Origin of the sequence: Micromonospora sp. A3M-1-15 (genome assembly GCF_024213425.1) — a bacterium.
Taxonomy (GTDB): domain Bacteria; phylum Actinomycetota; class Actinomycetes; order Mycobacteriales; family Micromonosporaceae; genus Micromonospora; species Micromonospora chersina.
The window spans coordinates 168,177-221,931 of the sequence record NZ_JANAVK010000007.1 but is presented as its reverse complement, the minus strand read 5'-3'; the positions used below and the strand labels follow the sequence as shown (position 1 = coordinate 221,931).

Genomic DNA, 53,755 nt, shown 5'->3' with positions numbered 1-53,755 from the left:
GGTCAGCAGCACCGCGGCCAGCCCGCCCGCCGCGAACCAGGCCAGCTGCTCCCACGGTACGTGCGGCGCGACGGTCACCTCGGGCACCCACTCGGTGCGGGTGTGGCCGGCCCGGGTCGCCGGGTCACCGCAGAGTTGCTCACCCGCGTCGCAGACCTCCTGCGCGTAGCCGCCGCCGGCCGGTGCGGGATACACGCCCCGGACGAGCAGGTAGCCGACGGCCAGCGCGAGGCCGATCGCGGGCACCGCCGGGGCGAGCGCCTGCCAGAGCAGCGAGCGGCCGATGGTGGCGCGCGGCACCCCGGTCGCCACCAGCGCCGCGTACGCCCGCCGCCGGGTGACGATCCCCTCGACGACCGCCACCAGCAGCCCACCCCCCGCGATGGCCACGGACACGGCGACCGCCAGGTCGACCAGGTCCATGGCCCCCAGGTAGAAGGAGCCCGGGGCGGCCATTCCGGCGCCGGTGCGGCGCTCCAGCTCGATGCTGGCCAGGAAGTCGGCGCGGATGCCGGCGGCGCCCGCGCCGAAGACCAGCGCCGCCAGCAGGGCGGCGAAGGTGCGGCTGCCCGCCCACGGGTCGGCGGTCAGCCGGCGTGCGGCCAGCAGCGCGGCCGGGCGGCGGCCGTACCGGTGCAGCAGGCGGCCGGCGGTGTGGGACAGCCAGCCGGTGCCGGCGATCACCCCGACCATGGCCGCCAGGGCGCCGAGGACCAGCAGCGTCGGCAGCAGCCAGGGCGGCGGCGCGGCGTGCCGCCGCTCGTACCAGAGGCCCACCGGGCGGAACGCGGCGAACAGGCCGAGCCCGACCAGGATCAGCAGGCCGGGCCACGGCCAGGGCGCCCGGGTGCGGACCCGGCGGACCACGCCGAACGGGGTGGTGGTGACCCGGCGCAGCAGCACCGCGCCGACCACGGCGGCGAGCAGCGGCAGGCCGAGCACCACGGCCAGCACGGCCGGCGGGGCCGGGTGGACGTCCGTGGGCAGCGACAGCCGCCCGTCGGCGCCGGGCCGGTGCAGCAGCCGGTGGCCGGCCAGGAAGACGGCGAGGCCGCCGACGGTGCCGAGCAGGCTGGCCAGGCCGGTCTCCGCGGCCGCGATCCGGGTCACCTCGTGCGGGGTCGCCCCGGCCAGCCGGAGCGCCGCCAGCCGGCGGTCCCGGGCCGGCGCGCCGAGCCGGGCGCACTGCCCGGCCAGCCCGAGCACCGGCACGACGAGCAGCAGCAGGGCGAACGCCAGGCCGCCGCGCAGGCCCGGCTCGCGCAGCAGCCCGTTGGTGTACTGGAGGGACCAGCGGACGGAGTTGCCGTCGGTGGCCGGCGGGGTGGGTATGGCCAGCACGGTCAGCGCGGCGAGCCCGGCCAGCGTGGCCAGGGCGGCGCTCAGCGCGGTCAGCGCGACCCGGGCGGTGTCGGCCCGGGTGCCGGCCCGGGCGAGCCGGAACAGGGTGCCCGGCGTCACCGGTGGCCGCCCGGCAGCGGCGCGTCGAGGCCGAGCCCCGACCGGTCGAGCGCCCCGTCTCGCAGGGTCACCTCGCGGTCGGCGTACGCGGCGATCCGCGGCTCGTGGGTGACCAGCACGACGGTGGTGCGCTGCTCCCGGGCCAGCCGGACGAGCTGGGTGAGCACCTGCTCGCCGGTGAGCGTGTCCAGCGCGCCGGTCGGCTCGTCGGCGAAGAGCACCCGCGGCTCGGTGACCAGGGCCCGGGCCAGGGCGCAGCGCTGCTGCTGCCCGCCGGACATCTCGCCCGGCGGCACGTCGGCGACCTCGGCCACGCCCAGCCGCTCCAGCCAGGTGAGCGCCGCCGTCCGCGCCTCCCGCCGCCCCGTGCCGGCGAGAAGCAGCGGAAGGGCGACGTTCTCCGCCGCGGTCAGCTCGGCGACGAGCTGGCCGAACTGGAACAGCACTCCGAACTCGGTGCGCCGCAGCCGGGACCGGGCCGCCTCCGGCCACTCGTCGATCCGCTCCCCGCGCCAGGTGACCTGCCCGGCGTCGGGGCGCAGGATGCCGGCGAGGCAGTGCAGCAGGGTGGACTTGCCGCAGCCGCTCGGGCCGGTGACGGCGACGATCTCGCCCTCGGCCACGTCGAGCGTCACGCCGCGCAGGGCCGGCGTCCTCCCGTACGCGCGGACCACGCCGCGGGCCTGGAGAAAGCTCACGAGTGCACCTCCCGGTGCCAGTCGGCGACCCGCTCCAGGGTGGTGTGCAGCCACCGCAGGTCGGCGTCGAGATGGGCGATGGCGAAGTCGGCCGCGATCACGTCGTCGAGGCCGGCCGCGGGGGCCGTCTTCACCGCGGTCAGCTCGCGCAGCCGCTCGGTGTGCGCCCGGCGCTGGGCGATCAGGTAGCCGCGGGCCCGCTCCACGTCGGCGACCATGAGCGCGACCACCACCTTGGCGAAGAGGGTGCTCGCCACGTACGGCAGGGGCGGCTCGACGGTCGCCAGCCACCGGTCGAGCGCGGCCCGCCCCGCCCCGGTGAGCGCGTACGACGTGCGGTCCGGGCCGCCCTCGCGGTCCTGGCCGGCCGGGGCCACGAGGCCGTCGCGCTGGAGCCGGGCCAGGGTGGCGTAGACCTGCCCGAAGGCGAGCGGCCGGGCCCGGGGCAGCCGCTCGTCGTGGGCGCGTTTCAGCTCGTAGCCGTGCCGGGGGCCGCGCGCGAGCAGCCCGAGCAGAACGTGCTGAGTGGACACGGCACCACTATTCGTTGAGCGAATAGTGGTGTCAAGAGTGGCCCGTGCGGGCGGGTCGCCGCACGGGCCGGTCGGGTCAGGGGGTCCAGGCGGGGTCGCGGCCGGTCCGGCCGAGCAGGGCGTCCAGCGTGGTGGGCTCGGCGCTGGTCGGGACGGGCTCGCCGAAGGCGCCCATCTTCTGCCCGGTGTCGCCCATCCGGTCCATGAAGCCGTGCCCCTCGGCCAGCACCGACGGGTCGACCTCCAGCCGCTGCCCGGTCGCCCGGGCCAGGTCCCAGCCGTGCACGGTGAGGTCGATGAGGGCCATCTGGCCGACGGTCTCCTGGGGCAGCCCCATGCCGGGCGAGACCCCCTCCAGCGCCGCCGGGTCCGACCACGCCTGCGCCAGGCGTACGGCCTCGGTCGCGAACCGGTCCCGCCAGCCCTCGGTCAGGTGGTCGGTCTTGGCCGACCAGTCGACCTCCCGCCGGCGGGCCAGGTCCTGGAAGTTGACCACCACGTCGAAGAGGTGGTTGAGCAGGTCGCGCACCGTGTAGTCGGGGCACGGGGTGGGCAGGCCGAGCTGGTCGTCGGAGATGCCCTGGACCACCGCCGCCGTACGGGGCGCGGCGGCGGCCAGCAGCTCACTAGTCTTCGTGGTCATAGGGACCAGCGTATGAGGGCGGTCTTGAAGAAATGCGACACGAACCGCGGCGGGACAGCAGGGGGATCCTCGACCCCGGCCGGCTGCTGCGGCGGGTCCACTTCCGGCGCCTGCTGCCCGCCCCGGCCCTGCGCCACTGGGTCGAGCACTACTGGCTGATCGACTGGGCGCTGACCGACCCGTTCGACCAGCGCATCGTTCCGCACCCGGCGGTCAACGTGGTGTTCCAGGCCCACGACGGCGAGGCCGAGCACGGCGAGATCGCCGGGGTGGACACCGGCCTGTTCACGGTGTCCCTCCACGGCACCGGCCGGGTCACCGGGGTGCAGTTCCGCCCCGGTGGCTTCCGCCCGTTCTGGGGCCGCCCGGTGGCCGAACTGACCGGCCGGCGCCTCCCGCTGCCCGCCGGGCCACCGCGGGCCGGCGTCGCCCCCACCGGACCGTTCGCGGCCGGGCCGGTCTGCCCGGGCACCGACGAGCAGCGGTGCCGCCGGCTGGACGAGCTGCTCACCGCCTGGGAGCCGGTGCCGGACCCGCTCACCGCCGAGGCCGTCGACCTGGTCGAGGAGATCCGGGCCGACCGGACCGTCCTGCGCGTCGACGACCTCGCCCGGCGGCACGGGGTCTCCACCCGGCGGCTCCAGCGGCTCTTCCTGGACCACGTCGGCGTCGGTCCGAAGTGGGTGATCCGCCGCTACCGGCTCCAGGAGGCGATCGAGCAGGCCGCCGCCGGGCCGCTGGACTGGGCCCGGGTCGCCGCCGACCTGGGGTACGCCGACCAGGCCCACCTGGTCCGCGAGTTCACGGCGGTGGCCGGAGTGTCGCCGGCCGCGTACGCCCGCTCGCTGGCGACCCCCCACGGCGGGTGACCCGGGGGCTCACCGACGGCGGACGGCGACCACCGCGACGTCGTCGTGGATCTCCGGCGGTGCCAGCTCGACCAGCAGCCGCTGGCAGAACCGGTCGAGGTCGTCGTCGACCCGGGTGGCGACGGTGCCAAGCGCCGCCATGCCCTCGTCGATGGTGGCGTCCCGCCGCTCGATCAGCCCGTCGGTGTAGAGGACCAGCGTGGCGCCGGCCGGCAGCACGAACTCCAGGTCCGGCGGGCGGGGCGCGCGCACACCGAGCAGCGGGGCGGACTGCTGCACGAACTCGATCCGCCCGTCGTTGCTGATCAGGGCCGGCAGGTGCCCGGCGCTGGCCAGCCGGATCAGCCCGCTGCCCGGGTCGAGGAGCAGCAGGCAGATGGTGGCCAGCTCGGTCGGCAGCAGGGTGCGCATCAGCTCGTTGACCCGGTCCAGGATCACCCCCGGCGGATGCCCCTCGACCGCGTACGCCCGCACCGCGTGCCGCAGCTCGGCCATCACGGTGGCGGCGTGCAGGGAGTGCCCGGCCACGTCACCGATCGCCACCAGCAGATGACCGTCGAGCATCACCAGTTCGTAGAAGTCCCCGCCCACCTCGGTCTGGGCGCTCGCCGGCTCGTAGCGGACGGCCAGGTCGAGGCCGGCGATCTCGGGCAGCCGGCGGGGCAGCAGGCTGCGCTGGAGGGTCACCGCGATGCGGTGCTCCTGGTCGAAGGAGCGCTGGGCCTCGACCGCCGAGGCGACGGCCTGGGCGAGCTGCACCAGCACCGGTGTCCGCACGGTCTGGGTGGTGGTCGGCACCACCACGTAGAGCGGGGCCCGGTCCTCCCGGAGCCGGGCGGCGGCCACCGTGACCGTGTCGTCGGCGGGCCAGGCGGTCAGGTCCCACGCGCCGGGTTCGTCGATCCGGACCCGGGTGCCGATCGGCAGCCCGGTGTCGTCCACCGTCCACGGCACGATCACCGGCGCCGCCTCCGGCCCGGCGGCCACCCCGGCCAGGCAGTCCCCGTCGAACGTCTCCGCGACCACGGCCGCCGGGCTCTTGAAGATCCGCGCCGCGCCGGCCGCCGCCGCCTCCAGCAGCCGGACGAAGTTGGGCGCCGCGTGCATCTGCACGGTGGCGTCGGCGAGCGCGGCCAGCCGCTCGGCGAGCTGTTCGGCCCGCTGCCGGGCCTGGTAGTAGCGGAGCACCGCGTGCGCGGTGGCGACCAGTTCCTCCGGCTCGATCGGCTCGGCCAGGTACGCGTCCGCGCCCCGGGTCAGCCCCTGTGCCCGGTCCACCACGTCCACGGCGTGCGCGGAGACGTGGATGACCGGGGTCGACGGGCGGGCTTCCTTGATCAGCTCGCAGACCTCGAAGCCGCTCATGTCCGGCAGCCGGACGTCGAGCACCACCAGGTCGACCGGGTCCTTGCGCACCCGGTCCAGCGCCTCGGCGCCGTTCTCCGCCTCGATGGTCGAGAAGCCGGCCCGGGTCAGCCAGCTCACCAGCAGGTACCGCTTCGGACTGCTGTCGTCGACCACCAGCACGGTCGCCGCCCCGCCCTCCACCGTCAGGCTCCGCCCACGGGAAGGACCACGGTGAAGGTGCTGCCCCGACCGGGTTCGCTGGTCAGCTCCAGCGTCCCGCCGAGCAGCGTGACCAGCCGGCGCGCGTACGGCAGGCCGAGGCCGGTGCCGCCGACCCGGGTCGTGCCGGGCACCTGGTAGAACTCCTCGAAGATCCGCTCGTGCAGCTCCGGCGGGATGCCCGCGCCTGTGTCAGTGACCGACAGCGACCACACGTCGCCCCGGCGCTCGGCCCGCAGCCGCACCTCGCCGCGCTCGGTGAACTTGAGGCCGTTGTGCAGCAGGTTGCGCAGCACCTGGGCGAGCAGCACCTCGTCCGAGCGGACCGTCGCCGGGGCCGGCGGCTCCTCCACCACCAGCTCGACCGCCGGCCGGGTGGCCAGCGCCCGCAGCGTGCCGCGGAGCTGACCGAAGAGCCCGCGCAGGTCCACCTCGGCCCAGTTCGGCTCGATCCGGCCCGACTCGGCCTTGGCCAGGTCGAGCAGCTCGTTGACCAAGCCGAGCAGATCGGCCGCGGACGACCGGATCAGCCCCACCTGCCGGGCCTGCTCGGCGGTGAGCGGGTCGGACGCCGAGTCGGCGAGCAGGCGGGACAGCCCGATGATCGCGGTGACCGGGGCGCGCAGCTCGTGGCTCACGTTGGCCAGGAACCGGCTCTTCGACTCGCTGGCCGCACGGAGCTGGGCGGACTTCTCGTCCAGCTCGGCGTAGAGCGCCACCACGCCGCGGTTGGTCTCCTCCAGCTCCTCGGTGAGCTGGTTGTAGAGCGCCATCACGCCGCGGTTGGTCTCCTGGAGCTCGGAGTTCAGCACCTCCAGCTCGTCGCGCTGGCTGCGCACCTCGTCGAGTGCGGAGATGAGCTGCGCGTTCTGGGTGGCCAGCTCGTCCAGGGCGGTGCCCGGAGCGCTGCTGGCCAGCTCGGTCCGGAGCTGGGCGAGGCGCTCCGGCGTGAGCGGCTGCGCCTGGGCCGGTACTCGTCGGGACATCCTCACGACCGTATCGTTCCCGTCGGTCACCACGCCCAGCATGTCGACCAGACGCGCCACCGCGCTGGACTGCGGCTGGTAGCGACCGTCGGGCAGCGGACGGGCCGGGGCCAGGTCGACCCGGAGCACCGCCTGGCCGGTGAGCACGTCCCGGTCCAGCACGAAGGTGACGTCGGCGCCGCCGACGATCCCCAGCAGGTCCCGGGCCACCTCGCTGAGGGCGGTGGCCAGGCGTACCTGGTCCTGGTGCTCCAGCCCGACCGCCGCGGCCACCTCCCGGCCGCGCTGCCGGACCAGGAAGATGTCCTGCTCCACCCGGAGCGCCATCTGCAGCAGCGGGTCCGGTCCGGCGGGGCGGGTCATGACTCGGCCCGGGCGACCAGGACGCAGGCGTCGTCGCGGCGGGTCCCGGCGTCGCGGAGCAGGGTGGCGGCGGCCAGCAGCGGCGCACGGCCGGTCAGGCCGGGGTAGTCGGAAAGGTTCCACCGGTCCACCACACCGTCGCTGTGCATCACCAGGGTCGCCCCGGACGGGAACGGGTAGTCGTACTCCCGCACCGAGGGGCGCTGGTGTCCGGCGATGCCGGGCAGCGAGACCAGACCCCGCCGCCGCTCGCCCGCGCCCACGATCATGGCTGCGATGTTGCCCAGCCCGGCGTAGCGGAGCAAGCCCGACACGGGGTCCGGTTCGGCCACCGCCAGCGCGGCGCCGCGGGTGTGCGAGATGGCCCGGTGCAGGTGCTGCACGACGGTGCCCGGCGGCCCGGCCGGCGCGGCCCGGAACGCGGCCAGCGCGGCCCCGGTGGCGGCGGCGGCCAGCGGGCCGTGTCCGAGGCCGTCGCAGACCAGCACCTGTCGCCGGCCGTCGGCCAGCCGCACCGCGTACCCGTCGCCGCTGACCTGCTCGCCGGTCATCGGCCGGACCAGCGCGCCGGCCCAGTCCGGCCCGGGGGGCGGACCGTTCCACACCTGGACGGCCAGCACCGTGCCCCGGCCGGGCAGGGAGTAGCTGTCGAACCGGCTCGCCTGCCGGGCGATCGCGCCGAGGCCGATGCCGAGGGTGCCGGTGGTGGAGTGCCCGTCCGCCGAGGAGAGGGCGAGGTCCGCCATGCCGGGGCCGGCGTCGATCGCCACCACCTCCACCCCGGCCCGCCCGGCCCGGCGGATCGGGCGGATCAACAGGGCGCCCTCCTGGGCGTGCTTGACCAGGTTGCTGGTGATCTCGGCGGTCACGATGGCCAGGTCGGCGACGCGCGGCTCGCCGAGTTCCAGCTGCCGGCCGAGCCGCTCGGCGGCCCGCCGCACGCCGCTCGCCGTGGCGCCGTTGTCCACCCGGAACCAGAGACCGTGGTCGGCGACCACGTCGGCGTTCATCGGGACCACTTGGTGACGGTGATCCGGGTGCCCTCACCCACTGCGGTCCAGATGTCGAACTCGTCGACCAGCCGGCGGGCGCCGCTGAGCCCCAGGCCCAGCCCGCCGCCGGTGGTGAAGCCGTCGGTGAGGGCCTGGTCGAGGTCGGGGATGCCCGGCCCCTTGTCGGCGAAGACGATGCGGACCCCGCGCCGGCGGCCGTCCTCGACGGTGGTCACCTCGGCGGTGCCCCCGCCGCCGTAGATCAGCGTGTTGCGGGCCAGCTCGCTGGCGGCGGTGACCAGCTTGGTCTGGTCGACCAGCGAGAGCTTGACCGCGACGGCGGTGGTACGCACCAGCTGCCGAACCCGGACCACGTCCTCGTCGCTGCGGATCGCCTGGGTCGCCGGCACCCCCAGGTCGACGCCGGCGGTCATGGCGTTGCCGTCGTCTCGGCGTCCTCGTCGACGTTCGCCTCGTCCCACTCGTCGGCCCGGCTCGCCGCGATCAGCTCCATGCCGCGCTCGACGTTCAGCGCGGTGCGGATGCCGTTGAGCGACAGCCCCAGCTCGACCAGCGTGATGGCGACGGCGGGACGCATCCCGACCACCACCGTCTCGGCGTCCAGCACCTTGGAGATGGACGCGATGGTGGAGAGCATCCGGCCGACGAAGGAGTCGACGATGTCCAGCGCCGTGATGTCGATGATCACACCGTGGCAGCCGGTGGCGACGATCCGCTCCGCGAGGTCCTCCTGGAGCTGGACCGCCGTCTGGTCGGACATGTCGACCTGGATGGAGACCAGCAGGATGTCGCCGATCTTGAGGATCGGCACCCGCTCCATCAGGACTCCCGGCGTGCGCGGCGGGAGGTCGTCTCGACGCCGGTCAGGCGCAGCACGTGGCGCAGGGCGTCGGCCAGGCTCGCCTTGGTGGCGATGTCGCCGAACTCGATGCCGAGGGCGACGATCGTCTGGGCGATCTGCGGCCGGATGCCGGAGATGATGCAGTCGGCACCCATCAGCCGGGCGGCCACCACGGTCTTGAGAATGTGCTGGGCGACCTGGGTGTCCACGGCCGGCACGCCGGTGATGTCGATGATGGCGTACGGCGAGCCGGTGTCGACCAGGGTCTGGAGCAGCCGCTCCATCACCACCTGGGCGCGGGCCGAGTCGAGGGTGCCGACCAGCGGGACGGCGACCACGCCCTCCCAGAGCTTGACCACCGGCGTGGAGAGCTCCAGCAGCTGCTCCGCCTGGTCGGCGATGAGGCCCTCGCGGGTGCGCACGAAGCTCTCGAAGGTGAACAGCCCCATCTGGTCGATCAGGGCGGAGAAGGCGACGAAGTCGCGGAGGGTGCCCGTGTCCTGGCCCTCCTCCATCAGCTCCAGCAGCGCGTCCTTGAACGCGAACACGCTGATCGCGGTCTCGGTCGCGCTGAAGCCCTGCCGCGCCCGGCTGGTGGAGAGCTCGGCCAGCACGGCCCGCAGCTCGCCGCCGTGCTGGCCGGCCAGGTCGGTGAGACCCTGCCCGGCGGCATCGACCATGCTGCGGTGCAGCTCCCCCGCCTGGCGGGACAGTTCCGCCTGGCTGAGTCGGCCGCGCAGCGAGCTGGCCACGATCTCCGTCCAGCGCGTGGTCAGCCGGTCGGCGTGCTCGGTCAGCAGGCGGGCGAGCCGACTACTCTGTTCGGCGCTCAACGCCATGGTGACCTCCCTGAACTCTGGACGGGCGGACTCTATCACCGGAGCTTGCGGCGCTAGTTGCCGCAGAGCAAAGGAATGATCGACGGCACCCTTCTCCGCTCCCGTTCTGCACGTTGCCAGCTTCGTGGGATACCGTTCCACCGAACACAGGAGGTCGACGAATGTCCCTGACGGTGCACACGGAACAGCGCGGCGACGTGGTCGTCGTGTCGGTCGCGGGCGAGCTGGACATGGCGACGGCACCGCAGCTCCAGGACCAGATCACGGACCTGCTGGACAAGGGGCGCAACCGCCTCGTGTTCGACCTGGCCGAGGTGTCGTTCTGCGACTCCACCGGGCTGTCGGTGTTCGTACGCGCCAAGAACAGCTGCGACGAGGCCGGCGGCGTGGTCCGGTTGGCCGCCCCCCAGCGTGGCGTGCTCCGCATTCTCGAGGTCAGTGGCCTGGTCGAGGTGCTGCACACCTACCCGACGGTGGAGCAGGCCGTGGCGGGCGACCCCACACCGGCCTCCTCCTGACCGTTTCCCCTCAGCGCTCGTCCTCGATGTGCCGGGGACGGGCGATCACCATGCCCGCGGTCGTCTGCACGGTGAGCGCCACCAGCAGGAAGCCGAGGGGCGCGGTCCAGCCCCCGGTCGCCTCGTAGAGGATGCCGACCAGCAGCGGGCCGAGCGCGGCGATCACGTAGCCGGTGCTCTGCGCGAAGGCGGACAGCGCCACGGTTCCCTCGGCGGTCCGGGCGCGGAGCCCGATGGTGGTCAGGATCAGCGGGAACGCGCCCTGGCCGAGGGCCAGCAGCAGCACCCAGAGCGGCGCGAGGCCGTGCGGCGCGAGCGCCAGGCCCACGTACGCGGCCGTGGAGAACGCGGTCAGCGACAGCACCAGCGGGCGCAGCGTGGGCAGCCGGCCGGCCAGGGTGGGCATCATGAGCGCCACCGGCACGCCGAGCGCGGTCACCCCGGCGAGCAGCAGGCCGGCCGCCTCCGGCGCGTAGCCGGCGTCGCGGAAGAGCTGGGCGAGCCAGCCCATGATCGCGTACCCGCTGAGCGACTGCGCCCCGAAGTAGACCGCCATGGCCCAGCCGAGCCGGGTCCGCGCCGGGCGTACCCGCGCCGCCGCGGCGGGGGCCGCCGCCGGGGCCGGCGTGCGTCGCGCGGCCCGGGCGCGCAGCGCCAGCGGCACCCACGGGAGCACGGCCAGCGCGGCCAGCCCGGCCCAGACGCCGAGCCCGGCCCGCCAGGAGCCGAAGGCGTGGGCCACCGGCACCGCCGAGGCGGCGGCCACCGTCGTGCCCACCGTCAGCGCCATCGTGTACGCCCCGGTGACCAGCCCGGTGCGGTGCGGGAAGTGCTGCTTGACAAGCATCGGCAGCAGGATGTTCGCAACCGCGATGCCGGCCAGCGCGAGCGCGCTGGTGAGCACGAAGACCGCCGCCGAGTCGGTGACCACGCGGAGCACCTGCCCGACGGTCAGCGCCAGCATGGCGACCACCAGCACCCGGGCGGCGGCCCAGCGGCGGACCAGCCACGGGGTGAGCGCGCCGAGTCCGGCGAAGGCGATGGTGGGGAGCGTGGTGACCAGGCCGGCCATCGTGCCGGAGAGGCCCAGCCCGTCGCGGATCTCGTCGAGCAGGGCACCCAGGCTGGTCACCGCGGCGCGCAGGTTGACCGCGACCAGCAGCATGCCGACCAGGACCAGCAGGCCGCCGCGGGCCGGGGCGGCCGGGGGCGCGGGGGCGGCGGCCGGGGCCGGCCCGGGGGTCACGTCGGTGGTCGGCACGTCGGTGACGGGAGCCGCGGTGGACGTGGGTGGCGGGGTCATGACCTCGAACCTACAATCATGGGATGAATTTCGGCAGGAGGTGTAACCGGTGACACCCGCCGTCGATTCCGTCGCCGTGCCGCCGCGCGGCCACCGGGTGCGCCAGACCATCGAGCAGCTCCGGGCCCGGATCCTCGGCGGCGAGTGGCCGGTGGGCGCGAAGATCCCCACCGAGCCGCAGCTCGTCGCCGCGCTGGGCGTGGGGCGGAACACGGTCCGCGAGGCGGTGCGCGCGCTGGTGCACGCCGGGGTGCTGGAGTGCCGGCAGGGCTCCGGCACCTACGTAGTGTCGACCGACGAGCTGGCCCCCGTGGTGGCCCGCCGGCTCACCGACGACCGGATGGCCGAGGTGGTCGAGGTCCGGCGCGCCTTCGAGGTGGAGGCGGCCCGGCTCGCCGCGCTGCGGCGTACCCCCGAGGACCTGGCGGCGCTCGACGGCGCGCTCGCCACCCGGGAGGCCGCCTGGCGCTCCGGCCGGGTCGATGAGTTCGTCGAGGCGGACGCCGCGCTGCACACCGCCGTGGTGGCCGCCGCGCACAACGCCATGCTGGCCGAGCTCTACGCCTCGGTCGGCGCCGCGCTGCGCAGCACCGTCGCCCAGGCCATGGGCGAGGCCCTGGAGCCCGAGCGGTACGTGGACCACGGCCGGCTGGTCGAGGCGATCCGGGACGGCGACCCGGCGCGGGCGGCGATCGAGGCCGGCGCTTTTCTCGAACCACCCTCCGGGGCATAGGTTGTCCCGGACGGAGATTCGGACAGCACGGGAGAGCGGATGCTCAAGGGCTTCAAAGACTTCATCATGCGCGGCAACGTCGTCGACCTGGCGGTCGGTGTCGTCATCGGCGCCGCCTTCACCGGCGTGGTCACCCAGCTCACCAAGTCGTTCCTGGAACCGCTGGTCCGGGTGTTCATCGCGCTGATCACCGGCAGCAAGAACGGCCTCACCGGCTCGACGCCGACCTTCCGGGAGATCCCGTTCGACTGGGTGGCCTTCGTCAACGCCGCGATCACCTTCCTGCTCACCGCGGCGGCGCTCTACTTCCTGGTCGTCTACCCGATGAACCGCCTCGCCGAGCGGCGCCGGCGCGGCGAGGAGCCGCCGCCGAAGGCCCCCAGCGAGGAGATCAAGCTGCTCACCGAGATCCGGGACGCGCTGCTCGCCGGCAACCACGCCACGCCCGGCCAGCGCGGCGCGCTGGACGACGTGCTCGGCCGTCGGCAGGAGCCCCCGGCCGCGCGCTGACGCCATAGCCGATCGGCCCCCGTGGGAATCCCGCGGGGGCCGACGTGTGTCGAACACATGTTCGATAGAGTCCGGACATGGAGCAGCGCAGGCACTGGTGGAACGGGAAATGGGGGCGACTGGCCCGGCGGGACGTCTTCCTCCGGGTCGACGGCGACCGCTGGCACGTCGAGCAGCGCGCCGGCGGCGCCGAGGGGGTCTCCCAGTTCTACGAGTACGCCAGCGTCGAGGAGGCCGAGGAGACGGTCCGGGCGCTGCTGGAGGGGCCGGACACCTGGCGCGAGCTGTCCCCCCGCCCGCCGAGCGGCTGGGCCCCGCCCGTTTAGCGCCCGCGCGCCTCGGGAACCGCGCCTGTATGAGCCAGCAGCAGGACAGCGTCTCCCGGGTCACCACCGGCATGCGGGTGGTCGACTCCACCGGCGTCGAGGTGGGCACCGTGGATCTCGTCCAGCGCGGCGACCCGGCCGCCGTGACCGTGCAGGCCCCCGCACCGGTGGACCCGGGCAGCAGCCTGGACGAGCTGATCGGGTCGGCGGCCGCCGAGGAGCCGGACGTCCCCGCCGACCTGGCCGCCCGGCTGCTGCGCGAGGGCTACCTCAAGGTCTCCACCGAGCTGGCCCGCACCGGCGCGGTCTACGTACTGGCCGACCGGATCGCCGCGGTGACCGACGACGGCGTACGCCTCACCGTCCCCGCCGCCGACCTCCCGCCGGAGGAGTGACCTCCCCCCACGGTGGGCGACAGGTGGACGGTGATCAGCCCGCCCGGGCCGGGGCGGCCGGTTCCGGCTCCCGCTCGGCCACCGGCGGTGGCGTGGTGGCGCGACGGCGGCGGAACAGCAGCAGCATGAGCCAGCCGGCGACCAGCCCCCAGAACGCGCCGCCGACGCCGAGCAGGCTCACCCCGGAGGCGGTGACCACGAGGGTGACGACCGCGGCCTCCCGGGCGTCCGGCTCGGCGACCGCCGCCGCGACCGCGCCGGCCAGCGCGCCGAGCAGCGCGAGCCCGGCCACCGCCTCGACGAGGACCGGCGGGGAGAGCAGCACCATGGCGGTCGCCGCGCCGGCCCCCAGGCCGAGCAGCGCCAGGCCGATCCCGGCGGTGACCGAGGCGATCCAGCGCCGCTCCGGGTCGGGGTGGGCGTCCGGTCCGGCGGCCAGCGCGGCGGTGATCGCGGCCAGGTTCACGGCGTGCCCACCGGCCGGCGCGCCGAGCGCGGTGGCGAGCCCGGTCACCCGCAGCGCGGAGCCCAGCGGGGCGCGGTAGCCGTAGCCGGCCAGCACGGCCGTGCCCGGTACGTTCTGCGCGGCCATGGTGACCAGGAACAGCGGCAGCGCCAGCCCGACGATCGCGGGCAGCGTCCAGGCCGGGGCGGTCAGCGCCACGGTCGGGGCGGCGTCGATCCGGGCCGGCCCGTGCGCGGTCAGGGCGATCGCCACCACCGCCACGGCGAGCGCGCCGGGCACCGCCCAGCGGCGGGCGAACCGGTGCAGCAGCAGCCAGGCGAGCAGCACCGGCCCGGCCAGTCGGGGCACCTCGACCAGGGCCCGTACGGGCGCGGTGCACAGCGGCAGCAGCACCCCGGCGAGCATGGCGCTGGCGATCGGCGCGGGGATCGCGGCGACCGCCCGGCCGAGCGCGGGAACGAGCCCGGCCGCGACGATCAGCAGGCCGGTGAGCAGGAACGCGCCGACCGCCGCGGGCCAGCCGCCGGGCACCGGCCCGGTGGCGACCAGCAGCGCGGCGCCCGGGGTGGACCAGGCGATGGCGAGCGGCAGCCGGTGCCGCAGGCCGAGCCAGACCGCGCAGCAGCCGCTGGCGACGCAGAGGGCGAGCAGCCCGGAGGCGGCCTGCGCCTGGTCCGCGCCGACCGCGCGGAGCCCGGCCAGCACCACCGTGAACGAGCTGGCGAAGCCCACCAGGGCGGTCACCACGCCGGCCAGCACGGGTTGCATTCGACCGACCATGCTCTCCCCCTCACCGCCGTTCCGTTTACGGAACGGGCCGATGTAGCACGATAGCCCCATGGCAGCTGCCCCACCAGCCGGTGACCGGACCGCGGAAGCCGTCGGCCGGCGCATCCGCGCCCTCCGCGAGGAGCGGGAGATGTCCCTGTCCACGCTCGCCCGCCTGGCCGGCGTCGGGAAGGCCACCCTCTCCGGGTTGGAGAACGGCACCCGCAACCCCACCCTGGAGACCCTGTACGCGATCACCGCCCAGCTCGGCGTGCCGCTCACCGCCGTGCTCTCCGGGCCGGCCGAGACGCCGACCGTACGCGGCGCCGCGGTGGGTGCCACGCTGCTGGAGCTCTTCAGCGACACCGACGCCACCTACGAGCTGTACCGGATGCGGGTCAGCCCCGGCCCGGCGCAGCTCTCCCCGGCGCACCAGGCCGGCGTCACCGAACACGTCACCGTCTTCTCCGGCGTGCTCCGCGCCGGCCCGGTGGACGCCCCGCTGACCGCCGGCCCGGGCGAATACCTGCGCTGGGCCTCCGACGTGCCGCACAGCTACGCCGCGGTCGGCGACGAGGTGGTCCGGGCGAGCCTGCTCCTGCGCTATCCCCGAGTGACCACAGTGGATGCTTGATACATACCCCGTGTGCAAGCCGGCGACATTTCTTTCAGCAGACCCAGCAGTGCGTAGAGACGCGGGGCGGGTGTTCTTGGCAAGCTTGTCCCCATGACGCTCATCCTCCGCTCGGCCATCCTCAACGACGTCGGCCTCGTCCGGACCAACAACGAGGACTCCGCCCTCGCCGGCGACCGCCTGGTGGCGGTGGCCGACGGCATGGGTGGCCTCCCCGCCGGCGAGGTGGCCAGCGAGATCGTCATCCGCATCCTGGACGAGCTGACCCCGCCGACCGTGCCGGACGAGGCCGCCGACGCGCTGCGCGCCGTGGTGAGCACCGCGAACCAGCGGATCCGCGCCGCCATCACGGTCGACCCGGCGCGCGACGGCATGGGCACCACGCTCACCGCTGGCCTGCTCGCCGGCGACACCCTGGTCCTCGCCCAGGTCGGCGACTCCCGCTGCTACCTCCTGCGGGACAACGAGCTGAGCCAGCTCACGCGGGACGACACCTTCGTGCAGGCGCTTGTCGACCAGGGCGCGCTCTCCCCCGACCAGGCCCGCCACCACCCGCAGCGCTCGCTGGTCACCCGGGCGGTGCAGGGCTCGGACGCGCCGCCGGCCGTCGGTGTGCTCACCGTGTTCGCCGGCGACCGCCTGCTGCTGTGCAGCGACGGCCTCTCCGACTACGTGGAGGACACCGCTATCGCCTCGGCGCTGGCCACCTACGGCGACCGGCAGCAGTGCGGCGAACAGCTGGTGAAGCTCGCCCACCAGGCCGGCGCGCCGGACAACGTCACAGTGGTGGTCTCCGACGTCACCGAGGCCTGAGCGCGCCCGATTCCGGTTGCGCCACCCGGTGGCTCGGGTTGGGATGAACGGATGCAAATTCGCCGGTTGGCCGCCGAGGAACGCCTGACCACCAGCTTCCCGCTCCAGGCGTACGCCTTCGAGACATCGCCGATGGCGGCGTCGCGGACCGAGGAGTTCCGCGAGTACCTGCCGTACAACGCGGGCAACCGGACGCTGGTGGTCGAGGAGGACGGGATCACCACGGCCGCCGTGTCGGCGGTCCCCATGCGGCAGAACCTGCGCGGCGCCGTGCTGCCCATGGCCGGCGTCGCCGGGGTGGCCACCCACCCGCTGGCCCGCCGGCGCGGGCACGTGCGGACGCTGCTGCACCGGCTCCTCGACGAGATGCGGGACGAGGGGCACCAGCTGACCGCGCTCTACCCGTTCCGCGCCTCGTTCTACGAGCGCTTCGGCTACGTCGGGCTGCCCCGCCGGCGTACCGCGGTCTTCGCCCCGGCGGACCTGGCCCCGCTGCTCCGCGCCGAACTGCCCGGCGAGGTGATCTGGGAGCGGGTCGGCGCCGGCTACGACCGCTGGCGGGCGTACACGGAGCGCTGCCTGCGCGAGCGGCACGGGTTCGCGGTCTTCCCGGACTTCCGGGCGGTCGGGCTGCGCGACCGGGACGACCGCTGGCTGCTCACCGCCGTCCGGGACGGCGAGACGGTCGGCGCGGTCACCTACCGGATCGACGACCACGGCGGCGCGCTGATCGCCGACGACCTGCTGGCCGGCGACCCGTACGCCCGGGCGTCGCTGCTCCAGTTCTTCGCCCGCCACGTCGACCAGGTGGAGCGGATCAGCGTCGAACTGCCCGCCGACGAACTGCCCGAGCTGTGGCTCACCGACCTCGCCGTGCACGTCGAGGCACGGGTGTCCCGGCCCGGCTCGCCCGCCCCCATGGCCCGGCTGCTCAGCCTGGACGCGCTCGCCGACCAGCCGGTCGGCACCGGCCGGGTCCTCGTCGAGCTGGTCGGCGACCGCTGGCTGGCCGGCACCCACCTGCTCGACGGCGCCACCGGCACCCTGGAGGTGCTGCCCGGGGACGCCGCCGCCGCGGGCAGCGTGCCGGCCGCGCGGCTCACCGCCGCCGGTCTCTCCGCCCTGGCGTACGGGGTGCTCGACCCCGCCGAGGTGACCGTGCGCGGGCTCGGTGAGGTGCCGGTGGACGCGGCCGCCGAGCTGCGCCGGATCTTCCCCCGGGAACTGCCCTACCTGTTCGCCGACTTCTGAACCGTTTTCCGTTTTCGGCCCGGGGGTAGGGTCCTGCGCGTGCCGGAGTGGTTGCAAGCGGGATTCTGGGGTCTGCTGGCCGGGTCGGCCCTGCTGATCGGGGCGCTCGTCGGGTTCTTCGCACGGGTGCCGCGCCGCGTGATCGCCTCGGTCATGGCGTTCGGCGCGGGGGTGCTGCTCTCCGCGGTCTCGTTCGAGCTGATCGCCGAGGCCCACGAGCAGGGCGGGCTGAGGCCGGTGGTGATCGGTGCGACGGTCGGCGCGCTCGCGTACACCGGGGCGAACATCCTGCTCGCCCGTCGCGGGGCGCGGCACCGCAAGCGCTCCGGCGACGAGCAGCCCTCCGAGCAGGAACAGCCCGGCTCGGGCAGCGCCATCGCCGTCGGCGCGCTGCTGGACGGCGTACCGGAGTCGGTGGTGATCGGCGCGAGCCTGCTGGCCGGCGGCCCGGTCAGCCTGGTCACGGTGATCGCGGTCTTCCTCAGCAACGTGCCGGAGGGGCTGTCCAGCGCGGCCGGCATGCGCCAGGCGGGCCGCACCCGGCGCTACGTCTTCCTGCTCTGGACGGCCATCGCCCTGGTCTCCGGCGCGGCGGCGCTGGCCGGCTACACGCTGCTCGGCGGCGCCCCGCCCGAGGTGCTGGCCACCATCACGGCGCTCGCGGCCGGCGCGATCCTCGCGATGATCACCGACACCATGGTCCCGGAGGCGTTCGAGGACGCCCACCTGCTGGTCGGCCTGATCACCGTGCTCGGCTTCCTGGTCGCGTTCGCGCTGTCCCACGCCTGACCGGGCTCGGCGGCCGGCGGGCGGCTTAGCCCCGGGTTAAGGATTGCGCGCCGAGTCGTGCCGGGACGGCCCGCGCTCCTAGCATCGTCCGGTGCGCGTGAAGTCCGCTGTCGTCCTCCTCGTCCTCGGTGTCGCCACCGCGACCCTGCCCGCCTGTGGAGGTGACCAGCCGGCCGGCTCGCGCGCGCCGGTCGCCGCCACCGGCACCGCCGCAGCCCCGACGCCGCCGCCCCCGACCGGCGACCCGAGCGCCCGCGCCGGTCTCGGCAGCGCCAGGCCCAGCGCCGCCCCGTCGACCGTGGCGTTCCGGGCCGGCAACCCGGACGGGCACGCCGCCGTGCCGGCCGAGGCGCGGGCGGTCGACACCTCGCGCCCGACCCGTACGGTCGGCACCGGCACCCCGGCGAGCTGCACCTCCGAGGCCGTGGTGAAGGCCGTGGCCGCCGGCGGGATCATCACGTTCGACTGCGGCCCGGCCCCGGTGACCATCCGGATGAAGGCGACCGCGAAGGTGGTCAACTCACACGGCCCGCGGATCGTGCTGGACGGCGGCGGCAAGGTCACCCTGAGCGGCGACGGCCAGCGCCGGATCCTCTACCAGAACACCTGCGACCAGGCCCAGGGCTGGACCACCTCGCACTGCCAGAACCAGGACCACCCGCAGCTCACCGTGCAGAACCTGACCTTCGCCGCCGGCAACTCCACCGGCGACCGCACCGAGGGCGGTGGGGGCGGGGCGGTCTTCGTACGCGGCGGCCGGCTCAAGGTGGTCAACACGCGCTTCGTGGACAACCGCTGCGACCGGACCGGCCAGGACCTGGGCGGCGCGGCGCTGCGGGTGCTCAGCCAGTACGAGAACAAGCCGGTCTACGTGGTGAACAGCAGCTTCACCGGCGGCGTCTGCGCGAACGGGGCGGCGACCAGCAGCATCGGCGTCTCCTGGACCGTGCTGAACAGCGTCTTCCGCGACAACCGGGCGGTCGGCAGTGGCGCGAACCCGGCCCGGTCCGGCACCCCCGGCGGCGGCAGCGGCGGCGCGATCTACTGCGACGGCAACGAGTTCACCGTCCGCGTCGCCGGCACGATCATCGAGAACAACACGGCCAACGAGGGCGGCGGCGCCATCTTCTTCGTCAGCAACAACCGCACCGGCACGCTTCGCGTAGAGGCCTCGACCCTCCGCCGCAACCCGAGCAGGGGCTTCGAGACAAAGGGCTACCCCGGCATCTTCTTCCTGGGCGCCCACCCACCCACGGTCGTCTCCTCCCGCCTCTCCTGAGGTCCCGCCCCGGTGATCATGAAGTTATCGCCACCCGTGTCGGCGTGTCGGGACGATAACTTCATGATCACCGGACGTCAGTAGGGGTTGGGGTGGCCGGGGAGGCGGGCCTTCAGGAGGGCGGTGGGGCGGCCGGGGAGCATCCGGTCCGGTGACATCGGTGGGGAGGTGGTTCCGGTGCGGCTGGACATGCCTTCGAACAGTTCCTTCAGGGCCGTCACGCTGTCGACCTGCGGCGTCCAACCCAGTTCCCTCTCGGCGCGCTCGCTCGACATGAGTGGGGCGTTCAGTGCCAGGTCGACCCAGCCGGTGTCGACCGGTTGCAGCCGGGCCCGCCAGGTCAGCGCCGCCGCCGCGCGCAGCACCGGGGTGGCCACCGGCACCGTCCAACCGTGGAAGTGCCGGGCCACCAGCTCCGGGGTCAGCACCGGGTCCGCGGCGACGTTGAAGGTGCCGCGCGCCTCACCCAGCACGGCCCGGGCGTACGCGTCGGCCACGTCGTCGGCGTGCACCGCCTGCATGCGCAGCCGCCGGTTCGTCGGCACCAGCGGGATCCGGCCGTACCGCAGCAGCCGCACCGGCGCCAGCGGGCCCAGGAAGTAGCGCCGGATCTCCGTGCCGGCATCCCGCTGGAAGGTCAACCCCGGGCGCAGCCGCACCACCCGCAGCTCCGGGCGCTCCCGCTGCAACCCGTCCAGCAGCGCCTCCACCTCGGCCTTGTCCCGGCTGTACGACGACGTCTCCACCCCGGTCGCCGGCCAGTTCTCGCTCACCGGACGGTCCTTCGGGCCGGGCGCGTAGGTGCCGACCGACGAGGCGTACACCAGGGCGGGCACGCCGGCCCGGACGACGGCCTCGATCACCGCGCGGCTGCCGCCGACGTTGGTCCGGTGCAGCGTGCGCTGGTCGTGGCTCGGCTGGATCTGCCAGGCCAGGTGCACCACGGCCCGCGCCCCCGCGAAGGCCGCCGCCAGCTTCTCGACCGCGTCCGCCGACCCCACGTCGCAGGAGTGCCACTCCACCCCGTCGTACGGCTCACCGGCGTCCGGCCCGGGCAGCCGGCGGGCCACCCCGACCAGCTCCGCCCCCGACTCCCGCCGAAGCCGGCGCAACAGCGCCGTTCCCACGTTGCCGGTCGCCCCCACGATCACGATGCGCATACCGGTGCCGTACCCACTGAAGCGGACAGCAACCGCTCACGGACGGGGGTTCGTCCGCACCCAGCCCTTCTCCCCTTCCCGGCGGCCCTGGGTGGCGGCCAGGCAGCGCGGGCAGACGTAGCCCTCCAGGTCGGCCTCGGTGAGCACGTCGGTGTCCGAATAGTCGAACGGCACGTGCGGGAAGCGGCGCAGCCGGGTACGGCTCAGCTGGAGCCCGCAGACCGTCTGGTTCTGGCCCGGCAACCAGGCGTGCACCTCGCCACCGGGCCGGCGTACGCCGTCGTCCCCAGCCACCTCGCTGGACGCCGCCACGGCGGCGGTGGTGCTGACCCTCATACGTGTCCCGGTTCCCCGCCGGGGTGCCGTCATGCGCGGTGGTCTTGGTCTTGGCCTACGCCAGGTCGAACCGGTGGTGAGTCTGAAGATCGACAGGTGGCGGAAGCCGGAAGCCCCGCCCTGGTGGGTTCCGGTAGCCTGGGCGGACGGGCCGCTAGCTCAATGGCAGAGCTGTGGACTTTTAATCCATAGGTTCAGGGTTCGAGTCCCTGGCGGCCCACTCCTCCGCAGGTCAGCGGCCCCGACCGGGGTCGCTGGTGATCGTAGGCGCGGCGAACTGACTCACGCATACTCATGTGGTTCAGTCGCGGTCCCAGTCGGTCGAAGCGCTGATCGCTGCCGGGACTTCGTCGACCAGTTCTCGCGGTCCCTCTATCAGCCAGGTTCTTACGCAGCAGCCGCAGCCGCCCTGCGAGACCGAGGTCAGTTCCTCCTGGTGCCTCGCGATCCAGGCTTCAGCCTCGGCGACCTCATGTCGGGCGTCAACGCGAGCCACCATGCTGAATCGAGACATGGTGACACCGTAGCGGCGGCCGGCGCCCTCGATGCCCCCGGAGAGGCAGCGCCTAGACCTGCCCCGTCGATGCCCACGGGGCATGGGTGATCCTCCGCTACGCTGAGCGCCCGCTGGCAGGTCGAGGGGTGACGACGTGGGCATCGACTACAGCTTCGAGGTGTACGTGCGCCAGCACCACGCCGTTGACCTCCTCACCGCGGTCGCGGCACTGTGTGACTCTGATCAAGGGGCGACGACTGTGGTCCTGCCCGGCGGTACGTCGGTGATGCTGCCAGGTACCTACGGCTACCAGACCGGCCGTACGGTGACGCTGACCGACGTGGTCGCCGGCCGGGATCGCTCAAGCTTCGACCTGTCGCTCTGCTTTCCTCAGGACGGTCCGCTGCGTGGATACCGGAACGATCAAATCCACAACAGCGTCTTCGATCCCGCGCGCACCTGGCCGGATGGATCGACACGAATCGCGATGGGCTACATCTACCTCGATGTGTACGACGGTTCGGCCCTCCTGCCGGAGCACTGGATGTTCGGCTTCACACCGGCTACCAGCGTGCAGAGCCGACTGTTCCTGTCGTCTCCCTCCATCCGGGAGACCTTCACAACGCTCGCCATGTCCATCGCGGCACCGTTGTGCCTGCTGGACGTCGAGGAGTCGCACAAGATCGTCGTGACGGCGCAGGGCCGACGGATCTCCACCCGGGTCCCGGGTCCCTGCGTGCTCTGGGACAGACGCGCCCCGAAGGACCAGGCGTACCGCCAGTTGCTCGACTACCTGGCTGGGCAGCCGGAGGAGTCCACAGCGAAGTGGATCGCCGGCCCTGAGCACGAGGTCTACCAGACCTTCATCGACAGCCTCACTCACAGCTCCGGAATGACCGGAGTCCACTGCTGAGCCGGGGTCGGCAGGCGTTGGCTCAACCGGAGGTCGACGCATGGCGATTGGATCCGACGTGACCCCACCATGGCAGGTCGGCCTGTGGGTGGAGGTGACCGACGAGGCCCGTGGCGAACTGATCCTGAAACTCGGCACCAGCCGCTTCGACTGCATCCTTGTACCGGACCTCGGGAACCTCGGCGAGCGCAGCCGGCACCCAGGTCCGGCACACACCCTCGACCGGTGGATCGCCGAACTCGAGCGGCTGCCCGTCGGCCGTGGCCCGGCGATGCTTCCCTTCAACTTCTCCGACCAGTGCACCGGATGGCTGCGGGTCAGTCCGACGCACGAGGGCCTGGTCGACGTGCAAGCGGGGTGGAGTTTGCTCGGCCAGTACGACTTCGACGCCTCCGATTCCCTGACCGCAGGACGTTTCCTTCCCGACTTCAGGCCGGTGCGGAACGCGAGAATCGAGCGCCCGCTGGTCGACGTCATCGCGGCGGTCACCGCCTGTCGGGACGAGCTCGTGAGGGCGGCGAGATGACGTCGAGCGGCCGGCGGAGCCACCTGCCTGCCCGTCGCGCCGGCTACCGGCACATCGAGTCGATCAGCTCCTCGAAGCCGGGGAACTCTTCCCGCGCCGCGGTGATGACCTCACTCGCCGACCTGCGCTGCGACGGCGCCCAACGTTGGGCGATCTCGGTGAGGCGGGTTTCCGTGCGGGGCTCGTGTTCGTGGTCGGGGTATGCCGTCGCCTCCCAGGGACCGAAGCCGTCGGCGAGGAGCCACAGGTAGGCCCACAGGTTCTGCGCCACGACACCTGTCTCACCCTCGGAACCGAGGAACACCACCGGCTGCTGCTCGATCGGCTCACCATGACGCACCAGCCAGAACGCCGCGAGGCCACCCGTGCCGTCCTGCCCGAAGACGCGGAACTCGGATCCGTCGAGCTCGGCGTTTCCCGTCCAGGCCCGCCACCACTCGGCGGTCTCACCAGCGTCGAGAAAATCGGGGTACGGCTCGAAGTCGACGCCGGCCCCGTCCCGGTAGTCGAAGCCGACCTCATGAGCTTCGGACAGCGAGGGCGGCAGGGCACGGCGATCGTCTTCCACGGGCAGCACCCTAGCGAGAGGGACCGACGCGGCGGCCGTGTCAGCTGCCGTGTCAGCGGCGTGTCAGGGGGGTGGCAGGGCGGCCGCCGATCGTGGTCCGCATGACGAGTTCAGCGATCGCGGCCTCGGGGCTGCGGAAGGCGTACAAGGACAAGGTCGTTCTCGACGGCATCGACCTCGATGTCGCCGCGGGCACGGTCTTCTCCCTGCTCGGCCCGAACGGGGCGGGCAAGACGACGACGGTCAACGTGCTGACCACCTTGATGAAGGCCGACGGCGGCACGGTCCGCGTCGCCGGCCATGACGTGGCGACCGAGACGAAGGCCGTACGGGCGGCCATCGGGGTCACCGGCCAGTTCGCCGCGGTGGATGACCTGCTGACCGGCCGCGAGAACCTGCAACTGATGGCGGCGCTCAAGGGTCTGCGCCCGGGCGAGAGCAAGCTGGTGGTCGACGACCTGCTGGAGCGGTTCGACCTGGCGGAGTCGGCGCAGAAGATGGCGGCGACCTATTCCGGGGGTATGCGCCGGAAGCTGGATCTGGCGATGACCCTGGTCGGCAAGCCGAGGATCATCTTCCTGGACGAGCCGACGACGGGCCTGGACCCGCGCAGCCGCCGGACGATGTGGGACATCATCCGCCAGCTGGTGGCCGAGGGCGTGACCATCTTCCTGACCACGCAGTACCTGGAGGAGGCCGACCGGCTCGCGGACCGGATCGCGGTGCTCGACCAGGGCAAGCTGGTCGCCCAGGGCACTCCGGCCGAGCTCAAGCGGCAGATCCCCGGCAGTCACGTCCGGCTCCGGTTCGCCGGCGACCTCGAACTCGACTCCGCGATGCGGGTCCTCACCGACGCCACGCGCGACGACGAGGAGGACCTGATCCTGCGGGTTCCCAGCGACGGTGGGGCGAGGTCGCTGCGCGCCCTGCTGGCACAACTCGACACCCATTCCATCGAGGTCGAGGAGTTCTCGGTGCACACGCCGGACCTCGACGACGTCTTCCTTGCCCTGACCGGCCGTACCAGCACGAAGGTGAACGCATAATGAGCCACTCGACGACCATGCTCGGTCGCAACTTCAAGCACACCCTCCGCAACCCGGTCGCGGTGTTCAACGCGGTCCTGTTCCCGATCGTCCTCATGCTGATGTTCGTCTACGTCTTCGGTGGCGCCTTCGACATCGACGGCAAGTACATCGACTACGCGACACCAGGCCTGATCGTATTGACGATCTGTTACGGGTTGAGCGCCACGGCGCTGGCCGTGAACTCCGACATGACCAGGGGGATCATCAACCGGTTCAAGGTGATGGACATTTCCCGCAGCGCCGTACTGAGCGCCCATGTCGCGGCCACCATGCTCCGTAGCCTGATCGCCATCGCGGCCCTCATCGGAGTGGCCTTCGCGCTGGGATTCCGGCCGGCGGCGAGTCCACTCGAATGGCTCGCCACCATCGGTCTCATCATTCTCGTGTCCTTCGCGACCGCCTGGTTCACCGTCGCGCTGGGGCTGGCCGCCAAGACCCCCGAGTCGGCGGGTCTGGTCTCCGTACCGCTGGTCATGCTGCCGTTCCTCAGCAGCGCGATCGTGCCGGCCGAGACGATGGGACCCGGCGTGCGGCAGTTCGCCGAGTACCAGCCCTTCACCCCGATCATCGAGACCGTGCGCGGCCTGCTGACCGGCGACCCTTCCACCGGCAGCGCGCTCGCCGCCGTCATCTGGTGCGCCGGCATCGCCCTCGTCGGATACGTGTGGGCGCTCTCCACCTTCAAGAAGCGAGCCTGACGGCCTCAACAAGCGAGCCTGACCGACCGGAACCCCGCCACAAGCACACGAGGAGAAGTCGACATGACCACTTTCACCACTCCAGCCCCCATCGCCGCCACCGTGGAGGTCGCCGGCGCCCAGGTGCGGATCACCGCGACCGACCGGACCGACACCGTCGTGCTCGTCGAACCGATCGACGCGGCGAGCCGCAAGGACGTCAAGGTGGCCGAGAAGACCAAGGTCGAATTCGCCGGCGGTCGGCTGTCGGTCAAAACGACCGTCTCCGGGGACAAGGACGGATCGGTCGCCATCACGATCGAGCTGCCCACGGGCTCCAGCCTGGCCACCTACCTCGCCCACTCGGAGGTTCACGCCGACGGCTCGTTCGGCGGGTGCGAGCTGCACCTGGCGTCGGGCCGGGTCCAGGTCGACCGCGTCAACGCGCTGCGGGCGAACATCGCGTCCGGTGAGGTGGCGATCGGCCACGTCGACGGGCGCGCCGACGTCGACGGTGGGGCGTTCGGGATGCGGATCGGCGAGGTCGAGGGCGCGGTCGCCCTGTCCAACTCGGGCGGGCGGACCTGGATCGGCCGCGCCTTCAGCGACCTGGAGCTGAGCAGCGCCAGCTGCGACTTCGACATCGAGCGCGCCGACGGCAGCGTCACCGCCACGACGGCCAGCGGCGCCATCCGGATCGGCCGGATGGCCCACGGTCAGGCCAAGCTCATGAACGGCTCGGGGAACATCGAGGTCGGCATCAGCGAGAGTGCCGCCGCCCACGTCGACGTCGTCAGCGAACGCGCGTCGGTGCGGGACACCGTCTCGACGGGCGGAAACCCCGACCCGTCGGACGGCACGGTCTCCGTGCACGCCCGCACCCGGCACGGCGACATCGTCGTCCACCGCGTCGCGGGCTGACCCTCACGAAGCGAGCGCGACCTCGACCAGCTCGGCCGCGCTCGACCGCGCACCCTCCCGCGTCACCTCGGCGAACCGTGCTTCGCCGAGGTGACGCCGTGCGTCCCGCTCGATCCGGGCCGCGTCCGGGTGGGCGCGATCCGGCAGCCCGCGTACGCCGACGCTGGCCGCGAGCAGCCGCGCCGCCTGCTCGTGCTGGTCGCGGCGGAGGGCGAGGTCGGCGACACCGACGAGTATCTGGGCGAGGAGGAACTGGTGTCCCGCCTCGGACGCCGCCTGCCAGGCCGCCAGGCGGTGGGTGCGGGCCTCACGGAGATCGACGGCCAGGTAGCCGAGCGCGTCGTGGATGGCCGCGCTGATGTGCGGCTGCTCCGCTTCGTCGCCCAGCACGGCGGTCGCGATGCCGAGCTGGCGGCGCGCCTCCGCGGTGTCACCGTCCGAACGTGCGAGTTCCGCCTTGGCGAGCGCCAGCTCCACCAGCGCGTGCGGCCAGGTGACCCCTTCGGCGCACCGTTCGGCCTCGGCGATGGCGGCGGCGCTGGAGTCCCGATCGCCCTGGAGCCGGTACAGCAGCGCCTGCTGGGTCCGTAGCCGGATGACGTCCTCGACGGCGCCGACCTCGGTGACGACCGCGACCGCCTGTTCGTAGTGCTCGCACGCACGGGCGAACTCACCGCGCGTCGCGAGTTGGCCCGCCAGCTCGGCCAGGGCCAGGGAGATCCCGAATCGTTCGCCGAGCGCCCGGAACTCGGCGAGCGCCAGCTCCAGGTTGGCCTCCGCCTCCCGGCCGCCCTGTCCGAGCATGATCCGCATCTTGCCGGTCTGCCAGCGGGCCAGGGCGCGTACCCAGGGGTCCTCGTTGTCCAGCACCGACTCGAACGCGGACACCGCCGTCTCCGGCGCCTGGAGGATGCGTTCCAGCGGGGCGACCAGGTCCAGCAGCGGGTTGTGGTGCCGGCTCTGCTGGCTGAACCGGAACGCCTTGTGGATCCACTCGGCGCCCTGGTGCTCGTCGCCCCGTCCGGAGGTCACGAAGAGCACCACCAGCCCGTACGTCATGGCCCGGACGTCGTCGGTCACCTCACCGGGGACGCGGGTGGCCGCGATCATCAGCTCGATGCCTTCGGCCCGGCGCCCGCCGAGCCACCAGTACCAACCGGTGGCCGCCGCGAGCCGCATCGCCGCCTGCGCCTCACCGGCGGCGATCGCGCCCCGCATCGCGGCACTGATGTTGTCGTGCTCCGCCTCGAGCGTGGCGAGCCAGTCCAGTTGCTCGGCGCGGCGAAGATGCGGCTCCGCGGTCTCGGCCAGCTCGGTGAAGTAGGCGAGATGCGCCCGCCGAGCCAGGTCCGACTCTCCCGCTTCGGCGAGCCGGTCCGCGGCGTACTCCCGGATCGTGCTGATCATCCGGTAGCGGGGCGCGCCGTCGCCCTCGCTGACCAGCAGCGACTTCTCGGTCAGGGAGGTGAGCAGTTCGAGTACGTCGTCGTCGGCGCAGACCCGCTCGGCCGCCTCCAGGCTCGCCCCGCCGGAGAACACCGAGAGCCTGCGCAGGACGCTCCGTTCGGCGTCGGTGAGCAGCTCCCAGCTCCAGTCGACCACCGCGCGCAGCGTCCTGTGTCGGGGCAGCGCGGTGCGGCTCCCGCTGGTCAGCAGGCGGAACCGGTCGTCGAGCCGGTTGGCGAGCTGGTTGACGGACATGGTGCGCAGCCTGGCGGCGGCCAGTTCGATCGCGAGCGGCATGCCGTCCAGCGCACGGCACACGCGCGCCATCGTCGACAGGGTCTGTTCGTCGGCTCCGAGGTCCTTGCGCACCGCGCCGGCCCGGTCGCGCAGCAGGCGGACGGCCGGCGAGGACGCGACCTCGTCCGGGCTGGCGTCGGTCGGCACGGCCAGCGGCTCGACCGACCACAGCGCCTCACCGGTGATGCCCAGCGGTTCCCTGCTGGTCGCCAGGATCCGCAGCCGCCGGCACTCGCCGAGCACCCGGTCGGCGAACCTCGCCGCCGACTCGATCACGTGCTCGCAGTTGTCGAGGATGAGCAGCGCCTCCCGCTCGCGGATCGCGGCGATGAGCGCATCCGCCGGCTCGGCGCTCGGTCCCGAGCCGAGCAGCGCGTCCCGGAGCCCGAGCCCCGCCAGCGTCGCCTGCGCGACGTCACCGTCGGCGCCGATGGCGGCGAGTTCCACCAACCAGACCCCGTCGGGCAGGTCACCGACCATCGTGCGCGCGGCCTCCGTGGCCAGCCGGGTCTTGCCCGAGCCGCCGGGGCCGATCAGGGTGGTCAGCCGATGCTCCGCGACGAGCCCGCGGACGGCGGCGACATCCGCGTCCCGGCCGACGAAGCTGGTGAGCTCGGCGCGTACGTTGGTCTTCCGGTTCTCCTCCCGCCGGCCCAGCTCGCCGCGCAGCAGCGCGGTGTGCAGGGCTGACAGCTCGGGCGAGGGGTCGACGCCCAGCGCATCGGCCAGGGCTTCCCTCGTGCGTTCGTAGGCGAGCAGGGCCTCGGCGTCACGGCCGGCCGCCACGAGGGCGCGCATCAGCGCGGCGACCAGCGGTTCCCGCAGCGGATGCGCGGCCACCGCGTCGGTCAGCTCGGCGACCACCTCCGCGCCGTGGCCGAGACCGACCTCCGCGTCGAAGCGATCCTCCATCGCGGCCAGGCGCAGCCCTTCGAGCCGCGTCACCGCAGCGTCGAACGCCGTGCTGTTCTCCAACCCGACATCCTGCAGGGCGGCGCCGCGCCACAGGGTGAGGGCCTCGCGCAGCAGCCGGAGCCGCGGCAGGCCCTCCTCCTGGCGGGCCCGGCCGACGAGGCGTTCGAACCGCAGGGCGTCGACGGCGTCGGCGTCCACCACCAGTCGGTAGCCGCCCGGCTGCCCCTCGACCACGCCTCCCGGCAGCGCCTTCCGCAGCCGGGAAGCCAGGCGTTGCAGGGCGTTGGCGGCGTCGGCGGGCGGGTTCTCGCCCCAGATCCAGTCGACGAGCGTCGCCTTCGGGACGACCCGGCCCGGTTCGACCGCCAGGGCGATCAGCAGCGCGCGCAACCGGGCGCCCGGCACGTCGGCCAGGATGCCGTCGTTCCTGCGAACCTCGAATGGTCCGAGCATCCTGACCTGCACGCGCTGATCCTCCCACGGCGGCTCGGCGGCGCCGGATCGCACCACTAGCCGCCCCGCTGCCACCAGCGCCGTTTCGCGACCGGCACGGGTGCCGGCTCCTCGTCCTCGTCGTCGTCCTGCTCGGCGCGGGCCAGCACGGCGGTCGCCAGCGCGCGGTCGTCCGCGCGGCAGCCGGGTGTGACGAGCATCAGGTTCGCCAGTGACTCCTCGATGGTGACCACCCGGTTCGATGCCACCGCCGCGTCGAGCCGGGCACGGACGAGCTGGCGTACCTCCGGCCGCAGGTCCGGTTCCCGGTAGGCGGCGGTGACGAGCGCGAACAGCGCGGCGTCGGCGACCCAGTCCTCGACGCCGAAGGCGAGGTCCACCAGCACCTCGCGCCGGGTCGACGTCGGCCAGGGCTGGTCCGTGGCGTGGTGCAGGATGCCGAGGCACACCCACGGCTGCATGAGCCGGTACCAGTAGGTCGGCGTCGACCTGGCCAGGTGCTGCCAGCGCGCGGTGTCCGGCGGGCCGGGCAGGTGCGCGAGCAGCCCGAGCAGGTCGTCCAGCGGCAGCCCGCCGAGCGGGGCGGCCTTCACGTACCCCGAGAGCGGCGACTGCCACGGCTCCCCCGCGACCTCCCGCAGCAGGCCGACCGCGGCGGCCGACGGCGCCGGCCCGGCGGGCACCGGCTCGGTGCCGTCGTACCGCCAGACCGCGTACCGGCCGGGCCGGACAGGCGTCCGGATGTCGGGGGCCGGGAACTCGGCGATGCCGATGTCGACCGGGCCGGTGATCCGGCGGCAGGCCGTGACGGCGCTGGCCGGCTCGGCCGCCGACAGTCCGAGGCCGCTGACCTCGAGCTGCTCGCCGCGCGCCCGGCGGCCACCGAAGTCGTTGGCGATGTTGCTGATCGCCTCGCTCGGCATCGGCACCCAGTTGAGCCAGGGCCGCTTCGATCCGGCCAGGGCGAACACCACGTCGGTCATCCCGCACGGGTGCGGATCGTCGTGCACGGCGACCAGGTCCGCCACGTCACCGGAGGCCCGGAACCGCACCGCGTGCCGGGCCGCCTCGCGGTGCGGGAAGGAGGGGTCGTCGGCCAGCTGTCGCAGGTCGGCATCCGCGTCGCCCGAAAACATGGCGCGGAGCCTAGCAATCCGGGCAGCCGGGCAGGGGGCGGAGATCAGCGGCGCAGGCCGACACCGCCGTAGCCGTGCGACACGGCCGAGTGCGGCTCGCCGTCCGGCCGCCAGTCGGCCAGCCAGACCAGGCCCGGCTCGACCAGGTCGTACCCGTCGAAGAAGCGCAGGGCGGCGGCGTGCGTGCGCGGCACGAGCGGCGCGCTGCTGCGCTGGTAGACCGCGGTGCCCTGTTGGGCGGGGAGCGGCGGCGCGCCGTCCATGGTGAGGTGGGAGAGCGCGAGCAGGCTGCCGGGGGCCGTGGCGTCGCGCAGCCGGGCCACCGCCGCCCACGGGTCGTCGGCGTCGGGCACGAAGTGCAGCACCGCGACCAGCAGCAGCGCCACCGGCTCGGCGAGGTCGAGGGTGCCCCGCACGCCGGGGTCGGCCAGCAGCTCGTCGGGGCGCCGCAGGTCCCCCCGGACCACGACGGTGCGGCCGTCGGCGGGCAGCAGCCGCCGGGCGTACGCGACAGCCACCTCGTCGTTGTCCACATAGACCACCCGCGAGTCGGGGGCGACCTCGCGGACGATCTCGTGCACGTTGCCCTGGGTGGGCAGCCCGGCCCCGATGTCGAGGAACTGGCGTACGCCCCGTTCGGCCGCGTGGCGCACGGCCCGGCGGAGGAAGGCGCGGTTGGTCTGGGCCGCCACGCCGGTGTCCGGGAAGAGGGTCAGGATCTGCTCGGCGGCGGCCCGGTCGGCGGCGAAGTTGTGGCAGCCGCCCAGGTAGTAGTCGTACATCCGGGCGACGTTCGGCCGGGCCTCGGCGTCGGTCGCGGTGGTGGTCGGCTCTCCCGTCACGCCCTGATGTGTAGCACCCTGGGCGACACACCGCTGACCCGTCGTGTCCGTGATCCGGCTGCCGAACCCGTTCACCTGGTACGACGGTGGGACCAGCCGAGCCGAGGAGGTACCCATGACCGGTGGACGGGAGACCGTGGAGGTCGACCCGGTGGTGTTCCGCGCCGTCTACGACTCGCCCGCGTCGCTGCCGGGCCGGCACCGCTGGACCACGCCGGAGTCGGACGTGCGCCGGCTGGAGAAGCTGCTGAACATGCCGGCCCGCAGCATCGGCGCCCCGCTCTGGGTCAGCGGCGACGAGCCGGACTGCCCGAAGTGCGGCCGCCGGGTGAACTGGTACGACATCGTCTCCTCGGCCCTGCACGGCGTGCACGACCGAGGCATGATCGCGCGGGTCATCCTCGGCGAACGCAAGTACGTCAACACCGAGGTGCCGGACGCCGTCCCCGGCGTGCACTGCGCCGACTGCCGCACCCCCATCGAGGGGCTGCGCAGCTTCAAGTGCCACAACTGGGCGTACGCGTTCGAGGAGCTGGAGGAGATTGTCGAGCGGATGTCGGGCGTGCCGAGTCAGCCCGCGCCGCCCACGTCCTCCTGATTCCGCCGCTCGTGGAACCCGTTGAGGTAGGTGCCGGGCATCTCGTACGGCTCGCCCTCGTCGAGGGTGCCGCGCCAGCCCACCCAGCCGTTGCCCAGCACGAAGATCGACTCGGTCTCGCCGAGCCGGTCCAGGTCCGCCGCGGTACGGCGGATCCGCCAGCTCTCGTCGCCCTGGGGGCTGTGCGGCACGGGTCCTCCCGAGGTCGGGTACGTCGCGGCCACCGAATCAGACCCGGCTGAGAGGCGCCTGAGACTTTGGTGCCCCGACAGTCATTCCCCCACCACCCTCCAGGTGAACGGGGTATGAACGGTTGGTGAGGTGATTCATGACTGACGCCGTGGTGACCGACGTTCCGGATGTCAGTGCCGACTGGTACCACGACATCGTCGAGTTCGCCGACCGCACGCCGGAGCCGGTCCACTGGTTCGCCGTGCACTTCACCGAGGGGGCCGTGGTCCTGCTCGGGGTGCTGCTGGTGCTGGCGGCGCTGTCCCGGCTGTTCGGCGGCGACCTCCGCAGCCGGGCGCTCGCCCTGGCCGCCCCGGTCGCGGTGGTGTGCGCGTACGTGTCCAGCGAGGGGTTGAAGACCCTCGTCGCCGAGGACCGGCCCTGCCGCAGTCCCGCCGACCTGGTGATCGTGGCCGGGCACTGCCCGCCGGCCGGTGACTGGTCGTTCCCGAGCAACCACGCCACCATCGCGGGCGCGCTGGCCGCCACCGCGCTGCTGCTGCACCGCCGGATCGGCCTGGTGGCCGTCCCGCTGGCCGCGCTGGCCGCGTTCTCCCGCACCTTCGTGGGTGTGCACTACCCGCACGACGTGGCCGCCGGCCTGCTGCTCGGCGTGCTGGTGGGCACCCTGCTCACCCCGGTGCTGGCCCGCCCGGTGGCCGACGTGCTGCGCTGGCGGGTCCGCCGAGCCGCCGCCCGCCCGGCCGTCCGGCCCGCCCGGCGCTGACCCGCCCGCCGCCGGCGCTCACGTCGTCAGGACGAGGGTGAGGGCGGTGCCGAGGATCAGGGACGGGCCGAACGGCAGGTGGCTGGACCAGCGGACCCGGCGGGCCGCCAGCAGCGCGAGGCCGGCCACCGCGGCGAGGGTAACCGCGAGCACCAGCCCCGCCACCAGCACCGGCCACCCGTGCCAGCCGAGCAGCGCCCCGGCGCCGAGCGCCAGCTTGGCGTCGCCGAGGCCGAACCCGCGCCGGCCGAGCAGCAGGGTGGTCGCCGCGAAGCCCGCGCCGAGGGCGAGCCCGGCCGCGGTGGCCCGCAGCCAGGGCGCCGGGCCGGGGCCGGCCAGCCCGGCGACCCCGAGCAGCACCCACACCCCGGCCGCGGCCGGCCAGGTCAGCCGGTCGGGAAGCCGGTGCACCGCCGCGTCGACCAGGGCCAGCGGCACCGCCCAGGCGAGCCACCAGGCGACCGCCGCCCGCACGCCGGCCGGCCCGCCGGTGAGCGCCACCGCCGCCACGGCCGCGACCAGGGCCACCTCCACCGACATCGGCGCGGCGCCGACGCGCGCCCGGCACGACGGGCAGCGGGCCGCCGGCCCGAGCGCCGGCAACGGCCGGTCCAGGCCGATCGACACGCCGCAGCCGTCGCACCCCACCCGGTCCGGCACACCCGGGGGTACGGCGTACCGGGCGACCGCCAGCCGCACCAGCGGTACGACCGTCAGCGCGGCCGACAGCCGGACGGCCGGACGGCGGGCGGGGGCCGCCGGTGGGGCGGCCCGGACCCGTTCGGCGGTCATGCCGGCGCCCCGAGGCGGTCGCTGAGGGTTCCACTCTGGAGCACGCAGAGTGAGTTCTGCCCGACCGCCGTGTCGCGGATGGCGCGGAAAACGGCGTCGGACCCGGAGCGGGCCGGGGCACGCCGACCGGCCTCCGGCGAGGGGCGGGCGCGCCACCGGCCGGGGGGACGGATCGGACCAGAGGGTCGGTTGTCCCCCAATCCGCTGCCCGCCGGTCCGCGTCCGGGACACCGGATGACGCGTGCGGGTGAACGCACTCCTGCCGCCGGTCGACCCGTCCGCGGGCCGTTCGTCGTCGTCCGGACAGCCACCGGCCGCCACCACCTGTCATCACTCAGAGTGTTCGGATTAATTGCCTCTGTTGCATCGGCGGACGTCAGCCTATGCTCGCCCCTTGGGTACGACGCAACCCCCGATCAATTGGCGTCGGAGGCCGACCGGAGACATCAGGTTTCGAATTCGTTAAAGATCCGTACAGGTAAATGCAGCGGTAGCAGATGCGGCCCGGCCGGACACATCCGGGCGCACTTCCGCATGCCCGGAGTGCGTTGACGCGACCACTCCGGGCCGCCACGGAGGAGGACCCGGCGTTGCGCACACGGCAATCCCGCCGATGGGAAATCTGCCTGCTCAGCCTTGCTCTACTGGCCGCGACCGCCGGCTGCGGCAGCGAGCCGGAGGCGGCGACCCGCCCGCTGACCGCGGGCTCCGCCGCACCCGTAGCGCATTCCAGCGCCGAGGAGGAATCAGCCGGAAAGGCCGCGCTCGCCGCCTATTCCGGCTATCTCGACGCGTCCCGGACGGCCAGCGCGCGCAGCGATCCCGGCCATCCCGCACTGGCCCGATTCGTGGCGGATCCGTTGCTGACCCGGGTGCGGGTCGCAATTCGTGAGGCGAAGGAGCACGGCGCCATGCGTACCGGAAGACTCGTTTCCGATCCCACCGTGGTCGCGATCGACCTGGCCGCCGATCCGCCCACCGTGGAGATCCAGGACTGCCTGGACGCGACCGGCTACCGCCTCGTCTACGCCAAGGACCGCCGGGTCGTCCCCGGCACCCGCGGCGGGCGCTACCTGGCCACCGCCACCGCGACCCGCTACCCCGACGGCCGGTGGCTGATCAGCGCCGGCGCCGGACACCAGGACCAGCCGTGTTGACCTGGGGAGGAAGGGGTGTCCCGGCCCGGCCGACCCGGGCCGGGACGCCCCGCCGGCTGCTGCGCACCGCCGGCCTGGCGCTGCTGCTGGCGCTGACCGGCGCGCCCGCGCTGCTGGTGACCGCCACGCCCGCCCGGGCCGGCAACCCGGGCGGCGAGTGCCCGCCCGGGCAGAACGACTGCAACGTCTGGGACGACGAACCCGGCACCCCGGGCGGGCCGGGCGGCGGCGGCGACCCCGGCGGCGGAGGCGGGGACGGCGGCGGCGGCGCGGCGAAGTGCCAGTGGAACGGCCGGGTCATCCCCTGCTACGACGACCTGCTCGGCTGGTTCAACAACGGCGACGGCTGCTACTACAGGCTGGCCGAGCCGCAGCCCACCGCCCCCGAGGGCCAGCAGTGGTACGTCCGGACGTGCAACGGCGGCGACCTGGGTGAGCAGAGCGTCGTGCTGCGCGACGGGCCGCCGCCCGGCTACGGGTCGCCGCCCGACCCGGAGGAACTGGCCCGCCGCGCGCTGGCCTCGATCTCGCTGCTGCCGCCCCGGGTCGCCGTCGCGCCCCGGCGCAGCAAGGGCCCCGGTCTCGTCGGGCTGCCGGTCTGGATGTGGGCCAGTGGCGGGGCGTCCTACTTCGGGCCGCTGCGCGCCTCCGCCTCGGACCGCGGGGTGACCGTCGAGATCACCGCCCGGGTGACCCGCATCGTCTGGACGATGGGCGACGGCACCGAGGTCACCTGCACGGGGCCGGGCACGCCGTACACCGCCGACGGCCCCCGGGCCGGGCGGACCTCCCCCGACTGCGGCTACGACCGCGGCTACGCCCGGGCCGGCACCTACCAGGTCAGCGCCACCACGTTCTGGACCGTCGAGTGGTCCGGCGGGGGCGAGAGCGGCGAGATCGCCCAGAGCCGGGTCAGCGGAACCGTCCCGGTGCAGATCAACGAACTTCAGGTGGTGACACGGTGAGCGCGAGGAGTGAGCCGGGTTTGCGAGCCCCGCAGTCGCGAACGGAGATGACGCAATGAGTGTGGCGACGCGGAACGGCACCCCCCTGGACGCGCCGGTGGCGCCGCCCAGGGTGGTGCGGCAGCGGCGGATCCGCCCCGGCCTGCTCGGCCTGGCCGTGCTGCTGATCGCTCTCGGCGGGCTGGGCGCGGCCTTCGCGGTCACCTCGGTCCGCTCCACCGGCAGCTACCTCGCGGTGGCCCGGCCGGTCGAGGTCGGCCGGCAGCTCACCGCCGACGACCTGGTCCCGGTGCGGGTCTCCGGCGGGCGGGAGCTCCAGCCGGTGCCGGCCGACCGGATCAAGGAGGTGCTGGGCCGGCGCGCCGCCGTCCGGCTCACCCCCGGCACGCTGCTGACCCCGGCCCAGCTCACCGACGCGCCGCTGCTCGGACCCGGGCAGCAGCAGCTCGCGCTGGGGCTGGAGCCGAACCAGGTGCCCGCCCGCAGGCTGCACCCCGGCGACAAGGTGCTGCTGGTCAGCACGCCCGACACCAGCGCCGGCGGCGCCGAGGCGACGCGCGCCGGCGGCACCCGGTTCGAGGCCACCGTGATCGACACCGCCACGCCGGAGAACGACGACGTGGTGGTCTACCTGGCGCTGGCCGTCCGGGACGTGCCGGCAGTGGTGGCGCTGGCCGCGGACGACCGGATCGCGCTCGTGCTAACCGAGGCGGCCTGATGGCGATCATCGCCATGGTGTCGGCGAAGGGTTCGCCGGGCGTCACCACGGCCGCCCTGGCCGCCGCGCTGAGCTGGCACCGCCGGCTGGTGCTGGCCGAGTGCGACCCGGCGGGCGGCTCGATCCTCGCCGGCTACCTGGGCGGGGCGCTCGACGGCCCGCGCGGCCTCGGCGAACTGGCCGTCGGGGAGCTGCGCGACGGCAACCTGGAGAGCGCCTTCTGGTCGCAGCTCGTCGACCTGGACGCGCCGAGGCGGGAGCGGCTCCTGCTGCCCGGCGTGGTCGACCCGGCCCAGGCCGGCAGCGTCACCCCGCTCTGGCAGCGCTTCGCCGACTTCTTCACCAGCCTGGAGCGGGGCGTCCCGCCGTACGACGTGCTTGTCGACTGTGGCCGGCTGCAGGTGAGTGGTCCACCGTGGCCGGTGCTGCGGGCGGCGGCGGTGGTGCTGCTGGTCACCCGGGCCCACCTGCCCGACCTGTCCGCCACCCGCGCCACGGTGAAGGCCATCGAGCGGGACTTCGCCGAGCACCGGATCCCGCCGGGCACCCTGCGCCTGCTGGTGGTCGGGGACGGACACGGCGGCAGCGAGATCAGCAAGGCGCTGCGGCTGCCGGTGATCGCCCGGCTGCCGCACGACCCGCGTACCGCCGAGGTGCTCGGGCACGGCGGCACCGTACGCGCCAACCGGCCGCTGATGCGCGCGGCCGGCGCGCTGGAGGTGCCGGTCCGGGCGCTGCTGGACCGGCGGCGGGCCCGGCTGGCCTGGCCGGGAGCCCCGGCCCCGCGCGCGGTGACCGCGCCGAGCACGCCGGGGGTGTCCGGTGCGGTTTGAGCCGGTCTCCCACGACCCGCGCGGCCAGCAGCCCGGCGCCACCTCGACGGTGCCGCCGCTGGTCCCGCCGAACGCGCGGCACCACCTGCCCCCGGCGCCCGCCGTGCCGGTCGCGCCGCCACCCCCGCCGCCCCGCCCCCGGGTCGACTTCGCGGTGGTCCGCGAGCTGCGCCGGGAACTCAGCGAACGGCTGACGCTCTGGCAGCGCGGCCGGGAGTTCGACGCGGACGCCGAGGAGGTCGAGCGTGCCCGGCTGGCCGTCGCCGTGGTCTCCGCGTACGCGGACTCGGTGCGCCGGGCCGGCACGCCGATGGCCGCCGACGAGGAGCGGCTGCTGCTCGACCAGGTGACCGCCGAGCTGGTCGGCCTGGGCCGGCTCCAGACGCTGCTGGTCGACGACACCATCGAGGAGGTGCACATCCTCGGCTGCGACCAGGTGCGCATCACCCGGCACGGCGGCGGCGTGGACTGGGCCGAGCCGATCGCCGACAGCGACGACGAGCTGGTGGAGATCCTCCAGGCGGCGGCCCGCCGGGCCGGGGCGACCGAGCGGTCCCTCTCCACCTCGAAGCCCACGCTCGACCTGCAACTGCCCGACGGCAGCCGGCTCGCCGCGGTCTTCCTGGTCAGCCACCGCCCGTACGCGGTGATCCGCAAGCACAACACGCTCGCGGTGAGCCTGGAGGACATCGCCGGCGGCCGGCCCGACCTGGACGAGATGATCGACCCGCTGCTGCGTGACTTCCTCCGCGCGTCGATGCGGGCCGGGCTGAACATCATGGTCGCCGGGCTGGCCGGGGCCGGGAAGACCACGGTCATCCGCGCGCTGATGGACGAGATCCCGGCCGACGAGCCGTACGTGCTGCTGGAGGAGAGCCGGGAGCTGCTGCCGGCCCGGCGCGGGCACAAGCACCGGGCGGTGATGAGCTTCGAGTCCCGGGAGGGGCACGGCGAGCGCGGGCTGGACGGCCGGCCCGCCGGCGAGGTGAGCATCGCCGACCTCATCCCGGTGTCGCTGCGGATGGGCGTGCTGCGGATCATCGTCGGCGAGGTGCGGTCCCGGGAGATCGTGCCGATGCTCCAGGCGATGACCACCAGCCGCGGGTCGATGTGCACCATCCACGCACGTACCCCGGCCGGGGTGGGCGAGCGGATCATCGAGCTGGCGCTGGCCCACGGCCGGGAGATGACCGTCGACCAGGCCCGCCGGATGGCGGGCAACGCGCTGGACCTGATCGTCTACGTCACGGTCGAGGACGAGACCGCGATCGGCGGCCGGAAGCACCGCTTCGTCTCGCACGTCGAGGAGGTCATCGGCGTCGGCGAGGGCAACCGGATCACCACCACCAGCGTCTTCGGCCCGGGACCGGACGGCCGGGCGGTGCCCCGCCACCTGCCCGAGCGGATCCGCGACCAGCTGCTCCGGGTCGGCTACGACGCCCGGCTGCTGACCCGGTTCATCGAGGCCGGCACGGGCGCGTGGCGGCGGCCCCGGCACACCCGGCTCGGGCGGCGACCGTGAGCGCGAGGAGTGAGCCGGTCCTGCGAGCCCCGCAGTCGCGAACAAAGGCAGGCCCCGTGAGCGCGAGGAGTGAGCCGGTCCTGCGAGCCCCGCAGTCGCGAACGAAGGCAGGCCCCGTGAGCGCGAGGAGTGAGCCGGTCCTGCGAGCCCCGCAGTCGCGAACAAAGGCTGGCCCCGCATGACGACCATCGAGCTGATCGCCCTGGTCTCCGGGGCGGCGTGCGTGGCCGGGCTGGTGCTGGCGGTGGTCGCGCTGGTCGGCACCCGCCGGCCGCCCGGTCCGACGGCGGGCGCCGGGCCTGGGCTGAGCAGGCTCTGGACCGGCTCCGGGGCCGGCCGCCGGGAGCAGCACCGCTACCAGGTGCTGCTCGCCGGGGCACTGGTGGCCGGCGCGCTGGCCTTCCTGCTCACCGGGCTGCCGGTGGTCTGCCTGCTGGTGGCGCTCGCGGTGCCCGGCGTGCCGTGGCTCTTCGCGGTGGGCCGGGCCGAGCAACGGGCCATCGCCCGGATCGAGGCGGTCGGCGAGTGGACCCGGCGGCTCAAGGACATCTCCGGCACCGGGCAGGGCCTCCAGCAAGCCATCATCGGCACCATCGCCACCGCGCCGGAGGAGATCCAGGAGGAGGTACGCACCCTGGCGGCCCGCCTCCAGGCCGGCTGGCTGGCGAGGTCCGCCCTGCTCGCCTTCGCCGACGAGATCGCCGACCCGGTCTGCGACCAGGTGGTGGCGGCGCTGATCCTGCACCTCACCGACCGGGGCGAGCGCCTCGGCGACGTGCTCGGCTCGATCGCCACCGCCGCCTCGGCCGAGGTGGCCACCCGGCGCGAGGTCGAGGCGAAGCGGACGCAGCCCCGGTTCGCGGTCCGCTTCCTCACCGGGATGACCCTGGCCACGCTCGCGTACGGGCTGGTCAACAGCGACTACGTCCGGCCGTACGGGACGGTCTTCGGGCAGCTCGTGATGGCGGTGCTCGGGGCGGCCTTCGTCGGCCTGCTGGTCTGGGTGCGGTCGATGAGCCAGCCGCCCCGCCCGGCGCGCTTCCTGCCGGCGCCCGACCCGGAGGAGGCGATCGCGTGAGCGCGAGGAGTGAGCTTGCGAGCCCCGCAGTCGCGAACGAAAGGCGGCCGCGATGATGGTGAACTGGCAGCTGGCCGTGGCGGTGCTGGGCGGGGCGGCCGTCGGGCTGGGCCTGTTCCTGGTGGTCCGCGAGGCCCTGCCGGCCACCCCGGCGCTCGGCCCCGCGCTGCGCCGGCTGCACCAGCCGCCCGGCCAGGCCCCGGTGGCCGGGAGGGGGCCGGACTGGCTCGGCGGTGTCTCCCGCTGGCTGCGCCCGCCGCACCGGCAGCTCGCCCTGCTCGACCGGGCCCCCGAGCAGTACGCCCTGTCGGTGCTGCTCTCCGCGCTCGTCGGGTTCGCCACGCCGGCGGTCGCCTCGGCCGTGCTCTTCCTGGGCGGGGTGGCGCTGCCGCTGGCCGTACCCGTGGTGGGGAGCCTGGGGCTGGCGCTGGTCGCCGGCCTGCTCGCGCACCGGGCGGTGCTGGCCCGGGCGGACGCCGCGCGGGACGAGTTCCGCCAGGCGGTCTGCACCTACCTGGACCTGGTGGCGTTGCAGCTCTCCGCGGCGCACGGCCCGGTGCAGTCGCTGGAACGCGCGGCGGCGGTCTGCGACGGCTGGGTCTTCGACCGGATCCGGGAGGCGCTGCGGATCGCCCAGCTCCAGATGCACTCGCCCTGGGACGAGCTCCAGGAGCTTGCCGACCGGATCGGCATCCCGGAGCTGGGCGACGTGGGGGCCATCATGCGCTCCTCCGGCAGCGAGGGCGCCCAGGTGCACGAGACCCTGCGCAGCCGCGCCGACTCGCTACGCGACCAGATCCGCACCGACAACCTGGCCCGGGCCGAGGGGGTGACCAGCCGGCTGGACATCCCCGGCTCACTGCTGGTCTTCGTCCTGCTCGGCTTCGCCGTCTACCCGTTCCTCGCCCGTCTGTGAACCCACCCCGAAGGAGACGACCATGCACCTCTACGCCTACCTGCACGCCGCGGTCAGCAGCCGCCTGGCCGAGCTACGGCGGGACACCGAGCGTGGCGACAGCCCGGTGCCGACCGCGGTGATCATCTTCGGCCTGGTCGCGGTGGCCATGGCGGTCACCGCGCTCGCCCTGACCAAGGCCAACGACTGGATGAACGCCATCCCGAACCACACGGATCCAAAGTGACGTCCCGCCCCGCCCGTACGGACCGGAGCCGGCCGGCGCCCGCCGGCCGGCCCGCCGGTCGGCGCGGCCCGGGGCGGATCACGGCCGTCCTGCGTGGACGGCTCGCCGCCGGCAGGTCCGAACGGGGAGCCAACCCGGTCGAGCTGGCGGTGGTGATGCCGGCGATCCTGGTCCTGCTCTTCGCCTCGATCCAGCTCGCCGTCTGGTTCGTCGCCCGGTCCACCGCCCTCAACGCGGCGCAGACGGGGGTGAACGCCCAACGGGCGCTCCAGGCCCCGCCGGACGCCGGCCGGGACCGGGCCACCACCTTCCTGCGTGCCGCCGGGGACTGGCTGGTCGACTGGCAGTCCCCCGGCCCGACCTGCACGACGACCGCCACCGAGGTCACCTGCACGGTCAGCGGACGCTCCCTGTCGGTGATCCCGGGCGTGCGCTTCGCGGTCTCGCAGCGCGCGCACGGCCCGGTCGAACGCTGGACGACGGGGTGAGGCGGGTGGCGCGGGACCGGGGTTCCGTCTCGATCGAGGTGGCGGTGCTCGCCCCCGCCTTCATCGGGTTGATGGTGCTGGCCGGGGTGGCCGGCCGGACCGCCGTCGCCGACGAGGCGGTGGAGTCGGCCGCGCACGACGCCGCCCGCGCCGCCTCGATCGCCCGGGACGCGCGGACCGGCCGGACCGCCGCCACCGACGCCGCCCGCCGCCAGCTCGACTGGTCGGGGCTGCGCTGCACCGCCCCGCCGGCGTTGACCTTCCGCGGCTCGGTGGGGGACGCCGGGACGAGCTTCGCGGCCGCGTACCGCAGCGCACCGGGGGCGCCGGCGACGGTCACCGTCACGGTGACCTGCACGGTCTCCTTCGCCGACCTGCGGGCGCCGGGGCTGCCCGGGGTGCCGGGTGGCAAGACCGTCTCGGCGACCTTCACCTCCCCGCTGGACACCTACCGGAGCCGCCGGTGACCGGGCGACGCGCGTCGGAGAGCGGCCGGGTGAGCCTCTTCCTGGCCGTGGCGATGACCGGCGTGCTCGCGATCATCAGCCTGGCGTACGACGGCGCCGGGCAGCTCCGCTCGTTGCAGCGCGCGGACAACCTGGCCGCCGAGGCGGCCCGCAGCGGCGGCCAGATGATCGACCGGGCCCACGCCATCGAGGGCGGCCCGAAGCAGATCGACGAGGTGGCCGCCCGGAAGGCCGTCGCGGACTACCTGAGCGCGGCCGGCGGGGTCCGCGACCACGACGTCAGCTTCCCCGTCGTCGCCGGCGAGCGGCAGATCCAGGTACGCGTCCGCATCACCTACCGCCGGGACCTGCTCGGTCTCTTCGGCTTCCAGAACACCGCCACCGTCACCGGTGAGGCCACGGCGCGGGCGCTCACCGGAGCCCCGTAGGAAGGGAAGGCAGCCATGGGTGCAACGCAACGCTCGGCCGTCCGGCGGACCGGCCAGGTCCTCACCGGCCTCGGCGCCCTCGTCGTGCTCTGCGCGGTGCTGGCCGGCGGGCCGATCGCCCTGCTGGCCTTCGCCGGCAACCCCCTCCCCGACCACCTGCCCACGCTGGCCGAGGTGGGTACGGCGTTGACCAGCCGCGACGACGGTCAGCTCTTCCTGCGGGCGCTGGCCGTGGTGGGCTGGTTCGGCTGGGCCACGTTCGCCTTCTCCGTACTGGTGGAACTCCTCGCGGGGGCGCTGCGCCGGCCGGCGCCCCGGCTGCCCGGGATGCGCCGCCAGCAGCGGGCCGCGGCCGCGCTGGTCGGCTCGGTGGCGCTGATCCTGGCGGCCAGCCCGGCCGCGGCGAGCGCCGCCACCCTGGCCGCGCCGCAGCCGGTCGCCGCCGCGCCGGCGGTGGTCGCCCCGCCGGCCGGACACGCCGCCCCGCAGGCCGGTGCCGCGCTCGCCGCCCCGCCGGTCCGGGCGGCCTCGGTCACCACGAGCCCGGCGGTGTACCGGGTGGCGAAGGGCGACTACCTGGGCGAGGTGGCCGACCGCTACCTGGACGACTTCGACCGCTACCGCGAGGTGGCCCGGCTGAACCGGCTCGCCGACCCGGACCGGATCCGGCCGGGGCAGCTGCTCAAGCTGCCCGAGGGGGCGGTGGACGCGGGCGCCCGCCGGCACGCCACCGGCCGGCTCGTGGCCACGCCGTCCCGCCCGGCTCCCGGCCCGGCCGCGACGCCGGGCGGTGGCGGCGCGTCCTCGACGACGCCGAAGGGCAAGCCGTCCCCGCACCCGACCGGCCGGGACACCACGCCCACAGTCGAGGCGCCCGCCGGGCAGCAGCCCCCGATGTCGGCGGGGGCCTCCCGGGCCACCGTCGAGGACGGGATCAACCGCCCGCTGGCCATCTCGGCGGTGCTGGCGGTGGCGAGCATCGTGGGCGCCCAGATCGGCGCGGTCCTCGGCCTGCGCCGCCGCCCGGTGCCCCGGACGTCGGTCCGCGACCTCGTGGTGGGCCGCCACCGCAGGGACTGACGCCACCGGCCGGCGACGGCGGTCAGGGGAGGCGGGCCTCCAGGCGGCCGTTGACCACCCGGGTGGGAAGGACGACCTGGTCGTTGCCCGAGGGGCCGTGGACGACCTCGCCGCCGTTGAGGCGGAACGTGCTGCCGTGCCAGGGGCAGACCACGCAGGCGTGGCCGTCGATCTCCTGCACCTCGCCCTCACCCAGCGGGCCGCTCTGGTGCGGGCAGCGCTCCAGCATCACCGTGACGTCGTCGCCGTGCCGGTAGAGGATCACCGAGACGTCGTCGATCTCGCGGGTGAGAAGCTGCCGCTGCGGCAGGCTCGACATGTCGCCGAGCGGGTGCCAGCCGTCGCTGACCAGGTGCAGCTCGGAGATGCTCTGGCTGACCTGCGCGCCCTGCTTGTACGCGAGGTGCCCACCGAGGTACGCCCCGGCGCTCGCCGCCGACAGCCCCAGGTAGGCCAGCGCCCGGCCCAGGTTGTGCCGCCCGTTCAGCCGGGCCGCCAGCGAGCCGGCGTAGAGGGTGACGCCGATGGTGTTCGCGGCGGCGTGCACGAGGCCGATCCGCCGCTGGTCGCGGGAGAGGGCGGCCCAGTCGTTGAGCCCGGCCACGGCGGCCGGCAGCGCGCTGACCGTACCGACCCCGACGAGCGCGGTCGCCGCCCGGCGCTGTCCGGGCATCAGGTCCACGACGGCGGCCGAGATCCAGGCGCCGACCGGCACCTGCACCATGGCCGGGTGCAGCGGGTGCCCCAGCCAGACGCCGTGCAGGAAGTCCCGGACCCGCTGGGGACGCAGGGTGCCCTGGACGGCGCGCTGCAACCGGTCACCGACCCGGTCGAGTCGGGTGTTCTGCTCGATCTTCGTCAATAGTTCGCGCACGTGGTCCGACTTCCCGGCAGGAGAGGTCCCAAACCGGGCGCCGACCACGGATCACCCCATCGGGTGGTCCCCGTCCGTCCGCCAGCGGTCGGCATGCACGGCGGCGGCCAGCGGCCGGGGCGTACGCCAACCGTGCCGGACCAGGTCGGGAACGGTCTGGAGGTGGCTCACCGGGCCCACGCAGAGCCAGGCGACCGGGCGGATGCCGGGCGGGATGCCGAGCAAGTCGGCCAGGAACGGCTCCCGGTAGAAGGAGACCCAGCCGACGCCCAGCCCCTCGGCGGTGGCGGCCAGCCAGAGGTTCTGGATGGCCAGGCAGACCGAGTAGAGGCCGGCGTCGGCGATGGCGTGCCGGCCGAGCACCGCGGGCCCACCCCGCTGCGGGTCGTACGTGACCACGACCGACAGCGTCGACTCCAGCACCCCGTCGATCTTGATGCGGGCGAACCGCTCGGCCGCGTCACCGTCCAGCGTGGCGGCGAAGGTGTCCCGCTCGGCCTGGACGTGCGCGTGGAACCGGCGCCGGGTCCGCGGGTCGCGGACGAGCACGAAGTCCCAGGGCTGCGAGTTGCCGACGCTCGGCGCGGCGTGCGCGGCCGTGAGGATCCGGTCCAGGACGTCGTCCGGCACCGGCTCCCCGGTGAACTCGGCGCGCACGTCGCGGCGGCGGTGGATGACGTCGTACAGGTCCACAGGCAGGCTCCCGCTGCACTCGGCCCACGCTCGCGGTGGGCGACTCGACGCGAGGCCCGTCTTCGGACTCCCGGATCGTCGCCTGACCGTCCGGCACCTCACATGATCGTTGCCGCCGCCGATGCTACCGAGGGAGCCGTCAGCGTACGGGCGGGGCGGGTGGGGCCAACTCGCGCAGCACCTGGCTGAGCTGGTCGATGCGGGACTGGGCCTCGGCGCGCAGCCGCTCGGCGAGCGCGTCCCAGTCCTGTGTGGTCGGCGCCTGCCCGGGTGGCAGCGCCGCGAGCGCCCGGCCCACCTCGGCCAGGGTGAGGCCGACCCGCTGGCACGCCTCGATCATCGCCAGGCGGCACATCACGTCGCCGTGGTAGCGGCGCTGGTTGCCGGCCGTGCGGTCGCTGCTGATGAGGCCCTGCGCCTCGTAGAACCGGATCGCCGACGCGGAGACGCCGCTGCGCTGCGCCACCTGACCGATGGTCAGGCCGGGCTCGTGCCAGTCGAAGGACGTGTCCTGCTTCACGCCCCGAGTATGCCCGTCGACGATTGACCTCAACAATTGTTGAGGTTCTACGGTCGGCTCCATCGAGTTCACGAGAATTCCCTGGAGGAAACGATGATCCTGGTGACCGGCGCGACGGGCAACGTCGGGCGGCGCGTGGTGGAGCGGCTGGTTGCGGCGGACCACGGCGTACGGGCCGTGACCCGCGACCCGGGCCGCGCGAAGCTGCCGGCGGGTGTCGAGGTGGTGGGCGCCGACCTGGCCGATCCGGAGACCCTGCGCCCGCACCTGGCGGGTGTCGAGGCCGTGTTCCTGATCTGGCCGTTCGTCGACCCGGCCGCGACCGCGCGGCTCGCTCCCCGCGTCGCCGCCGTGCTCGCCGGTGCCGGGTCGCCCCGGGTGGTGTACGTGTCGGCCGCCACCGCCGAGGCCGACCCGGACTCGTTCTGGGCCGTGGTGGAGCGCGCCGTCACCGCGTCCGGCCTGCCCTGGACGATGCTGCGCCCCACCGGGATCGCCACGAACACGCTGGGCTGGGCCCCCGCCATCCGCGCCGAGGGCGTGGTGCGCTGGCCGTACGGCGGGGCGGCCCGTTCGATGGTCCACGAGGACGACATCGCGGCGGTGGCGGTCGACGCGCTTACCAGCGACCGGCACGACCGGCGGACCTACGTGCTCAGCGGCCCGCAGGCGGTCAGCCAGGCCGAGCAGGTGCGCCTCATCGGCGCCGCGATCGGCCGCGACCTGCGCTGGCAGGAGGTGCCCGCCGAGGCGGTACGACCCATGCTGGCCGCGGCGATGGGCAGCCCCGCGTTCGCGGACGCGGCACTGGCCGGCTGGGCGGCCATGGCGGAGACCCCGGAGCAGGTGACCGGCGACGTGGCGGCGGTGCTGGGACGCCCCGCGCGCACGTTCGCCGACTGGGCCGCCGACCACGCGGCCGACTTCGCCTGAGTCCGCCGCGCGGGACGGCGGAAGCTGGCGCGGCGGGCGCCGTCGAGGGCATGCTGACCGGATGGGGGTACGCGTCGAGCACGCCGGGCCGGTGACCACGGTGATCCTGGACCGGCCGGAGGCCCGCAACGCCGTCGACGGGCCGACCGCCCGCGCCCTGGCCGACGCCTTCCGCGCCTTCGAGGCCGACCCGGACGCGGCCGTCGCCGTGCTCTGGGGCGCGGGCGGCACCTTCTGCGCCGGCGCCGACCTCAAGGCCATCGGCACGCCGCGCGGCAACCGGGTCGAGCCCGAGGGTGACGGCCCGATGGGCCCGACCCGGATGCGCCTGTCCAAGCCGGTGCTCGCCGCGATCTCCGGTTACGCGGTGGCCGGCGGCCTGGAACTGGCGCTCTGGTGCGACCTGCGGGTCGCCGAGTCGGACGCGATCCTCGGGGTGTTCTGCCGGCGCTGGGGGGTGCCGCTGATCGACGGCGGGACGGTGCGGCTGCCCCGGCTCGTCGGCGAGAGCCGGGCCATGGATCTGATCCTCACCGGCCGCCCGGTCCCCGCCGACGAGGCGTACGCCATGGGTCTGGTGAACCGGCTGGTCGCGCCGGGCAGGGCCCGGGCGGAGGCCGAGCGGCTGGCCGCCGAGATCGCCCGGCACCCGCAGACCTGCCTGCGCAACGACCGGGCGGCGGTGCTGGCGGGCGGTGGCCTGCCCGAGCCGGAGGCGATGGCGACCGAACTCGCCTTCGGGATGGAGTCCCTGGTCACCGACGGGATGCACGGCGCGAACCGGTTCACCGCCGGCGCCGGCCGGCACGGCGCCGTCCCGGAGGACGACGCCGGGTCCGACGCGGCGGAGAAGCCTCTCCGACCACCTAGGGGCGGGTCGGCCGCTCGACCGTGACCGGCAGGCCGTAGCCGGAGAACGCCATGGTCACCTGGGTGCTGGTCGGAGGTCCCACCTTGCCGTTCTTCCGCCAGACGAGGGTGACTTCGTAGGCGAGTTCGGCGATCCGACTGTCGGCGCCGAGCGTCACGTCACCCACGATCTTCTCGCTGACGAGCGGGGCGTCGGCGTCGAAGCCGGTGGACCCACCGGTGGGCTCGACGCTGAAGTGATAGGCCCGCTGCCCGGTCCGGGTGACCGTGGCGTCGTTCCCCTTCAACACCTGGAACAACCCGTCCTGGTCCGACGAGGCACCGAGGGCGCCCCCCATCGCCACGTCGAAGGGGAGGAACTTCCGCTCACCCGGGTACCGCTTCCAGGGCAGCCTTCGGTGGCCGTCGGCGCCGCCGACGTAGTACACCCCGTCGACCAGCCGTTCCTCGGTGAAGCTCAGGCCGTCCGGGTACACCGTGCGCAGCCAGCCGTCGGCGCTTCCCGGGTCGAAGGCACCCGTCGTGGTCTCCACCCAGTTCGGATCGACCCGGCTGGTCCTCCGCACCGTGACCCGGTAACTGGTGTTCTCGCTCGCGGTGACGGCGGCGGCCAGTTCCAACTGCGGCGACGCGGCCGCCGGCGGAGATGCCTCGGCGACGACGGCGGGGCGGTCCGGCGCGGGCCGGTGGACCAGGGTAGTCGCGCCGACCGCGCTCAGTGCGAGCACGGCGAGGGTGCCGCCGGCGACGGTCGCGGTCCGGCGCCGGCGCGCCCGGCGACCCCGCTCCAGAAGCGTCGCGGCCGGGGCGGCCGAGTCCGGCTCGCCGTCCACCAGGGCGTGCAGCCGGTCCGTGAGTCGCTCGTCGAGATCTGTCATCGCTGTCACCTGGTCCCCGTGTAGGAGGGTTGCTGGAGGAGGTGGCGGAGCTTGCCGAGAGCCTTCGAGTGCTGGCTCTTGACCGTGCCGACGGTGCAGCCCAGCACCCGGGCCACCTCCCGCTCGGGCAGGTCCTCGTAGTGGCGCAGCACCACCACCGCGCGCTGCCTCGGTGGCAGCGCGCGCAGCGCCCGACGCAGCGCGACGGCGTCGTGGTCCGGCTCGGTGGACGGCGCGGCCCGGTCGGGGACCTCGGCGACGAGGCTCTCCCGCCGGCGCCGCCGCCAGAACGAGGTGTGGTTGTTCACCAGCGCTCGCCGGAGGTAGGCGTGCAGGTCGTCGCTCCGGGACAACCGGCGCCACCGCTCGTACATCCGGACCAGGCTGTCCTGGAGGAGTTCCTCGGCCCGCCACCGGTCCCCGGCCAGCAGCATGGCCAGCCGGATGTGGCGCCGCCAGGCCTCCTCCACGAAGGCCACGTACGAGGCGTCCGCCGTCGACAGTCGCGTTTTCTGGTCGGTCACGCCCCTACCACGCGGCCACCCCGGGAAAGGTTGTCCGGGCCGTCACTTCAGGTTGCGCAGGGCGTCCTCGATGGCGCGGTGGAAGGTCGGGTACGCGTAGATCATGTGCCGAAGCTGGCTGACCGGGACGGCCGCGTGCACCGCAACGACCAGCGCGGAGAGCACCTCGCCGCCGGCCGGGCCGACCGAGGTGGCGCCGATCAGCACGCCCTGGTCGGCGTCGGCGACCAGTTTGATGAAGCCGGCGTTGCCGGCCTTGTGGATCCAGCCGCGGGTCGACGCGGTCAGGTCGGTGTACCCGGTCTGGACGTTGACGCCCCGCTCGCGCGCCTGCTGCTCGGTGAGGCCGACGGCGCCCACCTCCGGGTCGGTGAAGGTGACCCGGGGCAACGCCCGGTAGTCGGCGGCCGGGACGCTGCCCGGGGCGACGGTCGACCCGCCCGCGCTCATCGCCCCGCCAACCGCGCTGACCACGCCGGCCGCGCCGCCGACCACGCTCGCGGTGCCGCTGGCGTCCGGCCCGCCCTTCGTCCGCCGCATGTGGTCGAGCACGTCGGCGACGACGATGCCCGCCTGGTACATGGCGATGTGGGTGAACGCGCCCTCGCCGGTGAGGTCGCCGACCGCCCAGATGCCCTCGGCGGCGTGCATCCGCTCGTTGACCGGCAGGTAGCGCTGCGTGCAGTCGATGCCGACCGAGTCCAGGCCCAACTCCTCCAGGTGCGCCTTGCGGCCGGTCACCACGAGCAGCTTCTCGCCGCTGAACGCGGCGCCGTCCGCGTGGACGGTGAAGGCGGTGCCGTCGTGCCTGACCCGCCCGGCCCGGACCCCGGTGCGGATCTCGACCCCGTCGGCCCGCAGCGCCGCGGCGGCGACCTCCGACGCCTCCGGCTCCTCCAGGGCGAGCACCCGGTCGGCCGCCTCGACGACGGTCACCCGGACGCCGAACCGGGCGAAGACCTGGGCCAGTTCCAGCCCGATGGCGCCGCCCCCCAGCACCAGCAGCGACTCCGGCAGCTCCTCGACCTCGATGGCCTGGTGGTTGGTCCAGTACGGGGTGTCGGCCAGCCCGTCGATCGGCGGGATCGAGGGGCGGGTGCCGGTGCCGAGGACGATCCCGTAGCGGGCCTCGAACGTCTGGTCGCCGACGCGCACCCGGTTCGGGCCGTCGAGCCGGCCGCTGCCCCGGACGAACCGGCCGCCCTTGCCGGTGAACCGGTCCACGGCGACCTTGTCGTCCCAGGTGTCGGTGGCCTCCTCGCGGATCCGCCGGGCGACCGGCGCCCAGTCGGGCCGCACCTCGGCGCTGCCGGCCAGCTCGTTGACCCGGTGCGCCTCGGCCAGCGCGTTCGCCGCCCGGATCATCATCTTGCTCGGGATGCAGCCCCAGTAGGGGCACTCGCCGCCGACCAGGTCCCGCTCGATCCCGACCACGGTGAGGCCGGCCTCGGCGAGCCGCCCGGCCACCTCCTCGCCGCCGACCCCGAGCCCGACCACGACCACGTCCACCAGTTCCGGCTCCGCCATCCCGCCAGCATTCCGCACCGCCGGGCCGCCGGCCACCGCGTCGGCCCGGAATTCCCGCGCCGGTGATCATCCCCACCGCCTACGGTGGCCGCATGCAGGAACGCTTCGCCCCGGTCCGGGACTGCTTCCACGACCTCTTCGCCACGGGCCGGGAGACCGGGGCCGCGCTGGCCGTCTGGTACGACGGCACGCCCGTCGTCGACCTCGTGGGCGGCAGCCGCGCCGCCGTCCCGTCCGGCGCGGCCGTCCCGGCACTCGGGGCGGAGGCGCCGTGGCGGCCGGACACACTTGTCGACGTCTACTCGGTGGGCAAGCCGGTGGTCGCGCTCTGCCTCCTGCTGCTGGTCGACCGGGGCCGGGTCGACCTCGACGCGCCGGTGTCGGCGTACTGGCCGGAGTTCCGCGCCCCGGCCACCGTGCGGCAGGTGCTCGACCACACGGCCGGGCTGCCCGCGTTCCCCGTGCCCCGGGCCGCCGCGGCGATCCCCGACTGGGGGTTGCTCTGCGCCGACCTGGCCGCCGCCGAACCCGAGTGGACGCCGGGCAGCGTCGCGGGCGAGCACGCCTGGACGTACGGGCACCTGGTCGGCGAGCTGGTCCGCCGGGTGGACGGGCGGCCGGTCGGGCGGTTCCTGGCCGAGGAGATCGCCGGGCCGTGGGGCCTCGACCTGGCCTTCGGGCTGAGCGCGGCGGACCAGCGGCGCTGCGCCGACCTGTCGTACGCCGATCCCGACTGGCCGGTCCGGATGCTGGGCGAGCCGGGGTCGCTGCGCGCCCGGGCGTTGGGAAACCCGGCCGGCGGGCTGGACGCGGCGGTGGTGAACAGCCCGCTCTGGCGGGCGGCGGAGTTCCCGGCGGTGAACCTCCACGCCACCGCGTCCGGCCTGGCCCGCCTCTACGCGGGCCTGCTCGCCGGCGGCACGCTCGACGGGGTACGCCGGTTCAGCCGCGAGCTGGTCGCCGAGGCGACCCGGGTGCAGTACGACGGACCGGACCTGGTGCTGGACCGGCGGGCGTCCTGGACGTTGGGCATGCAGTGGGAGCCGGACGGGAGCTGGGGCATGGGCGGGATCGGCGGCAGCAGCGCCTGGGCCGACCCGGAGCGCGGCTACACCTTCGCGTACGCGACCGCCCGGCTGGCCGACCACGACCGGGTGGAGGAGCTGGTCGAGGCGTTGCACTCCTGCCTCTGACGGGAAGCGGACTGCTCAACAAGCGTGGCAGCCCTGTCACGCTGCGTCAGCCACCGCTACGCTCCGGTGCTCGTGGAGAACGAAGCGCCCGCGCCGGCGAACCGGCTCAAGGAGCACTCCGGGGTGGCGGCCAACCTGTTCTCGGCGGTGACCGGGCTGGTCGCCCTCGTGCAGGCGGTCCGCTCCGACCCGCTGTGGATCGTGCTGGGCCTGGTGGCGCTGGCGGCGCTGATGGCGTACCAGCTGTGGCGACGCCGCTGGCGGACGGCCGGGCTGGCCGCGGTGGCGCTGCTGGTCCTGGGCGTCGCCGGTTGGGCGCTGGACCAGGACCGGAGCGACCCCGCGCCGGCCGCCGCCACCACGACGACCCCCGCCGGCCCGACGACCGCCACCACCACCCCGGCGGCCTCGACCGGTGCCCCGGACGGCAGCCCCGCCGCCGGCGGCGCCGCGGCCGTGTTCTTCAGCGACGTGGTGCGGCTCGACAAGAAGACCGGGGTGGACGTGGACGGCGGCCGGCCCGTGAGGCGGTACGCCCAGGACGCGACGGTCGACCTCTACCTGGACTGGGGCTACATCCTCTACTCCAGCGCCCGGCACAGCGCCATGTACGACGACACCTACGCCGGCCCGGAGGAGGGCGCCGCGGGCCGCTGCGCCACCTACCGCGAGGCCCGCCGGACGAGCGCCCCGCACCACTACGTCGGCGGCGGCCAGCAGTACTGCTTCACCACCTCGGAGGGGCACCCGGGCTGGTTGCAGGTGGTGAACCAGGCGGGCGACGGCGGCGCCCTGGTCAAGGTGACCGTCTGGCGGGAGTGAGCGGTCAGCGCAGCCAGACCGGCTCGGCGCTCGGCACCTCCAGCGGGGGCGGGTAGTCCAGCGCCGCGCGCGTCCGCTCGGGCAGCCGCCACGGCTGGTGCACCGCCTTCCCCCCGACCGAGGCCAGCTCCGGCACGTAGCGGCGGACGTACGCGCCGTCGGGGTCGTAGCGTTCGGCCTGGCGGACCGGGTTGAAGCCGCGGTGCGGCCGGGCGTCGTTCCCGGTGCCGGCCACCCACTGCCAGTTGCCCGAGTTGTCGGCCACGTCGCCGTCGAGCAGCCAGCGGAAGAAGACCGCCACCCCGGACCGCCAGTCCAGCCGGAGGTGCTTGGTCAGGTAGCCGGCGGTGATCAGGCGGGCGCGGTTGTGCATCCAGCCCTCGGCGCGCAGCTGCCGCATCCCGGCGTCGACGATCGGCATCCCGGTCCGCCCCTCGGTCCAGGCGTCCAGCGCGTGCTCGTCGTACCGCCAGTCCTCCCGCGCCCCGCGCCGGTAGGCCCGGGAGGAGAGGTCGGGGAAGGCGGCGGTGACCTGGTGGTAGAAGTCCCGCCAGCACAGCTGCCGGACGAACGGCCCGCTCCGGTCGCCGGCCCGGTTCGCCACGGCCAGCGGCGAGAGGCAGCCGAAGCGCAGGTAGGGGCTGAGCCGGGAGGTCTCGTCGCCGGCCATGTCGTCGTGGATGTCGTCGTACCGGCCCAGGGTGGGCAGCCACCCGGTGAGGAGGCGCCGGGCCACGCTCTCCCCGCCGGCCGCGGCGTCCGGCGAGTCGCCCCGGGGCGGGTCGGGCAGCCGGCCGGGATCGACGCCGTCGGGCAGCCGCACCCGCCTCGGTGCGGCCAACTCCTCGCGTACCTTCGCCCCCTGCCAGGCCCGGAAGTAGGGGCTGAACACCTTGTAGTGGTCGCCGCCCGCCGGGCGGAGGTCGGCCGGCTCGACGATCGTGAGGCCGGGAAAGAGCCGCAGGGACATCCGGTGCCGGTCGCACTCCTCGCGCAGCCGGCGCTCGCGACGCCGGGCGTGGCGGCTCACGTCGGCGGACAGGCCGATCCCCTCGGCGCCGACCGCGCGGGCCAGCTTGACCGTCTCGGCCACCGGGTCGCCGCGCCGGACCACCAGGTCGCCGCCGCGCTGCCGGAGCGCCTCGCGCAGCTCGGCCAGGCTCTGGTGCAGGAAGCGGGTGCGGTTCGGCGAGAGCCGTTGCAGCGCCGGGTCGAGCACGTGCAGCGGCACCACCCGGTCGAACGCCGAACACGCCGACGCCAGCGCCGGGTGGTCGTGCACGCGCAGGTCGCGGGTGAGGAGCACGACCGCCGTGCGGTCGCT

The 53,755-nt window shown here is 74.3% G+C and carries 62 protein-coding genes, 1 tRNA gene and 1 pseudogene (3 of these 64 cut by a window edge); 35 read left to right on the top strand and 29 right to left on the bottom strand.

What is annotated here, in order from left to right; all coding sequences use genetic code 11:
* From NLX85_RS29710 to NLX85_RS29695, 4 genes are all read right to left on the bottom strand, one after another.
* Positions 1 to 1,461, bottom strand: the 5' portion of a protein-coding gene (locus NLX85_RS29710; RefSeq protein ID WP_254340696.1) for an ABC transporter permease. It extends 63 nt beyond the left edge of the window; the window shows 1,461 of its 1,524 coding nt (coding positions 1-1,461); its start codon is at positions 1,459 to 1,461; the stop codon falls past the left edge of the window.
* Complete coding sequence (locus tag NLX85_RS29705) at positions 1,458 to 2,159, bottom strand: ABC transporter ATP-binding protein (RefSeq protein WP_254340694.1); 702 nt, start codon at positions 2,157 to 2,159, stop codon at positions 1,458 to 1,460. Before NLX85_RS29705 ends, NLX85_RS29710 begins: the two co-directional genes overlap by 4 nt.
* Positions 2,156 to 2,692, bottom strand: coding sequence for a PadR family transcriptional regulator (locus NLX85_RS29700; protein WP_254340691.1), 537 nt, complete (start codon positions 2,690 to 2,692; stop codon positions 2,156 to 2,158). Before NLX85_RS29700 ends, NLX85_RS29705 begins: the two co-directional genes overlap by 4 nt.
* 76 nt (positions 2,693 to 2,768) lie before the next feature.
* A complete protein-coding gene (locus NLX85_RS29695; RefSeq protein WP_254340689.1) occupies positions 2,769 to 3,335 on the bottom strand; it encodes a TIGR03086 family metal-binding protein in 567 nt (188 codons plus the stop codon).
* A 32-nt stretch (positions 3,336 to 3,367) separates the two neighbouring features.
* Between NLX85_RS29695 and NLX85_RS29690 the strand changes: the two genes are divergently transcribed.
* Positions 3,368 to 4,204, top strand: a complete 837-nt coding sequence (locus NLX85_RS29690) for an AraC family transcriptional regulator (protein WP_254340687.1) — start codon at positions 3,368 to 3,370, stop codon at positions 4,202 to 4,204.
* A gap of 9 nt (positions 4,205 to 4,213) precedes the next feature.
* Here the strand turns inward: NLX85_RS29690 and NLX85_RS29685 are convergent, their stop codons facing one another.
* From NLX85_RS29685 to NLX85_RS29660, 6 genes are read right to left on the bottom strand one after another with little or no spacing between them, the layout of a single operon-like run.
* On the bottom strand, positions 4,214 to 5,752 hold the full coding sequence (locus NLX85_RS29685; protein WP_254340685.1) for a SpoIIE family protein phosphatase: 1,539 nt from the start codon (positions 5,750 to 5,752) through the stop codon (positions 4,214 to 4,216).
* A 2-nt stretch (positions 5,753 to 5,754) separates the two neighbouring features.
* On the bottom strand, positions 5,755 to 7,119 hold the full coding sequence (locus tag NLX85_RS29680) for a sensor histidine kinase (RefSeq protein ID WP_254340682.1): 1,365 nt from the start codon (positions 7,117 to 7,119) through the stop codon (positions 5,755 to 5,757).
* Complete coding sequence (locus NLX85_RS29675; RefSeq protein ID WP_254340916.1) at positions 7,116 to 8,129, bottom strand: SpoIIE family protein phosphatase; 1,014 nt, start codon at positions 8,127 to 8,129, stop codon at positions 7,116 to 7,118. Before NLX85_RS29675 ends, NLX85_RS29680 begins: the two co-directional genes overlap by 4 nt.
* On the bottom strand, positions 8,126 to 8,545 hold the full coding sequence (locus NLX85_RS29670; protein WP_254340681.1) for an ATP-binding protein: 420 nt from the start codon (positions 8,543 to 8,545) through the stop codon (positions 8,126 to 8,128). The genes NLX85_RS29675 and NLX85_RS29670 overlap by 4 nt, the downstream gene beginning before the upstream one ends.
* Positions 8,542 to 8,952, bottom strand: a complete 411-nt coding sequence (locus NLX85_RS29665; RefSeq protein WP_254340680.1) for an STAS domain-containing protein — start codon at positions 8,950 to 8,952, stop codon at positions 8,542 to 8,544. The genes NLX85_RS29670 and NLX85_RS29665 overlap by 4 nt, the downstream gene beginning before the upstream one ends.
* Positions 8,952 to 9,812 (bottom strand): STAS domain-containing protein, encoded by an 861-nt coding sequence (locus NLX85_RS29660; protein ID WP_254340678.1) that lies wholly within the window; start codon positions 9,810 to 9,812, stop codon positions 8,952 to 8,954. Before NLX85_RS29660 ends, NLX85_RS29665 begins: the two co-directional genes overlap by 1 nt.
* A gap of 161 nt (positions 9,813 to 9,973) precedes the next feature.
* Here NLX85_RS29660 and NLX85_RS29655 point away from each other — a divergent pair, with 161 nt between their 5' ends.
* The gene (locus NLX85_RS29655; RefSeq protein WP_091315546.1) at positions 9,974 to 10,330 is read left to right on the top strand and encodes an STAS domain-containing protein; all 357 of its coding nucleotides are present in this window, start codon (positions 9,974 to 9,976) and stop codon (positions 10,328 to 10,330) included.
* A 10-nt stretch (positions 10,331 to 10,340) separates the two neighbouring features.
* On the opposite strand, the gene NLX85_RS29650 is transcribed toward NLX85_RS29655, so the two are convergent.
* Complete coding sequence (locus tag NLX85_RS29650) at positions 10,341 to 11,633, bottom strand: MFS transporter (RefSeq protein ID WP_374628598.1); 1,293 nt, start codon at positions 11,631 to 11,633, stop codon at positions 10,341 to 10,343.
* Between the two features lie 49 nt (positions 11,634 to 11,682).
* Between NLX85_RS29650 and NLX85_RS29645 the strand changes: the two genes are divergently transcribed.
* From NLX85_RS29645 to NLX85_RS29630, 4 genes are all read left to right on the top strand, one after another.
* Entirely contained in the window at positions 11,683 to 12,366 is a 684-nt protein-coding gene (locus NLX85_RS29645) for a FadR/GntR family transcriptional regulator (protein ID WP_254340676.1), read from the top strand.
* A gap of 39 nt (positions 12,367 to 12,405) precedes the next feature.
* The gene (gene mscL / locus NLX85_RS29640; protein WP_254340674.1) at positions 12,406 to 12,876 is read left to right on the top strand and encodes a large conductance mechanosensitive channel protein MscL; all 471 of its coding nucleotides are present in this window, start codon (positions 12,406 to 12,408) and stop codon (positions 12,874 to 12,876) included.
* A gap of 77 nt (positions 12,877 to 12,953) precedes the next feature.
* Positions 12,954 to 13,202, top strand: coding sequence for a hypothetical protein (locus NLX85_RS29635; RefSeq protein WP_091315558.1), 249 nt, complete (start codon positions 12,954 to 12,956; stop codon positions 13,200 to 13,202).
* Between the two features lie 29 nt (positions 13,203 to 13,231).
* Positions 13,232 to 13,597, top strand: coding sequence for a hypothetical protein (locus NLX85_RS29630; RefSeq protein ID WP_254340666.1), 366 nt, complete (start codon positions 13,232 to 13,234; stop codon positions 13,595 to 13,597).
* Positions 13,598 to 13,631: 34 nt separating this feature from the next.
* Here NLX85_RS29630 and NLX85_RS29625 read toward each other — a convergent pair whose 3' ends face one another.
* Positions 13,632 to 14,843, bottom strand: coding sequence for a benzoate/H(+) symporter BenE family transporter (locus NLX85_RS29625; protein WP_308210858.1), 1,212 nt, complete (start codon positions 14,841 to 14,843; stop codon positions 13,632 to 13,634).
* Positions 14,844 to 14,901: 58 nt separating this feature from the next.
* Between NLX85_RS29625 and NLX85_RS29620 the strand changes: the two genes are divergently transcribed.
* From NLX85_RS29620 to NLX85_RS29600, 5 genes are all read left to right on the top strand, one after another.
* Positions 14,902 to 15,465, top strand: coding sequence for a helix-turn-helix domain-containing protein (locus tag NLX85_RS29620; RefSeq protein WP_254340661.1), 564 nt, complete (start codon positions 14,902 to 14,904; stop codon positions 15,463 to 15,465).
* 93 nt (positions 15,466 to 15,558) lie between these two features.
* Positions 15,559 to 16,278, top strand: a complete 720-nt coding sequence (locus NLX85_RS29615; RefSeq protein WP_254340659.1) for a PP2C family serine/threonine-protein phosphatase — start codon at positions 15,559 to 15,561, stop codon at positions 16,276 to 16,278.
* 51 nt (positions 16,279 to 16,329) lie between these two features.
* Entirely contained in the window at positions 16,330 to 17,529 is a 1,200-nt protein-coding gene (eis, locus tag NLX85_RS29610; protein ID WP_254340657.1) for an enhanced intracellular survival protein Eis, read from the top strand.
* A gap of 39 nt (positions 17,530 to 17,568) precedes the next feature.
* Complete coding sequence (locus NLX85_RS29605) at positions 17,569 to 18,318, top strand: ZIP family metal transporter (protein WP_254340650.1); 750 nt, start codon at positions 17,569 to 17,571, stop codon at positions 18,316 to 18,318.
* Between the two features lie 97 nt (positions 18,319 to 18,415).
* Positions 18,416 to 19,597, top strand: a complete 1,182-nt coding sequence (locus NLX85_RS29600; RefSeq protein ID WP_374628640.1) for a hypothetical protein — start codon at positions 18,416 to 18,418, stop codon at positions 19,595 to 19,597.
* 77 nt (positions 19,598 to 19,674) lie between these two features.
* Here the strand turns inward: NLX85_RS29600 and NLX85_RS29595 are convergent, their stop codons facing one another.
* Both NLX85_RS29595 and NLX85_RS29590 read right to left on the bottom strand, forming a co-directional pair.
* Positions 19,675 to 20,757, bottom strand: coding sequence for an NAD-dependent epimerase/dehydratase family protein (locus NLX85_RS29595; protein ID WP_254340647.1), 1,083 nt, complete (start codon positions 20,755 to 20,757; stop codon positions 19,675 to 19,677).
* 36 nt (positions 20,758 to 20,793) lie between these two features.
* A complete protein-coding gene (locus tag NLX85_RS29590) occupies positions 20,794 to 21,093 on the bottom strand; it encodes a hypothetical protein (protein WP_254340645.1) in 300 nt (99 codons plus the stop codon).
* Between the two features lie 148 nt (positions 21,094 to 21,241).
* Between NLX85_RS29590 and NLX85_RS29585 the strand changes: the two genes are divergently transcribed.
* Positions 21,242 to 21,313, top strand: a tRNA-Lys gene (locus NLX85_RS29585).
* An 81-nt stretch (positions 21,314 to 21,394) separates the two neighbouring features.
* Here the strand turns inward: NLX85_RS29585 and NLX85_RS29580 are convergent.
* Positions 21,395 to 21,607, bottom strand: a complete 213-nt coding sequence (locus NLX85_RS29580; RefSeq protein ID WP_254340643.1) for a hypothetical protein — start codon at positions 21,605 to 21,607, stop codon at positions 21,395 to 21,397.
* Between the two features lie 136 nt (positions 21,608 to 21,743).
* Here NLX85_RS29580 and NLX85_RS29575 point away from each other — a divergent pair, with 136 nt between their 5' ends.
* Entirely contained in the window at positions 21,744 to 22,502 is a 759-nt protein-coding gene (locus NLX85_RS29575) for a hypothetical protein (RefSeq protein ID WP_254340642.1), read from the top strand.
* A 40-nt stretch (positions 22,503 to 22,542) separates the two neighbouring features.
* Positions 22,543 to 23,028, top strand: a complete 486-nt coding sequence (locus tag NLX85_RS29570; protein WP_254340641.1) for a hypothetical protein — start codon at positions 22,543 to 22,545, stop codon at positions 23,026 to 23,028.
* Positions 23,029 to 23,071: 43 nt separating this feature from the next.
* On the opposite strand, the gene NLX85_RS29565 is transcribed toward NLX85_RS29570, so the two are convergent.
* Positions 23,072 to 23,605, bottom strand: coding sequence for an SMI1/KNR4 family protein (locus tag NLX85_RS29565; RefSeq protein ID WP_254340640.1), 534 nt, complete (start codon positions 23,603 to 23,605; stop codon positions 23,072 to 23,074).
* 92 nt (positions 23,606 to 23,697) lie between these two features.
* On the opposite strand from NLX85_RS29565, the gene NLX85_RS29560 reads away from it, so the two are divergent.
* The 3 genes from NLX85_RS29560 (at position 23,698) to NLX85_RS29550 (ending at position 26,282) form a co-directional block, all read left to right on the top strand.
* The gene (locus NLX85_RS29560) at positions 23,698 to 24,642 is read left to right on the top strand and encodes an ATP-binding cassette domain-containing protein (RefSeq protein ID WP_254340639.1); all 945 of its coding nucleotides are present in this window, start codon (positions 23,698 to 23,700) and stop codon (positions 24,640 to 24,642) included.
* Positions 24,642 to 25,382, top strand: coding sequence for an ABC transporter permease (locus NLX85_RS29555; protein WP_254340638.1), 741 nt, complete (start codon positions 24,642 to 24,644; stop codon positions 25,380 to 25,382). The genes NLX85_RS29560 and NLX85_RS29555 overlap by 1 nt, the downstream gene beginning before the upstream one ends.
* Positions 25,383 to 25,445: 63 nt before the next feature.
* Positions 25,446 to 26,282: a DUF4097 family beta strand repeat-containing protein gene (locus NLX85_RS29550; protein WP_254340637.1), complete on the top strand. Its 837-nt coding sequence runs from the start codon at positions 25,446 to 25,448 to the stop codon at positions 26,280 to 26,282.
* A gap of 3 nt (positions 26,283 to 26,285) precedes the next feature.
* Here the strand turns inward: NLX85_RS29550 and NLX85_RS29545 are convergent, their stop codons facing one another.
* From NLX85_RS29545 to NLX85_RS29535, 3 genes are read right to left on the bottom strand one after another with little or no spacing between them, the layout of a single operon-like run.
* On the bottom strand, positions 26,286 to 29,405 hold the full coding sequence (locus tag NLX85_RS29545) for a BTAD domain-containing putative transcriptional regulator (RefSeq protein WP_254340636.1): 3,120 nt from the start codon (positions 29,403 to 29,405) through the stop codon (positions 26,286 to 26,288).
* 44 nt (positions 29,406 to 29,449) lie between these two features.
* Positions 29,450 to 30,529, bottom strand: a complete 1,080-nt coding sequence (locus NLX85_RS29540) for a hypothetical protein (RefSeq protein ID WP_254340635.1) — start codon at positions 30,527 to 30,529, stop codon at positions 29,450 to 29,452.
* Positions 30,530 to 30,573: 44 nt separating this feature from the next.
* Positions 30,574 to 31,371: an SAM-dependent methyltransferase gene (locus tag NLX85_RS29535; RefSeq protein WP_308210855.1), complete on the bottom strand. Its 798-nt coding sequence runs from the start codon at positions 31,369 to 31,371 to the stop codon at positions 30,574 to 30,576.
* Positions 31,372 to 31,486: 115 nt separating this feature from the next.
* Here NLX85_RS29535 and NLX85_RS29530 point away from each other — a divergent pair, with 115 nt between their 5' ends.
* Positions 31,487 to 31,969 carry a hypothetical protein gene (locus NLX85_RS29530; RefSeq protein ID WP_107075213.1) on the top strand — a complete coding sequence of 161 codons (483 nt, stop codon included), beginning with the start codon at positions 31,487 to 31,489 and terminating at the stop codon, positions 31,967 to 31,969.
* Here NLX85_RS29530 and NLX85_RS33580 read toward each other — a convergent pair.
* Positions 31,942 to 32,160, bottom strand: a complete 219-nt coding sequence (locus NLX85_RS33580) for a hypothetical protein (RefSeq protein ID WP_254340634.1) — start codon at positions 32,158 to 32,160, stop codon at positions 31,942 to 31,944. The genes NLX85_RS29530 and NLX85_RS33580 overlap by 28 nt on opposite strands.
* A 137-nt stretch (positions 32,161 to 32,297) precedes the next feature.
* Between NLX85_RS33580 and NLX85_RS29520 the strand changes: the two genes are divergently transcribed.
* Complete coding sequence (locus NLX85_RS29520) at positions 32,298 to 32,927, top strand: phosphatase PAP2 family protein (protein WP_254340633.1); 630 nt, start codon at positions 32,298 to 32,300, stop codon at positions 32,925 to 32,927.
* Positions 32,928 to 32,945: 18 nt separating this feature from the next.
* On the opposite strand, the gene NLX85_RS29515 is transcribed toward NLX85_RS29520, so the two are convergent.
* Positions 32,946 to 33,719 (bottom strand): A24 family peptidase, encoded by a 774-nt coding sequence (locus tag NLX85_RS29515; RefSeq protein WP_254340632.1) that lies wholly within the window; start codon positions 33,717 to 33,719, stop codon positions 32,946 to 32,948.
* A 695-nt stretch (positions 33,720 to 34,414) separates the two neighbouring features.
* On the opposite strand from NLX85_RS29515, the gene NLX85_RS29510 reads away from it, so the two are divergent.
* From NLX85_RS29510 to NLX85_RS29455, 12 genes are all read left to right on the top strand, one after another.
* Positions 34,415 to 34,876: a hypothetical protein gene (locus NLX85_RS29510; RefSeq protein WP_374628639.1), complete on the top strand. Its 462-nt coding sequence runs from the start codon at positions 34,415 to 34,417 to the stop codon at positions 34,874 to 34,876.
* Entirely contained in the window at positions 34,870 to 35,841 is a 972-nt protein-coding gene (locus NLX85_RS29505; RefSeq protein WP_254340628.1) for a hypothetical protein, read from the top strand. The genes NLX85_RS29510 and NLX85_RS29505 overlap by 7 nt, the downstream gene beginning before the upstream one ends.
* Positions 35,842 to 35,896: 55 nt before the next feature.
* The gene (locus tag NLX85_RS29500) at positions 35,897 to 36,559 is read left to right on the top strand and encodes an SAF domain-containing protein (protein ID WP_254340626.1); all 663 of its coding nucleotides are present in this window, start codon (positions 35,897 to 35,899) and stop codon (positions 36,557 to 36,559) included.
* On the top strand, positions 36,559 to 37,392 hold the full coding sequence (locus tag NLX85_RS29495; RefSeq protein WP_254340624.1) for a ParA family protein: 834 nt from the start codon (positions 36,559 to 36,561) through the stop codon (positions 37,390 to 37,392). The genes NLX85_RS29500 and NLX85_RS29495 overlap by 1 nt, the downstream gene beginning before the upstream one ends.
* Positions 37,382 to 38,914 carry a CpaF family protein gene (locus NLX85_RS29490; RefSeq protein ID WP_254340622.1) on the top strand — a complete coding sequence of 511 codons (1,533 nt, stop codon included), beginning with the start codon at positions 37,382 to 37,384 and terminating at the stop codon, positions 38,912 to 38,914. Before NLX85_RS29495 ends, NLX85_RS29490 begins: the two co-directional genes overlap by 11 nt.
* Before the next feature lie 178 nt (positions 38,915 to 39,092).
* A complete protein-coding gene (locus tag NLX85_RS29485; RefSeq protein WP_254340620.1) occupies positions 39,093 to 39,992 on the top strand; it encodes a type II secretion system F family protein in 900 nt (299 codons plus the stop codon).
* Between the two features lie 55 nt (positions 39,993 to 40,047).
* Positions 40,048 to 40,908: a type II secretion system F family protein gene (locus tag NLX85_RS29480; RefSeq protein ID WP_254340911.1), complete on the top strand. Its 861-nt coding sequence runs from the start codon at positions 40,048 to 40,050 to the stop codon at positions 40,906 to 40,908.
* A 22-nt stretch (positions 40,909 to 40,930) separates the two neighbouring features.
* Positions 40,931 to 41,134, top strand: a complete 204-nt coding sequence (locus NLX85_RS29475; protein ID WP_254340618.1) for a hypothetical protein — start codon at positions 40,931 to 40,933, stop codon at positions 41,132 to 41,134.
* 77 nt (positions 41,135 to 41,211) lie between these two features.
* The gene (locus NLX85_RS29470) at positions 41,212 to 41,622 is read left to right on the top strand and encodes a TadE family protein (protein WP_254340910.1); all 411 of its coding nucleotides are present in this window, start codon (positions 41,212 to 41,214) and stop codon (positions 41,620 to 41,622) included.
* Positions 41,619 to 42,089: a TadE/TadG family type IV pilus assembly protein gene (locus NLX85_RS29465; RefSeq protein WP_374628587.1), complete on the top strand. Its 471-nt coding sequence runs from the start codon at positions 41,619 to 41,621 to the stop codon at positions 42,087 to 42,089. The genes NLX85_RS29470 and NLX85_RS29465 overlap by 4 nt, the downstream gene beginning before the upstream one ends.
* 53 nt (positions 42,090 to 42,142) lie before the next feature.
* Complete coding sequence (locus NLX85_RS29460; protein ID WP_254340901.1) at positions 42,143 to 42,517, top strand: hypothetical protein; 375 nt, start codon at positions 42,143 to 42,145, stop codon at positions 42,515 to 42,517.
* A 15-nt stretch (positions 42,518 to 42,532) separates the two neighbouring features.
* On the top strand, positions 42,533 to 43,597 hold the full coding sequence (locus NLX85_RS29455) for a LysM peptidoglycan-binding domain-containing protein (RefSeq protein ID WP_254340614.1): 1,065 nt from the start codon (positions 42,533 to 42,535) through the stop codon (positions 43,595 to 43,597).
* 22 nt (positions 43,598 to 43,619) lie between these two features.
* Here NLX85_RS29455 and NLX85_RS29450 read toward each other — a convergent pair whose 3' ends face one another.
* The 3 genes from NLX85_RS29450 to soxR form a co-directional block, all read right to left on the bottom strand.
* Positions 43,620 to 44,471 (bottom strand): Rieske 2Fe-2S domain-containing protein, encoded by an 852-nt coding sequence (locus tag NLX85_RS29450; RefSeq protein ID WP_254340612.1) that lies wholly within the window; start codon positions 44,469 to 44,471, stop codon positions 43,620 to 43,622.
* A 51-nt stretch (positions 44,472 to 44,522) separates the two neighbouring features.
* On the bottom strand, positions 44,523 to 45,164 hold the full coding sequence (gene bluB / locus NLX85_RS29445) for a 5,6-dimethylbenzimidazole synthase (RefSeq protein ID WP_254340609.1): 642 nt from the start codon (positions 45,162 to 45,164) through the stop codon (positions 44,523 to 44,525).
* Between the two features lie 139 nt (positions 45,165 to 45,303).
* Positions 45,304 to 45,684, bottom strand: coding sequence for a redox-sensitive transcriptional activator SoxR (gene soxR, locus NLX85_RS29440; protein ID WP_254340607.1), 381 nt, complete (start codon positions 45,682 to 45,684; stop codon positions 45,304 to 45,306).
* A 93-nt stretch (positions 45,685 to 45,777) separates the two neighbouring features.
* Here soxR and NLX85_RS29435 point away from each other — a divergent pair, with 93 nt between their 5' ends.
* Entirely contained in the window at positions 45,778 to 46,617 is an 840-nt protein-coding gene (locus NLX85_RS29435) for an SDR family oxidoreductase (protein ID WP_254340605.1), read from the top strand.
* Between the two features lie 61 nt (positions 46,618 to 46,678).
* Positions 46,679 to 47,431, top strand: a pseudogene (locus tag NLX85_RS29430) (crotonase/enoyl-CoA hydratase family protein); the annotation flags it as partial.
* Between the two features lie 52 nt (positions 47,432 to 47,483).
* On the opposite strand, the gene NLX85_RS29425 reads toward NLX85_RS29430, so the two are convergent.
* From NLX85_RS29425 to NLX85_RS29415, 3 genes are read right to left on the bottom strand one after another with little or no spacing between them, the layout of a single operon-like run.
* Positions 47,484 to 48,365 carry a hypothetical protein gene (locus NLX85_RS29425; RefSeq protein WP_254340603.1) on the bottom strand — a complete coding sequence of 294 codons (882 nt, stop codon included), beginning with the start codon at positions 48,363 to 48,365 and terminating at the stop codon, positions 47,484 to 47,486.
* Positions 48,366 to 48,370: 5 nt separating this feature from the next.
* Positions 48,371 to 48,889, bottom strand: coding sequence for a SigE family RNA polymerase sigma factor (locus NLX85_RS29420; protein WP_254340601.1), 519 nt, complete (start codon positions 48,887 to 48,889; stop codon positions 48,371 to 48,373).
* 42 nt (positions 48,890 to 48,931) lie between these two features.
* Entirely contained in the window at positions 48,932 to 50,416 is a 1,485-nt protein-coding gene (locus tag NLX85_RS29415) for an NAD(P)/FAD-dependent oxidoreductase (protein WP_254340599.1), read from the bottom strand.
* Positions 50,417 to 50,508: 92 nt separating this feature from the next.
* Here NLX85_RS29415 and NLX85_RS29410 point away from each other — a divergent pair, with 92 nt between their 5' ends.
* Both NLX85_RS29410 and NLX85_RS29405 read left to right on the top strand, forming a co-directional pair.
* Positions 50,509 to 51,609 carry a serine hydrolase gene (locus NLX85_RS29410; protein WP_254340597.1) on the top strand — a complete coding sequence of 367 codons (1,101 nt, stop codon included), beginning with the start codon at positions 50,509 to 50,511 and terminating at the stop codon, positions 51,607 to 51,609.
* Between the two features lie 72 nt (positions 51,610 to 51,681).
* Positions 51,682 to 52,431, top strand: coding sequence for a hypothetical protein (locus tag NLX85_RS29405; protein ID WP_254340595.1), 750 nt, complete (start codon positions 51,682 to 51,684; stop codon positions 52,429 to 52,431).
* 4 nt (positions 52,432 to 52,435) lie between these two features.
* Here NLX85_RS29405 and NLX85_RS29400 read toward each other — a convergent pair whose 3' ends face one another.
* A protein-coding gene (locus NLX85_RS29400; RefSeq protein WP_254340592.1) for a deoxyribodipyrimidine photo-lyase crosses the window boundary here: on the bottom strand, positions 52,436 to 53,755 show its 3' portion. It continues 3 nt past the right edge of the window; 1,320 of the gene's 1,323 nt are visible here — the last part of the coding sequence; the start codon falls outside the window, past its right edge — the gene reads right to left on this strand; the stop codon is at positions 52,436 to 52,438.
* Position 53,755, bottom strand: partial view of a phytoene/squalene synthase family protein gene (locus NLX85_RS29395; RefSeq protein WP_254340590.1) — a 1-nt sliver only. 926 nt of this gene lie beyond the right edge of the window; just 1 of its 927 coding nucleotides falls inside the window; the start codon falls outside the window, past its right edge — the gene reads right to left on this strand; only part of the stop codon is in view: it crosses the right edge, with 1 base visible at position 53,755. The genes NLX85_RS29400 and NLX85_RS29395 overlap by 4 nt, the downstream gene beginning before the upstream one ends.

Bases quoted from the DNA above. Each gene is read 5' to 3' on its own strand.
- NLX85_RS29455 (WP_254340614.1), top strand. From the start codon at position 42,533: ATGGGTGCAACGCAACGCTCGGCCGTCCGGCGGACCGGCCAGGTCCTC.
- mscL (WP_254340674.1), top strand. From the start codon at position 12,406: ATGCTCAAGGGCTTCAAAGACTTCATCATGCGCGGCAACGTCGTCGAC.
- NLX85_RS29655 (WP_091315546.1), top strand. From the start codon at position 9,974: ATGTCCCTGACGGTGCACACGGAACAGCGCGGCGACGTGGTCGTCGTG.
- NLX85_RS29660 (WP_254340678.1), bottom strand. From the start codon at position 9,812: ATGGCGTTGAGCGCCGAACAGAGTAGTCGGCTCGCCCGCCTGCTGACC.
- NLX85_RS29680 (WP_254340682.1), bottom strand. From the start codon at position 7,119: ATGACCCGCCCCGCCGGACCGGACCCGCTGCTGCAGATGGCGCTCCGG.
- NLX85_RS29435 (WP_254340605.1), top strand. From the start codon at position 45,778: ATGATCCTGGTGACCGGCGCGACGGGCAACGTCGGGCGGCGCGTGGTG.
- NLX85_RS29460 (WP_254340901.1), top strand. From the start codon at position 42,143: ATGACCGGCGTGCTCGCGATCATCAGCCTGGCGTACGACGGCGCCGGG.
- NLX85_RS29530 (WP_107075213.1), top strand. From the start codon at position 31,487: ATGACCGGTGGACGGGAGACCGTGGAGGTCGACCCGGTGGTGTTCCGC.
- NLX85_RS29690 (WP_254340687.1), top strand. From the start codon at position 3,368: ATGCGACACGAACCGCGGCGGGACAGCAGGGGGATCCTCGACCCCGGC.
- NLX85_RS29540 (WP_254340635.1), bottom strand. From the start codon at position 30,529: ATGTTTTCGGGCGACGCGGATGCCGACCTGCGACAGCTGGCCGACGAC.
- NLX85_RS29625 (WP_308210858.1), bottom strand. From the start codon at position 14,843: ATGGTCGGTCGAATGCAACCCGTGCTGGCCGGCGTGGTGACCGCCCTG.
- NLX85_RS29485 (WP_254340620.1), top strand. From the start codon at position 39,093: ATGACGACCATCGAGCTGATCGCCCTGGTCTCCGGGGCGGCGTGCGTG.
- NLX85_RS29560 (WP_254340639.1), top strand. From the start codon at position 23,698: ATGACGAGTTCAGCGATCGCGGCCTCGGGGCTGCGGAAGGCGTACAAG.
- NLX85_RS29695 (WP_254340689.1), bottom strand. From the start codon at position 3,335: ATGACCACGAAGACTAGTGAGCTGCTGGCCGCCGCCGCGCCCCGTACG.
- NLX85_RS29550 (WP_254340637.1), top strand. From the start codon at position 25,446: ATGACCACTTTCACCACTCCAGCCCCCATCGCCGCCACCGTGGAGGTC.
- NLX85_RS29580 (WP_254340643.1), bottom strand. From the start codon at position 21,607: ATGTCTCGATTCAGCATGGTGGCTCGCGTTGACGCCCGACATGAGGTC.
- NLX85_RS29620 (WP_254340661.1), top strand. From the start codon at position 14,902: ATGGCAGCTGCCCCACCAGCCGGTGACCGGACCGCGGAAGCCGTCGGC.
- NLX85_RS29475 (WP_254340618.1), top strand. From the start codon at position 40,931: ATGCACCTCTACGCCTACCTGCACGCCGCGGTCAGCAGCCGCCTGGCC.
- NLX85_RS29665 (WP_254340680.1), bottom strand. From the start codon at position 8,952: ATGGAGCGGGTGCCGATCCTCAAGATCGGCGACATCCTGCTGGTCTCC.
- eis (WP_254340657.1), top strand. From the start codon at position 16,330: ATGCAAATTCGCCGGTTGGCCGCCGAGGAACGCCTGACCACCAGCTTC.
- NLX85_RS29570 (WP_254340641.1), top strand. From the start codon at position 22,543: ATGGCGATTGGATCCGACGTGACCCCACCATGGCAGGTCGGCCTGTGG.
- NLX85_RS29425 (WP_254340603.1), bottom strand. From the start codon at position 48,365: ATGACAGATCTCGACGAGCGACTCACGGACCGGCTGCACGCCCTGGTG.
- NLX85_RS29555 (WP_254340638.1), top strand. From the start codon at position 24,642: ATGAGCCACTCGACGACCATGCTCGGTCGCAACTTCAAGCACACCCTC.
- NLX85_RS29615 (WP_254340659.1), top strand. From the start codon at position 15,559: ATGACGCTCATCCTCCGCTCGGCCATCCTCAACGACGTCGGCCTCGTC.
- NLX85_RS29480 (WP_254340911.1), top strand. From the start codon at position 40,048: ATGGTGAACTGGCAGCTGGCCGTGGCGGTGCTGGGCGGGGCGGCCGTC.
- NLX85_RS29515 (WP_254340632.1), bottom strand. From the start codon at position 33,719: ATGACCGCCGAACGGGTCCGGGCCGCCCCACCGGCGGCCCCCGCCCGC.
- NLX85_RS29520 (WP_254340633.1), top strand. From the start codon at position 32,298: ATGACTGACGCCGTGGTGACCGACGTTCCGGATGTCAGTGCCGACTGG.
- NLX85_RS29595 (WP_254340647.1), bottom strand. From the start codon at position 20,757: ATGCGCATCGTGATCGTGGGGGCGACCGGCAACGTGGGAACGGCGCTG.
- NLX85_RS29670 (WP_254340681.1), bottom strand. From the start codon at position 8,545: ATGACCGCCGGCGTCGACCTGGGGGTGCCGGCGACCCAGGCGATCCGC.
- NLX85_RS29415 (WP_254340599.1), bottom strand. From the start codon at position 50,416: ATGGCGGAGCCGGAACTGGTGGACGTGGTCGTGGTCGGGCTCGGGGTC.
- NLX85_RS29630 (WP_254340666.1), top strand. From the start codon at position 13,232: ATGAGCCAGCAGCAGGACAGCGTCTCCCGGGTCACCACCGGCATGCGG.
- NLX85_RS29500 (WP_254340626.1), top strand. From the start codon at position 35,897: ATGAGTGTGGCGACGCGGAACGGCACCCCCCTGGACGCGCCGGTGGCG.
- NLX85_RS29410 (WP_254340597.1), top strand. From the start codon at position 50,509: ATGCAGGAACGCTTCGCCCCGGTCCGGGACTGCTTCCACGACCTCTTC.
- NLX85_RS29635 (WP_091315558.1), top strand. From the start codon at position 12,954: ATGGAGCAGCGCAGGCACTGGTGGAACGGGAAATGGGGGCGACTGGCC.
- NLX85_RS29650 (WP_374628598.1), bottom strand. From the start codon at position 11,633: ATGACCCCGCCACCCACGTCCACCGCGGCTCCCGTCACCGACGTGCCG.
- NLX85_RS29675 (WP_254340916.1), bottom strand. From the start codon at position 8,129: ATGAACGCCGACGTGGTCGCCGACCACGGTCTCTGGTTCCGGGTGGAC.
- NLX85_RS29590 (WP_254340645.1), bottom strand. From the start codon at position 21,093: ATGAGGGTCAGCACCACCGCCGCCGTGGCGGCGTCCAGCGAGGTGGCT.
- NLX85_RS29495 (WP_254340624.1), top strand. From the start codon at position 36,559: ATGGCGATCATCGCCATGGTGTCGGCGAAGGGTTCGCCGGGCGTCACC.